The sequence below is a fragment of the Ruegeria sp. YTSA072 genome (assembly GCF_059610285.1).
In genome coordinates, this window is sequence record NZ_JBXWNI010000002.1 from 57672 (window position 1) to 113038 (window position 55367).

General features: G+C 57.3%; 57 protein-coding genes and 3 tRNA genes (2 of these 60 cut by a window edge). 28 read left to right on the plus strand and 32 right to left on the minus strand.

Annotation, left to right across the window (positions count from 1 at the left end):
* Positions 1 to 733: the beginning of an ATP-dependent helicase gene (locus tag AC2FIB_RS04470; protein WP_496734146.1), read on the minus strand. Its footprint begins 1664 nt before the window's first position; the window shows 733 of its 2397 coding nt (coding positions 1-733); it begins with the start codon at positions 731 to 733; the stop codon falls past the left edge of the window.
* Positions 734 to 914: 181 nt separating this feature from the next.
* Between AC2FIB_RS04470 and AC2FIB_RS04475 the strand changes: the two genes are divergently transcribed.
* The 4 genes from AC2FIB_RS04475 (at position 915) to AC2FIB_RS04490 (ending at position 7918) form a co-directional block, all read left to right on the plus strand.
* Positions 915 to 2699, plus strand: a complete 1785-nt coding sequence (locus AC2FIB_RS04475) for a sensor domain-containing diguanylate cyclase (RefSeq protein ID WP_496734144.1) — start codon at positions 915 to 917, stop codon at positions 2697 to 2699.
* Positions 2700 to 2738: 39 nt separating this feature from the next.
* Entirely contained in the window at positions 2739 to 3896 is a 1158-nt protein-coding gene (locus tag AC2FIB_RS04480; protein ID WP_496734143.1) for an alpha-hydroxy acid oxidase, read from the plus strand.
* Between the two features lie 124 nt (positions 3897 to 4020).
* Positions 4021 to 7458 (plus strand): pyruvate carboxylase, encoded by a 3438-nt coding sequence (locus AC2FIB_RS04485; protein WP_496734141.1) that lies wholly within the window; start codon positions 4021 to 4023, stop codon positions 7456 to 7458.
* A 76-nt stretch (positions 7459 to 7534) separates the two neighbouring features.
* On the plus strand, positions 7535 to 7918 hold the full coding sequence (locus AC2FIB_RS04490) for an MAPEG family protein (protein ID WP_496734140.1): 384 nt from the start codon (positions 7535 to 7537) through the stop codon (positions 7916 to 7918).
* A gap of 15 nt (positions 7919 to 7933) precedes the next feature.
* Here AC2FIB_RS04490 and AC2FIB_RS04495 read toward each other — a convergent pair whose 3' ends face one another.
* Positions 7934 to 8086, minus strand: coding sequence for a hypothetical protein (locus tag AC2FIB_RS04495; protein WP_496734138.1), 153 nt, complete (start codon positions 8084 to 8086; stop codon positions 7934 to 7936).
* 149 nt (positions 8087 to 8235) lie between these two features.
* Here AC2FIB_RS04495 and AC2FIB_RS04500 point away from each other — a divergent pair.
* From AC2FIB_RS04500 to AC2FIB_RS04515, 4 genes are all read left to right on the plus strand, one after another.
* Positions 8236 to 8310: transfer RNA gene (locus AC2FIB_RS04500), tRNA-Gly, on the plus strand.
* 35 nt (positions 8311 to 8345) lie between these two features.
* Positions 8346 to 8420 (plus strand) — tRNA-Gly (locus AC2FIB_RS04505).
* Between the two features lie 55 nt (positions 8421 to 8475).
* Positions 8476 to 9372 (plus strand): GNAT family N-acetyltransferase, encoded by an 897-nt coding sequence (locus AC2FIB_RS04510; RefSeq protein WP_496734136.1) that lies wholly within the window; start codon positions 8476 to 8478, stop codon positions 9370 to 9372.
* A gap of 55 nt (positions 9373 to 9427) precedes the next feature.
* Positions 9428 to 10030: a hypothetical protein gene (locus AC2FIB_RS04515; RefSeq protein WP_496734135.1), complete on the plus strand. Its 603-nt coding sequence runs from the start codon at positions 9428 to 9430 to the stop codon at positions 10028 to 10030.
* Between the two features lies 1 nt (position 10031).
* On the opposite strand, the gene AC2FIB_RS04520 is transcribed toward AC2FIB_RS04515, so the two are convergent.
* Positions 10032 to 10271 (minus strand): Lrp/AsnC family transcriptional regulator, encoded by a 240-nt coding sequence (locus AC2FIB_RS04520; RefSeq protein WP_058274459.1) that lies wholly within the window; start codon positions 10269 to 10271, stop codon positions 10032 to 10034.
* A 153-nt stretch (positions 10272 to 10424) separates the two neighbouring features.
* Here AC2FIB_RS04520 and hisB point away from each other — a divergent pair, with 153 nt between their 5' ends.
* Together hisB and hisH are read left to right on the plus strand one after the other, a co-directional pair.
* A complete protein-coding gene (hisB, locus tag AC2FIB_RS04525) occupies positions 10425 to 11012 on the plus strand; it encodes an imidazoleglycerol-phosphate dehydratase HisB (RefSeq protein WP_282151628.1) in 588 nt (195 codons plus the stop codon).
* A complete protein-coding gene (gene hisH / locus AC2FIB_RS04530) occupies positions 11013 to 11651 on the plus strand; it encodes an imidazole glycerol phosphate synthase subunit HisH (protein WP_282151629.1) in 639 nt (212 codons plus the stop codon).
* Positions 11652 to 11655: 4 nt separating this feature from the next.
* Here the strand turns inward: hisH and AC2FIB_RS04535 are convergent, their stop codons facing one another.
* The gene (locus AC2FIB_RS04535; RefSeq protein ID WP_058274317.1) at positions 11656 to 12057 is read right to left on the minus strand and encodes a DUF2147 domain-containing protein; all 402 of its coding nucleotides are present in this window, start codon (positions 12055 to 12057) and stop codon (positions 11656 to 11658) included.
* Positions 12058 to 12191: 134 nt separating this feature from the next.
* On the opposite strand from AC2FIB_RS04535, the gene hisA reads away from it, so the two are divergent.
* Positions 12192 to 12911 (plus strand): 1-(5-phosphoribosyl)-5-[(5-phosphoribosylamino)methylideneamino]imidazole-4-carboxamide isomerase, encoded by a 720-nt coding sequence (gene hisA, locus AC2FIB_RS04540; protein WP_282151630.1) that lies wholly within the window; start codon positions 12192 to 12194, stop codon positions 12909 to 12911.
* On the opposite strand, the gene AC2FIB_RS04545 is transcribed toward hisA, so the two are convergent.
* Positions 12912 to 13358 (minus strand): DUF302 domain-containing protein, encoded by a 447-nt coding sequence (locus tag AC2FIB_RS04545; RefSeq protein WP_496734133.1) that lies wholly within the window; start codon positions 13356 to 13358, stop codon positions 12912 to 12914. It abuts the gene before it with no gap.
* 417 nt (positions 13359 to 13775) lie between these two features.
* Here AC2FIB_RS04545 and AC2FIB_RS04550 point away from each other — a divergent pair, with 417 nt between their 5' ends.
* From AC2FIB_RS04550 to AC2FIB_RS04565, 4 genes are all read left to right on the plus strand, one after another.
* Entirely contained in the window at positions 13776 to 15824 is a 2049-nt protein-coding gene (locus AC2FIB_RS04550; RefSeq protein ID WP_496734132.1) for a spermidine synthase, read from the plus strand.
* A 115-nt stretch (positions 15825 to 15939) separates the two neighbouring features.
* Positions 15940 to 16701: an imidazole glycerol phosphate synthase subunit HisF gene (gene hisF / locus AC2FIB_RS04555; protein WP_496734130.1), complete on the plus strand. Its 762-nt coding sequence runs from the start codon at positions 15940 to 15942 to the stop codon at positions 16699 to 16701.
* Positions 16698 to 17015, plus strand: coding sequence for a phosphoribosyl-ATP diphosphatase (locus AC2FIB_RS04560; RefSeq protein ID WP_496734128.1), 318 nt, complete (start codon positions 16698 to 16700; stop codon positions 17013 to 17015). The genes hisF and AC2FIB_RS04560 overlap by 4 nt, the downstream gene beginning before the upstream one ends.
* A 72-nt stretch (positions 17016 to 17087) precedes the next feature.
* The gene (locus AC2FIB_RS04565; protein WP_496841780.1) at positions 17088 to 17663 is read left to right on the plus strand and encodes a hypothetical protein; all 576 of its coding nucleotides are present in this window, start codon (positions 17088 to 17090) and stop codon (positions 17661 to 17663) included.
* Positions 17664 to 17666: 3 nt separating this feature from the next.
* Here AC2FIB_RS04565 and AC2FIB_RS04570 read toward each other — a convergent pair whose 3' ends face one another.
* The 4 genes from AC2FIB_RS04570 to rlmB all read right to left on the minus strand — a co-directional run bounded on the left by AC2FIB_RS04570 (position 17667) and on the right by rlmB (position 19961).
* Positions 17667 to 18137 carry a CoA-binding protein gene (locus tag AC2FIB_RS04570; protein WP_496734125.1) on the minus strand — a complete coding sequence of 157 codons (471 nt, stop codon included), beginning with the start codon at positions 18135 to 18137 and terminating at the stop codon, positions 17667 to 17669.
* Between the two features lie 198 nt (positions 18138 to 18335).
* Positions 18336 to 18788, minus strand: a complete 453-nt coding sequence (locus tag AC2FIB_RS04575; RefSeq protein WP_199913474.1) for a YHS domain-containing (seleno)protein — start codon at positions 18786 to 18788, stop codon at positions 18336 to 18338.
* 104 nt (positions 18789 to 18892) lie between these two features.
* Positions 18893 to 19207 (minus strand): hypothetical protein, encoded by a 315-nt coding sequence (locus AC2FIB_RS04580; RefSeq protein WP_200833257.1) that lies wholly within the window; start codon positions 19205 to 19207, stop codon positions 18893 to 18895.
* Positions 19188 to 19961 (minus strand): 23S rRNA (guanosine(2251)-2'-O)-methyltransferase RlmB, encoded by a 774-nt coding sequence (gene rlmB, locus AC2FIB_RS04585; protein ID WP_496734122.1) that lies wholly within the window; start codon positions 19959 to 19961, stop codon positions 19188 to 19190. The genes AC2FIB_RS04580 and rlmB overlap by 20 nt, the downstream gene beginning before the upstream one ends.
* Positions 19962 to 20077: 116 nt before the next feature.
* Between rlmB and AC2FIB_RS04590 the strand changes: the two genes are divergently transcribed.
* A tRNA-Tyr gene (locus AC2FIB_RS04590) sits at positions 20078 to 20161 on the plus strand.
* Positions 20162 to 20388: 227 nt separating this feature from the next.
* The gene (locus AC2FIB_RS04595; RefSeq protein ID WP_496734121.1) at positions 20389 to 21870 is read left to right on the plus strand and encodes a hypothetical protein; all 1482 of its coding nucleotides are present in this window, start codon (positions 20389 to 20391) and stop codon (positions 21868 to 21870) included.
* A gap of 7 nt (positions 21871 to 21877) precedes the next feature.
* On the opposite strand, the gene AC2FIB_RS04600 is transcribed toward AC2FIB_RS04595, so the two are convergent.
* The 7 genes from AC2FIB_RS04600 to AC2FIB_RS04630 all read right to left on the minus strand — a co-directional run bounded on the left by AC2FIB_RS04600 (position 21878) and on the right by AC2FIB_RS04630 (position 29771).
* Complete coding sequence (locus tag AC2FIB_RS04600; protein WP_496734119.1) at positions 21878 to 22999, minus strand: alanine racemase; 1122 nt, start codon at positions 22997 to 22999, stop codon at positions 21878 to 21880.
* Entirely contained in the window at positions 22996 to 24243 is a 1248-nt protein-coding gene (locus AC2FIB_RS04605; RefSeq protein WP_496734118.1) for a D-arabinono-1,4-lactone oxidase, read from the minus strand. Before AC2FIB_RS04605 ends, AC2FIB_RS04600 begins: the two co-directional genes overlap by 4 nt.
* Before the next feature lie 86 nt (positions 24244 to 24329).
* The gene (locus AC2FIB_RS04610; RefSeq protein WP_496734116.1) at positions 24330 to 24851 is read right to left on the minus strand and encodes a DUF2478 domain-containing protein; all 522 of its coding nucleotides are present in this window, start codon (positions 24849 to 24851) and stop codon (positions 24330 to 24332) included.
* Between the two features lie 72 nt (positions 24852 to 24923).
* Positions 24924 to 25589: an NnrU family protein gene (locus AC2FIB_RS04615; protein ID WP_496841781.1), complete on the minus strand. Its 666-nt coding sequence runs from the start codon at positions 25587 to 25589 to the stop codon at positions 24924 to 24926.
* Between the two features lie 108 nt (positions 25590 to 25697).
* Positions 25698 to 27764, minus strand: a complete 2067-nt coding sequence (locus tag AC2FIB_RS04620; RefSeq protein WP_496734107.1) for an ABC transporter permease — start codon at positions 27762 to 27764, stop codon at positions 25698 to 25700.
* A complete protein-coding gene (locus AC2FIB_RS04625) occupies positions 27761 to 28810 on the minus strand; it encodes a quaternary amine ABC transporter ATP-binding protein (protein WP_496734102.1) in 1050 nt (349 codons plus the stop codon). Before AC2FIB_RS04625 ends, AC2FIB_RS04620 begins: the two co-directional genes overlap by 4 nt.
* Before the next feature lie 10 nt (positions 28811 to 28820).
* On the minus strand, positions 28821 to 29771 hold the full coding sequence (locus tag AC2FIB_RS04630; RefSeq protein ID WP_496734100.1) for an ABC transporter substrate-binding protein: 951 nt from the start codon (positions 29769 to 29771) through the stop codon (positions 28821 to 28823).
* Positions 29772 to 30186: 415 nt separating this feature from the next.
* On the opposite strand from AC2FIB_RS04630, the gene AC2FIB_RS04635 reads away from it, so the two are divergent.
* Both AC2FIB_RS04635 and AC2FIB_RS04640 read left to right on the plus strand, forming a co-directional pair.
* The gene (locus AC2FIB_RS04635) at positions 30187 to 30849 is read left to right on the plus strand and encodes a DNA-3-methyladenine glycosylase I (RefSeq protein WP_496734099.1); all 663 of its coding nucleotides are present in this window, start codon (positions 30187 to 30189) and stop codon (positions 30847 to 30849) included.
* A 41-nt stretch (positions 30850 to 30890) separates the two neighbouring features.
* Positions 30891 to 31583 (plus strand): hypothetical protein, encoded by a 693-nt coding sequence (locus AC2FIB_RS04640; RefSeq protein ID WP_496734097.1) that lies wholly within the window; start codon positions 30891 to 30893, stop codon positions 31581 to 31583.
* Positions 31584 to 31586: 3 nt separating this feature from the next.
* On the opposite strand, the gene AC2FIB_RS04645 is transcribed toward AC2FIB_RS04640, so the two are convergent.
* Positions 31587 to 31985: a c-type cytochrome gene (locus tag AC2FIB_RS04645; protein WP_496734096.1), complete on the minus strand. Its 399-nt coding sequence runs from the start codon at positions 31983 to 31985 to the stop codon at positions 31587 to 31589.
* Between the two features lie 92 nt (positions 31986 to 32077).
* On the opposite strand from AC2FIB_RS04645, the gene AC2FIB_RS04650 reads away from it, so the two are divergent.
* Positions 32078 to 32515, plus strand: coding sequence for a DMT family transporter (locus AC2FIB_RS04650; protein ID WP_058275676.1), 438 nt, complete (start codon positions 32078 to 32080; stop codon positions 32513 to 32515).
* On the opposite strand, the gene AC2FIB_RS04655 is transcribed toward AC2FIB_RS04650, so the two are convergent.
* From AC2FIB_RS04655 to AC2FIB_RS04665, 3 genes are all read right to left on the minus strand, one after another.
* A complete protein-coding gene (locus tag AC2FIB_RS04655) occupies positions 32499 to 33185 on the minus strand; it encodes an ABC transporter ATP-binding protein (RefSeq protein WP_496734094.1) in 687 nt (228 codons plus the stop codon). The two genes, AC2FIB_RS04650 and AC2FIB_RS04655, sit on opposite strands and share 17 nt — an antisense overlap.
* The gene (locus AC2FIB_RS04660; RefSeq protein WP_496734092.1) at positions 33178 to 34473 is read right to left on the minus strand and encodes a lipoprotein-releasing ABC transporter permease subunit; all 1296 of its coding nucleotides are present in this window, start codon (positions 34471 to 34473) and stop codon (positions 33178 to 33180) included. The genes AC2FIB_RS04655 and AC2FIB_RS04660 overlap by 8 nt, the downstream gene beginning before the upstream one ends.
* A 64-nt stretch (positions 34474 to 34537) precedes the next feature.
* Positions 34538 to 35524, minus strand: a complete 987-nt coding sequence (locus AC2FIB_RS04665) for a DUF6492 family protein (protein ID WP_496734090.1) — start codon at positions 35522 to 35524, stop codon at positions 34538 to 34540.
* 337 nt (positions 35525 to 35861) lie between these two features.
* On the opposite strand from AC2FIB_RS04665, the gene AC2FIB_RS04670 reads away from it, so the two are divergent.
* Positions 35862 to 36212 carry a hypothetical protein gene (locus AC2FIB_RS04670; RefSeq protein WP_496734088.1) on the plus strand — a complete coding sequence of 117 codons (351 nt, stop codon included), beginning with the start codon at positions 35862 to 35864 and terminating at the stop codon, positions 36210 to 36212.
* A 5-nt stretch (positions 36213 to 36217) separates the two neighbouring features.
* Here the strand turns inward: AC2FIB_RS04670 and AC2FIB_RS04675 are convergent, their stop codons facing one another.
* Both AC2FIB_RS04675 and proS read right to left on the minus strand, forming a co-directional pair.
* Positions 36218 to 37111, minus strand: coding sequence for a glycosyltransferase family 2 protein (locus AC2FIB_RS04675; protein WP_496734086.1), 894 nt, complete (start codon positions 37109 to 37111; stop codon positions 36218 to 36220).
* Entirely contained in the window at positions 37095 to 38435 is a 1341-nt protein-coding gene (gene proS / locus AC2FIB_RS04680; protein ID WP_058276849.1) for a proline--tRNA ligase, read from the minus strand. The genes AC2FIB_RS04675 and proS overlap by 17 nt, the downstream gene beginning before the upstream one ends.
* 168 nt (positions 38436 to 38603) lie before the next feature.
* On the opposite strand from proS, the gene AC2FIB_RS04685 reads away from it, so the two are divergent.
* The 5 genes from AC2FIB_RS04685 (at position 38604) to AC2FIB_RS04705 (ending at position 44391) form a co-directional block, all read left to right on the plus strand.
* Positions 38604 to 39968, plus strand: a complete 1365-nt coding sequence (locus tag AC2FIB_RS04685) for an FAD-dependent oxidoreductase (protein ID WP_496734085.1) — start codon at positions 38604 to 38606, stop codon at positions 39966 to 39968.
* A complete protein-coding gene (locus tag AC2FIB_RS04690) occupies positions 39968 to 40942 on the plus strand; it encodes an isopenicillin N synthase family dioxygenase (protein ID WP_496734083.1) in 975 nt (324 codons plus the stop codon). The genes AC2FIB_RS04685 and AC2FIB_RS04690 overlap by 1 nt, the downstream gene beginning before the upstream one ends.
* A 90-nt stretch (positions 40943 to 41032) precedes the next feature.
* Positions 41033 to 42106 carry an AI-2E family transporter gene (locus AC2FIB_RS04695; protein WP_058276846.1) on the plus strand — a complete coding sequence of 358 codons (1074 nt, stop codon included), beginning with the start codon at positions 41033 to 41035 and terminating at the stop codon, positions 42104 to 42106.
* A 1-nt stretch (position 42107) separates the two neighbouring features.
* Positions 42108 to 42797 (plus strand): HdaA/DnaA family protein, encoded by a 690-nt coding sequence (locus AC2FIB_RS04700; protein ID WP_472723227.1) that lies wholly within the window; start codon positions 42108 to 42110, stop codon positions 42795 to 42797.
* 49 nt (positions 42798 to 42846) lie between these two features.
* The gene (locus AC2FIB_RS04705) at positions 42847 to 44391 is read left to right on the plus strand and encodes a Ppx/GppA family phosphatase (protein ID WP_496734080.1); all 1545 of its coding nucleotides are present in this window, start codon (positions 42847 to 42849) and stop codon (positions 44389 to 44391) included.
* A 3-nt stretch (positions 44392 to 44394) separates the two neighbouring features.
* On the opposite strand, the gene AC2FIB_RS04710 is transcribed toward AC2FIB_RS04705, so the two are convergent.
* The 6 genes from AC2FIB_RS04710 to scpA all read right to left on the minus strand — a co-directional run bounded on the left by AC2FIB_RS04710 (position 44395) and on the right by scpA (position 49850).
* A complete protein-coding gene (locus AC2FIB_RS04710; protein WP_496734079.1) occupies positions 44395 to 44769 on the minus strand; it encodes a hypothetical protein in 375 nt (124 codons plus the stop codon).
* A gap of 37 nt (positions 44770 to 44806) precedes the next feature.
* Positions 44807 to 45802, minus strand: coding sequence for an endonuclease/exonuclease/phosphatase family protein (locus AC2FIB_RS04715; protein ID WP_496734078.1), 996 nt, complete (start codon positions 45800 to 45802; stop codon positions 44807 to 44809).
* A gap of 3 nt (positions 45803 to 45805) precedes the next feature.
* A complete protein-coding gene (locus tag AC2FIB_RS04720; protein ID WP_058275662.1) occupies positions 45806 to 46486 on the minus strand; it encodes a molecular chaperone DjiA in 681 nt (226 codons plus the stop codon).
* Between the two features lie 9 nt (positions 46487 to 46495).
* Complete coding sequence (locus tag AC2FIB_RS04725) at positions 46496 to 47020, minus strand: GNAT family N-acetyltransferase (RefSeq protein WP_496734077.1); 525 nt, start codon at positions 47018 to 47020, stop codon at positions 46496 to 46498.
* Positions 47017 to 47619 carry a VOC family protein gene (locus AC2FIB_RS04730; protein ID WP_496734076.1) on the minus strand — a complete coding sequence of 201 codons (603 nt, stop codon included), beginning with the start codon at positions 47617 to 47619 and terminating at the stop codon, positions 47017 to 47019. The genes AC2FIB_RS04725 and AC2FIB_RS04730 overlap by 4 nt, the downstream gene beginning before the upstream one ends.
* 104 nt (positions 47620 to 47723) lie before the next feature.
* The gene (gene scpA / locus AC2FIB_RS04735) at positions 47724 to 49850 is read right to left on the minus strand and encodes a methylmalonyl-CoA mutase (RefSeq protein WP_496734075.1); all 2127 of its coding nucleotides are present in this window, start codon (positions 49848 to 49850) and stop codon (positions 47724 to 47726) included.
* 168 nt (positions 49851 to 50018) lie between these two features.
* On the opposite strand from scpA, the gene AC2FIB_RS04740 reads away from it, so the two are divergent.
* On the plus strand, positions 50019 to 50465 hold the full coding sequence (locus AC2FIB_RS04740; RefSeq protein WP_496734074.1) for a DUF4174 domain-containing protein: 447 nt from the start codon (positions 50019 to 50021) through the stop codon (positions 50463 to 50465).
* A gap of 76 nt (positions 50466 to 50541) precedes the next feature.
* Here AC2FIB_RS04740 and AC2FIB_RS04745 read toward each other — a convergent pair whose 3' ends face one another.
* Positions 50542 to 52587, minus strand: coding sequence for an ATP-binding protein (locus AC2FIB_RS04745; protein WP_496734073.1), 2046 nt, complete (start codon positions 52585 to 52587; stop codon positions 50542 to 50544).
* A gap of 117 nt (positions 52588 to 52704) precedes the next feature.
* Positions 52705 to 52908 carry a hypothetical protein gene (locus tag AC2FIB_RS04750; protein WP_058275656.1) on the minus strand — a complete coding sequence of 68 codons (204 nt, stop codon included), beginning with the start codon at positions 52906 to 52908 and terminating at the stop codon, positions 52705 to 52707.
* Positions 52909 to 53558: 650 nt separating this feature from the next.
* Here AC2FIB_RS04750 and AC2FIB_RS04755 point away from each other — a divergent pair.
* Positions 53559 to 54716, plus strand: coding sequence for a DcaP family trimeric outer membrane transporter (locus tag AC2FIB_RS04755; RefSeq protein ID WP_496734071.1), 1158 nt, complete (start codon positions 53559 to 53561; stop codon positions 54714 to 54716).
* Between the two features lie 86 nt (positions 54717 to 54802).
* Here the strand turns inward: AC2FIB_RS04755 and AC2FIB_RS04760 are convergent, their stop codons facing one another.
* Together AC2FIB_RS04760 and AC2FIB_RS04765 are read right to left on the minus strand one after the other, a co-directional pair.
* Positions 54803 to 55156: a hypothetical protein gene (locus tag AC2FIB_RS04760; RefSeq protein WP_496734069.1), complete on the minus strand. Its 354-nt coding sequence runs from the start codon at positions 55154 to 55156 to the stop codon at positions 54803 to 54805.
* A gap of 136 nt (positions 55157 to 55292) precedes the next feature.
* Positions 55293 to 55367, minus strand: partial view of a DUF6497 family protein gene (locus AC2FIB_RS04765; RefSeq protein ID WP_496734068.1) — the end only. 411 nt of this gene lie beyond the right edge of the window; only the last 75 of its 486 coding nucleotides appear in the window; its start codon lies beyond the right edge, outside the window; its stop codon occupies positions 55293 to 55295.

The window sequence follows — 55367 nt, forward strand, 5'->3', positions numbered from 1 at the left end:
ATTCATCCACAAGGATGTACCGGAACCAGCGCTGGTACTGCTCCAACACATCCTGATGGGTTTGGAAAATCGTGACCATGTGCAACAGCAGATCGCCGAAATCCACTGCGTTCAGCTCGCGCAGCCGGATTTGGTACTGAGCGTAGATCTCAATTCCCTTGTGGTTATAGGCGCCGGAATCGGCAGCAGGCACCTTGTCGGGCGTAAGCGCCCGGTTCTTCCAGTCATCAATGATTCCGGCCAACATGCGCGCAGGCCAGCGTTTGTCATCAATATTGGCCGCCTGAATCAGCTGTTTGAGCAGCCGCAGCTGGTCATCCGTATCTAGAATGGTGAAATTCGATTTCAGATCGACCAGTTCCGCATGCCGTCGCAGCAGCTTGACGCAGATCGAGTGGAATGTGCCCAGCCAAGGCATCCCTTCGGCCGGTTGCCCTAACAAACGGCCCACGCGGTTCTTCATCTCGCGCGCGGCCTTGTTGGTGAAAGTCACCGACAAGATCTCGTTCGGGCGCGCCCGCCCGGTACTAAGCAGATGCGCGATACGCGCGGTCAGTGCCTTGGTTTTGCCCGTACCTGCGCCTGCCAGCATCAGGACAGGCCCGTCCAAACGCTCGACCGCATCGCGCTGCGCGGGGTTCAGCTCGTCCAGATAAGGCATAGGGCGCGCGGCCATGGCGCGTGCGGACAAGGATGCGCCCTCGAAGGCGTCCATTTCGTCGAAACTGCTCATCTTTCTAAACTACGCTGGATGTTGGCCGAGGGAAAGGGTTTGTTCACGCCTTGTTCGCATAGATTTTGTTATTCCGTTACGATCAATTCTAATCAAGCGACTTGGACTGAGAACGATTTCATTAACCATCTGTAAAACACCCGCCGCGATGATCAGTAAATTGCTGTGGGAGCGCGAAGGTATGACTCAGGATAATCGGGGGGCCGTAAATCACCGGCTGAAATGGATCGGTATCAGCATGTTGCTGATTTCTCTGACAATTGGATGCGGCTGGGGAATTTACAAATTGCCTGCGCCGCTGGTCGACAGGATGCTAAAGGTCGACATTCTCAAGCAAGCCGAACTGTGGAAGCGCCGCGTCGTCTTGCATCTGGAGGACCCCGAGAGCGCGCTTAAGACCGGCGTGATTGATGCGCATGACGCAGAATTTCTGGCCGCGATGCCCGAAGCTTCTGATGTTTACCGCTTCAAATTGCTCGACTCGAATGGGCGTATCACCTGGTCGACTCGTCCGACAGAGGTGGGCAGTGTTGAAACCCGTGATTTCTTTCGCAGCGACGTTGCCAGAGGAATGCTTCACTACATTCAGGAAGTTGTTCCCCTGTCCGAGATCGACGGGCTTGATCTGCATACCGACAATATCCTGAACGCAGCGCAACATCATGTCGCCGAAGTCTTTATGCCGGTGGCCAAGAATGGGCGTTTCATCGGCGCAATTGAATTCTTTACTGATATCTCCGACTTGCGCACCACGTTCATCTCGCGGCTTAGGATTTCTTTGACCGTTCTAAGCGGCATCGCCTTGCTTGCGCTTATTGCTGTGTCCTTTGCCAGCTACAGGGCGAACCGCTTGCAATTGCAGGCCCTGCAAAAACAATCCGCCAAAGAACGTGATCTGATGGAAGATCAACTGCGCCTGGCCCGCGAAGTCCGATTACTGGGCGAATTGAACGAGTGGTTGCAATCCAGCAGGTCCTTGGACGAGCTGTTCGATATGGTCTCGCGCTTCATGACCCATATCCTACCCGAGGCTGAGGGCAGCGTTTACGTGTATTCCAACTCGCGCGACGTCCTGGATGGCTGTGCCAGTTGGAATGGCGGGACCCATAAGGCGCACATCCATCCTGAAGGGTGTTGGGGGCTTCGGCGTGGCCGAACCTATGAATACGGCGCGTCCGAGATCGACTTTGTCTGTGAACACGCCGAACCACATGACGGACGGCCCTATTTCTGCTTTCCAATTCTGGCGCATGGAGAGACGGTCGGCCTTCTGCACCTCCGCGCCCTTGAAGGGCCAGATGAGGCGTTTCACACGAGTAAAAAGCTAGCACAGCTCAGCGCTGAACAGATTAGCATGGCGATTGCCAATGTACGGATGCGCGATCAGTTGCACGACCAGTCCGTCCGGGACCCCTTGACCGGGCTGTTCAACCGGCGGCATATGCTTGAAACCCTGCGCAAATCAATCAACCGCAGCCAGCAAACCGGCGCACCGCTCAGCCTGATTGCCGTAGATGTGGATCATTTCAAGAAATTCAACGACACCCATGGGCATGATGCCGGTGACATGGTGTTGCGTGCAGTTGGTGCCGCTTTGGAACAGAGCTGCGACCGGGACGAGGTTGCCTGTCGCATCGGTGGCGAAGAATTCATGCTGATCCTGCCCGACAACACATCTGACGATGCGGTTACGCGTGCCGAACAATTGCGGCAAGCGGTCGAGGCCGTCTCGGTGCGCTACGGTGAGAAATCCCTACCCCGTATCACGATCTCGGTTGGGGTTTCGCATTATCCGGCGCATGGCACCATGCCACAGGATCTGATGCGCGCCGCCGATGATGCGCTATATAAGGCAAAGGATAAAGGTCGCAATCAAGTTCAGGTCGCCGGCAGCGAGGATGACACACGGCAGATTTCAAAGCTCAAAAAGCCAATAAAAGCCGTTAGCGGGCAATCAACGGCTTAAAATCCTTGCCGAATCGCACCTTAGGTCCGATCAATCCCCATGGACCTTCATAGTCGTTTTCCCGGCATCGCCGATCTGAAACACCGCGCCCAGCGCAGGATACCTCACTTTGTATGGGAGTATCTGGACAGCGGAACCGGGGTTGAGGCCACGCTGCGCCGCAATCGCAACGGTTTGGACCGCGTCGGTTTCCTGCCGTCGATCCTGCATGGACCATTGGAATTTGACACTTCGACCGAGTTCCTGGGTCAGACCTACCCATTACCGTTCGGCGTTGCCCCGATCGGTATGGCAGGCCTGATTTGGCCTGATGCCGAAGCTCATCTTGCCCGCGCTGCCGCAAGCGCCGGTCTGCCCTTTACCCTATCCAACGTTGCCTGCCAAAGCCCCGAGGACGTCGCGCCGCATCTGGGTGACAACGCGTGGTTTCAGCTTTATCCGCCAAAGGATCCGGACATTCGCAAGGACTTGCTGGATCGGGTTCGGAACGCTGGTTTTACGACGCTGGTGATGACGGCAGATGTCCCGGTTGCATCCCGGCGCGAGCGCCAAACACGTTCGGGTCTGACCAATCCACCGCGGTTGACGCCACGCCTTCTGGCCCAGATCGCGATGCGGCCGGAATGGGCGCTTGGAATAGCGCGCAGCGGGCCCCCGCGGATGCGGACACTGGACAAGTATACGGACGACTCCAGCAACTTGCCCCCGACGGCCCATGTTGGGTATTTGCTCCGCACGTCTCCGGACATGGACTATGTTCACTGGCTGCGCGATGCTTGGGATGGCCCGCTGATTGTGAAAGGCGTGCAGCGCCCTGAAGATGCCGAGCCATTGCAGCGGGCTGGCGTCGACGCCATCTGGATATCGAATCACGGCGGACGACAATTCGATGGTGCCCCCGCCGGAATCGACGCCTTGCCTGCAATCCGCGCGGCCACAGACCTGCCCCTGATCTTCGACAGTGGTATCGAAGGTGGTCTGGACATCTTGCGTGCCAAGGCCCTTGGGGCCGATTTTGTGATGCTGGGCCGTGGCTTCATGTATGGGCTGGCCGCCCTCGGTGCCAAAGGCCCTGCCCATGTCATCGACATTTTGCGGCAAGATATGCACGCGAATATGGGTCAAATGGGGGCTGAGTCGCTGAATCACCTGCCCCCAGTCGTGCCGCTTGCCGATGCTGCGGTGCAGCGTTATTAGATAAATAGCGCTAATAGGGGGCGTTTGCGAGCGTTAACATGCCGGTTCTACCCAGAACGACTGATATACGTGCGCGTATTGTCCGCCTATCAACACGGCCAAACAAGTAGGACCGGGACTCGACATGACTGAATTCACCAAGATCCTGATCGCCAACCGAGGCGAGATTGCCATTCGCGTTATGCGCGCCGCCAATGAGATGGGCAAACGCACCGTTGCCGTCTTTGCCGAAGAGGACAAGCTGGGCTTGCATCGGTTCAAAGCGGACGAAGCCTATCGCATTGGCGAAGGGATGGGGCCTGTTGCGGCCTACCTGAGCATCGATGAGATCATCCGCGTCGCTAAAGAATGTGGGGCAGATGCGATCCATCCCGGCTATGGCCTGCTGTCCGAGAACCCGGACTTTGTCGATGCCTGCGTGCAGAACGGCATCACCTTTATCGGCCCGAAGGCGGAAACCATGCGTGCCTTGGGTGACAAGGCCAGCGCGCGCCGCGTGGCCGTCGCGGCGGGTGTGCCTGTGATTCCGGCGACTGAGGTTCTGGGCGATGACATGGATGCGATCCGGGCCGAGGCAAAAGAAATCGGTTATCCCCTGATGCTCAAGGCGTCGTGGGGCGGTGGCGGGCGCGGTATGCGCCCGATCCTGTCCGAGGATGAACTGGAAGAGATGGTTCTGGAAGGCCGTCGCGAGGCCGAGGCCGCGTTCGGCAATGGCGAGGGTTATCTGGAAAAGATGATCATCCGCGCCCGCCATGTCGAGGTGCAGATTCTGGGCGACAAGCATGGTGAGATCTATCACCTGTATGAACGCGACTGCTCGGTCCAGAGACGGAACCAGAAGGTGGTCGAGCGCGCCCCCGCCCCATATCTGTCCGAAGAGCAGCGTGCCGAGATCTGCGAACTGGGTCGCAAGATTTGCGCCCATGTGAATTATGAATGCGCCGGCACTGTTGAATTCCTTATGGATATGGAAACCGGCAAGTTCTACTTCATCGAAGTTAACCCACGTGTTCAGGTGGAACACACCGTCACCGAAGAAGTCACCGGTATCGACATCGTTCAGGCGCAAATCCTGATTGCCGAAGGCAAAACTCTGGCCGAGGCCACCGGCGCAAACAGCCAGTCGGATGTGCACCTGACCGGCCACGCGCTGCAAACCCGGATCACCACCGAGGACCCGCAAAACAACTTCATTCCCGACTACGGTCGTATCACCGCCTATCGCTCGGCCACCGGAATGGGCATCCGTCTGGATGGCGGCACCGCTTATGCGGGGGGTGTGATCACGCGCTATTACGACTCGCTGTTGACCAAAGTGACCGCCAAGGCGCCGACACCCGAGGCTGCGATTGCCCGGATGGACCGCGCCCTGCGCGAGTTCCGCATTCGCGGCGTCAGCACCAATATCGACTTTGTCATCAACCTGCTGAAGCACCCGACTTTCCTGTCGAACGAGTATACGACCAAATTCATCGACACGACGCCGGACTTGTTCTCATTCAAGCGCCGCCGCGACCGGGGCACCAAGGTTTTGACCTATATCGCCGACATTACGGTGAACGGCCATCCCGAAACCAAAGACCGCCCCGAACCACGCGCCGATCTGAAAGACGCAAAGCCCCCGGCACCGAAGTCCGAACCGCAGATGGGCGCACGCAACCTGCTGGAACAAAAAGGCCCGCAAGCCGTTGCTGATTGGATGAAGGCGCAGCGCCAGCTTCTGATTACCGACACCACCATGCGCGACGGCCACCAGTCTTTGCTGGCGACCCGGATGCGGTCGATCGACATGATCAAGGTCGCGCCAACCTATGCAGCTAACCTGCCGCAGTTGTTCTCGGTCGAATGCTGGGGCGGTGCAACTTTCGACGTGGCCTATCGGTTCCTGCAAGAATGCCCTTGGCAGCGTCTGCGCGACCTCCGCGAAGCGATGCCGAACCTGATGACCCAGATGCTGTTGCGCGGTGCGAACGGGGTCGGCTACACCAATTACCCTGACAACGTTGTGCAAGAGTTCGTACGTCAGGCATCGCAGAACATCGATGTGTTCCGTGTGTTCGACTCGTTGAACTGGGTTGAGAATATGCGCGTCGCGATGGACGCCGTGGTTGAGAACGGTAAAATCTGTGAGGGCACCGTCTGTTACACCGGTGACATTCTGGACCCGGATCGCGCCAAGTATGACCTGAAATACTATGTCGGCATGGCGAAAGAACTGCGCGATGCGGGTGCTCATATACTTGGCCTCAAGGACATGGCGGGGCTATTGAAACCAGCCTCGGCGCGCATCTTGATCCGTGCACTGAAGGAGGAGGTGGGGCTACCGATCCACTTCCACACACACGACACAGCCGGCATCGCCAGCGCGACCATCCTGGCCGCATCCGAGGCAGGTGTGGACGCGGTGGATTGCGCGATGGACAGCTTTAGTGGCAACACATCGCAGGCGACGCTGGGCACCGTGGTCGAAGCACTGCGCCATACCGAGCGCGACACCGGGTTGGACATCAAGGCCATCCGTGAGATCAGCGACTATTTCGAAGCGGTTCGCGGCCAGTACGCAGCCTTCGAATCCAGTCTGCAGGCTCCGGCTTCTGAGGTTTACTTGCACGAGATGCCCGGCGGACAGTTCACCAACCTCAAGGCGCAGGCGCGTTCGCTGGGGCTGGAAGAACGTTGGCACGAGGTCGCTCAGATGTATGCTGACGTGAACCGGATGTTCGGTGACATCGTGAAGGTGACACCGTCATCCAAGGTGGTCGGTGACATGGCGCTGATGATGGTCAGCCAGAACATGACCCGTGAACAGGTCGAAGACCCGAATACGGATGTGGCCTTCCCCGACTCGGTGGTCGACATGATGCGCGGCAATCTGGGTCAACCTCCGGGCGGTTTCCCCGACACCATCGTCAAGAAGGTGCTCAAGGATGAAGCCCCCAACACCGATCGCCCCGGCAAAGACGTCCCAGCAGTCGACTTGGAGGCGACCCGTGCCGACCTGTCCAAACAGCTTGAGGGCAAAGAAGTCGATGATGAGGATCTGAACGGCTATCTCATGTATCCCAAGGTGTTCCTTGACTACATGGGGCGTCACCGGGCTTACGGACCTGTACGCACACTTCCCACGCGCACCTTCTTCTATGGCATGGAACCGGGCGAAGAGATCACCGCCGAGATCGACCCCGGCAAAACGCTGGAAATCCGCTGTCAGGCCATCGGTGAGACCGATGAAAAGGGCGAGGTCAAAGTGTTCTTTGAGCTCAACGGCCAACCGCGCGTGATCCGGGTTCCAAACCGTCTGGTGACCTCAACCACGCAGTCTCGCCCTAAGGCCGAGGCAGGCAACCCCAACCACATCGGCGCGCCGATGCCCGGCGTGGTGGCCACCGTTGCCGTGACCGCGGGCCAGGAGGTCAAGGAAGGCGACATGCTGCTGACCATCGAAGCGATGAAGATGGAAACCGGCATCCACGCCGAGCGCGATGCGACGGTCAAGGCCGTGCACGTTCAGCCGGGCAGCCAGATTGACGCAAAGGACCTACTGGTCGAACTGGAATAAACGACCTAACCTTTTCGGGAACAAGGGCCGTTCGGGGAACCGGGCGGCCCTTTTTTGATCCTGAAAGGAGCAGACCATGCTGTCCATCACCCCAGTCTATGCCGCATTGCTGGCACTTCTCTATGTCGCGCTCAGTGTGCGGGTCATCCTGCAGCGCCGCGGCGACAAGATTTCTTACGGCGATGGTGGCAACACCGACATGCTCAAAGTGATGCGCACGCATTCCAACTTTGCCGAATATGCACCGTTTGCCCTGTTGCTGATCGCCATGGTCGAGCTGCAGGGCGCCGGTGGCTGGCTGGTCAATTTGTTGGGCCTTGGCATTCTGGCCGGGCGCGTGCTGCATGCCTATGGGTTCGGCCGCAAACCGCAGATCGTGATTCTGCGCCAGATCGGCATGTTACTGACCTTTGCCGTGATTGTGGTTGCGGCGATTTCCAGCCTTTTGATGGCGCTGTGAACGGGATGGCGGGGATTACCCCGCCAAAACTTGCGTTTCGATTCGAGGGGATTCCGTAAAAATTGATTCGACATCGCCCATTCGATCCTCGCCTTTGCCAGACACCGCTGTAGCCAGCAAAATCATCGCCGCCAGGGCCGCCATCTTCCGATCCTTAGTATACGTCATTTTCGTCACCTCCACCGTTCTTATTCTTGGATGCTCTGGTTCTTGAACGGTTAAGAGGCGCGTTTCCGTCGCAAAGAATTTTCCTCTTTTTTGTTTTTTCCGCTTGAAGCCCTGCGTGGGAATTAATACACCCCTCCTCACTCAACGGCGCGGGCGTAGCTCAGGGGTAGAGCATAACCTTGCCAAGGTTAGGGTCGGGCGTTCGAATCGCCTCGCCCGCTCCATTGAGAGACCGAAAGGTCGAAAATATGTATCTGATGCGGGCGTAGCTCAGGGGTAGAGCATAACCTTGCCAAGGTTAGGGTCGGGCGTTCGAATCGCCTCGCCCGCTCCAGATACAAACCTCTCTGAACATGCTGGTTCTTTGTCTGATGTTGCGGCATTCTCGAATGGCACGCAATCACAACAGAGGTGCGCTGATGCCAGAATACGTTATTCGCGCTTTGACTGAAGACGAAGTTCAAACGGCCGTCGATTGGGCTGGTCGGGAAGGCTGGAACCCGGGGTTACACGACGCGGTCTGCTTTCGCGGTTCCGACCCCGAAGGGTTTAAGGGCGGGTTCCTGGATGGGCAGATGATCGCATCGGCCTCTGCTGTGAATTATGACAATAACTACTCGTTTTTAGGCTTTTATATCGTGCAACCCGAGTATCGCGGATCGGGATATGGGCTGCAGGTTGCCGAGGCGGTAAAGGCGCATTGCCAGCACCGGAACATGGGCATGGACGGGGTCGTCGAACAGCAGGACAATTATCGAAAATTCGGGTTCGAGCTGGCCTATGACAATTATCGTTTTTCGGGTACGGTTGGTGAAATTCTAGACCAGTTGGGCCGCTCCCTTCATGATCAGATCACACCCCTCAGCGCCCTGACGGATGAGCTGAAATCGTATGACCGGGGCTTGTTCCCTGCCCCGCGCGACACGTTTCTGCATGGCTGGCTGAACGCACCTAGTCATATCTCTCGCGTGTTTGAGGAAGACGGTCAGATCAAGGGCTATGCAACGCTGCGCCGGTGTCTGAGTGGGTACAAAGTTGGCCCCCTTTTTGCGGATCGCCCTGAGATCGCACAAGCCCTTTTGGTATCGCTGCTGACGACACTTCCCGCCGATCAGATGGATGCGGAGGTCTTCATCGACATGCCCAACCCCAACGCGCATGCTATGGCAATGGCGCAACAGTTGGGTTTGACCAAAGTCTTCGAAACAGGTCGCATGTATTCCAGCCACGCACCAAATATTGATCTGGACCGGATTTACGGCATCACAACATTCGAACTGGGGTAAATTTACCCCACACTCGACATTCCAAAAGCGCATTTACAAAAAGGAAATCTATAGAATGCCCAGCGATACCCAAAAGCGATTGCTGCTTGAGATGTTTGAGAATCTGCCGGGTGTGGTTTTCATGCTTTTGTTTCGGGCCACGGATGATATGCGATTGGCCGGGTGGATCGGCACGGTTCTGGCCGCCTCGGTTTGCGTTACCTATGTCAGGAAAACGCTGCGTCCACAGCCCATTTTACTTGGTATCAATCTCTTCATGGTGGCGATCACGCCACTGATCGAATGCCTGATCTTGCTTGGCTATCGCGACACGGCGACGATTTTGACCGGGAATATCGCGACCCTCGTTCTTATGAGTGTATTCTTAACGGGTGTCGTTTTAACCTTGTTCAGAACGAACGGATTCCTGAACTATCAGACCAACGAGACAAAACAGAAAAACACGCACTCTGCCGTTTTGCTGATTGTCTGCGCTTTCGGGGTGGTTTGGTCGCAATTGGCCGGAGAAAACTATCTGGTCTCGCTTGGCATTCCGCTGATGGTATTGTTCGGTGTGCATCAGTTGCTCCGGGCAGGAACAACTGATCAGCAGGCGCGCAATGGCGCGATTTTGGCATGTGCCGCGCCACAAGGTTCCGTGTCCGACGCTTCAGCCTGACTCAGAACGCCTTGAAGGTCATGGTGGTCAAAGACCGCTCAATATTCGGGATCACAAGCAGGTTTTCATTGATGAAATGACCGACATCGTCGGTTTCAGGGATGTAGAGCTTGAGCAGCAGGTCATATTCGCCGCTGGTCGAGTAAAGCTCGGAGTGAATCTCGCGTAGCGCGATCTCTTCGGCGACCTTATAGGTGGTGCCGGGTGTGCAGCGGATTTGAATGAAAACGCAGGTGGACATGTTTTGGACCTGTTGATTGAGTTTCCGGCAGGCTGGCATGGCACGTCACCGGGCGCAATCCCCTGCAACAGATTGCAGTGAAAGCAACGCTTGGTCTGGATAAGCCGACCAATCCCCGTCTATAAGCGCGCCTGTAGCAAAAGGAATTCGCCCATGCGCAGCGCAAAGATCAGCCGTCAAACCGCCGAGACCGAGATTTCGGTCGAGGTCAATCTTGACGGAACCGGCACCTATGACAACCAAACCGGTGTTGGGTTCTTCGATCACATGCTGGACCAACTTGCGCGCCATTCGCTGATCGACATGACGATCCGCGCCAAGGGTGATTACCACATCGACGACCACCACACGGTTGAGGATACCGGCATCGCGCTGGGTCAGGCGCTGACGCAGGCGTTGGGCGACAAGAAGGGCATCCGTCGTTACGGCGAGTGCCACCTGCCCATGGATGACGCGCAAGTACGCTGCGCTCTGGACCTGTCCGCGCGTCCATTTCTGATCTGGAACGTGGACCTGCCGACACCCAAGATCGGCAACTTTGACACCGAATTGGTGCGCGAGTTCTTTCAGGCGCTCAGCACCCATGGCGGCATCACGTTGCATATTGACCAATTGCACGGCTTCAACAGCCACCACATCGCCGAGGCCGCGTTTAAGGCCGTCGCGCGTGCGTTGCGTTTGGCGGTCGAAACCGATCCGCGCAAGGCGGACGCGATTCCGTCCACGAAGGGCGCGTTGTAGATGCTGACGGCCATTATCGACTACGAAAGTGGCAATCTGCACTCGGCCGAAAAGGCGTTTCAGCGCATGGCGCGCGAGATGGACGCGGGTGAAGTTGTCGTAACCTCGGACGCGGAGGTGGTTGCCCGCGCGGACCGGCTGGTTCTACCCGGTGACGGCGCTTTTCCCGCCTGCGCGAATGAGCTACGCGGGCACAAAGGCATCTACGACGCGATGGTCGAGGCCGTCGAACAGAAAGGCCGCCCCTTTCTGGGCATCTGCGTCGGCATGCAATTGATGGCCTCCAAGGGTCACGAATATCGCGAGACCGACGGTCTTGGCTGGATTGCAGGTGATGTGGTGCGGATCGAGCCGTCAGATAGTGCGCTGAAAGTACCGCATATGGGCTGGAACGATCTGGTTCTGGAAAACGAGCACCCGGTCTTTGCCGGGGTGCAATCAGGCGATCACACCTATTTCGTGCACTCCTACCATTTCCGTGTCACCGATCCGGCGCAGCGTCTGGCCTTTGTGGATTATGGGCAGGAGGTCACGGCCGTGATCGGCCGCGACACAATGGTTGGGATGCAGTTTCACCCTGAGAAAAGTCAGGATGTGGGCCTGCGGATGATCGGGAACTTCCTGACCTGGACGCCCTGAGCGGTTACTGAACCCGCGTCCAGTCCTGCCCGCGACACACGAGACCGCCTACAGCACAGCCTTTGACGGTCAGCTTGTTCTGGCTGTCCAGCGTCATTTTCGAGCTGTAGGTCTTGTCCCGGTCCGGGGCCCAGATCTTGCCGCCGCTATAGCTGCCGCCGCCATCGGGCACCATATCCCAGATGATCTGCTTGCCGAGGTTTTCATACGCCAGCTGCTCATTACCGTCTTTGTCAAAGGCGGTGTCGATGGTGCCACAAATCGCGCTGCCGCATTCCGAAATCGAAACGTGTAGATACCCACCGGTATCCCCGGGCTGAGTCTTCCAAAGACCGTCAACCGGATCGGCTGCAAAAGCAGCGCTGGCCAATACCGCAAACCCGGCTGCAAGTGTGAATGTTTTCATGATTTCCTCCCTTATTTCTGCTCAGTCTGGCCCGGCTGGGCAATTCCGGCAAGATTGACTTGGCGTCGCGTTGCATCCCCTGCCCCGCATGTGCGATATCCCGCGCGAACAAATCAGATATAGGGCCGCCTGACATGATCCTCTACCCCGCCATCGACCTCAAAGACGGACAGGCCGTACGCCTGCTGCGTGGTGAAATGGATAAGGCAACGGTGTTCAACGAAAACCCGGCGGCACAGGCCCGTGCTTTTGTCGAGGCAGGCTGTGAATGGCTTCACCTCGTCGATCTGAACGGCGCTTTCGCGGGTGAGCCGGTCAACGCCGCCCCGGTTGAAGCGATCCTGAGAGAATGCAACGTGCCCGCGCAGTTGGGCGGTGGCATTCGCGACATGTCCACGATTGAGACATGGATCGACAAAGGTCTGGCGCGCGTGATTCTGGGCACCGTGGCGGTCGAAAACCCCGATCTGGTGCGTGAAGCTGCCAAGGAATTTCCGGGCAAAGTTGCTGTTGGCATCGATGCGCGCGACGGCATGGTGGCCACTAAGGGCTGGGCCGAAGAGACCAACGTGAAGGTCACCGATCTGGCCCGCAGTTTCGAGGACGCAGGCGTTGCGGCCATCATCTATACCGACATTAATCGCGACGGAGCGATGCAGGGGCCGAACATCCGGGCAACGGCAGATTTGGCCCGCGCGGTGTCAATCCCGGTCATCGCCTCGGGTGGGGTCAGTTCGCTGGATGATCTGATCGCCCTGCGTGATTGTGGCGTGGCATTGGACGGCGCGATCTCGGGCCGGGCGCTTTATGATGGCGCGATTGACCTTTCCGAGGCCATTCGCGCCTTAAGCTGATCACTCGGCCGCAACCGAAGTCAGCTTTGCAAGCGCACCGCGCATCTTTTCGATGACAGGTGATTTCTCGACTTCGTCGAGCTCATCCATCGTCTCTTTCGGGTCCTCATAGGCCAGCCAGACCTGCCCGGTCTCGTCTTCGTATGCCTGCACTTTGAGCGGCAGGAAAAGCCCGGCACGTGGATCAATCTGCATCGCGGGTGTACCCAGTGCCGGGTTGCCAAAGATCAGAACCTGATTGGCGGGGATGGTCAGACCGACCTTTTCCGCACCAGCTGCATGATCGACGCGTGCAAAGATGGTCGCGCCCGCATTGCCAACGGCAGCTTCCAGCGCGTCCATCGCCTCTTGCACCGATTTGTTCGTGTTTACCTTGATGATGTCGTCAGCCATGGCAGACATCGCCCCTCCAAAAGTCAAAATTGTTGCCAGTATCAGATTTCGCATATCGGGTTTCCTTCTGTAAATTTCATCCAAATTGTCTCAGCTTTTCGCGAACTTGCAATCACATCTCCGGCATCGGCGAAGCCTTGCCGCGCACCCGAATCTCACAGCTGAGCAACCTGCGCAGACCGTCCCGCATTTGAGAACAATAACCCATTCTGACAGATATTTTACCAAGCTTAGCCCAAACTTGGTCTTATTTCGCCTGTAGCAGTTCGAAAAAGAACTCGAGCAGGGATTCCCACCGTGAGTATTGCGAGCACAGAGTATTCGAACAATTCTTGGTTCAGAATTGCGATCATATTCAGCTTTTGCACCACAGTTTTTGTCAGCGCTTCTCTATTGTTTTTTGTTCAGCCCCTGTTTGCCAAGCTGGTCTTGCCGCAAATTGGTGGCGCTCCTGCGGTTTGGACGACCGCTATGCTGTTCTTTCAGGTGGTTCTGATCGTTGGCTACATTTACGCCCATGTGTTGACGAAATGGATCCCCTTGCGCTGGCAGCTTGTGACTCACCTGGCACTTTGGGCGGCTGCACTGACATACCTGCCCCTCTCAATAAGCGACGGCTGGAGTTATGACGCATCCAGCTCGACCGCGCTGCAAACCCTTAAGTTGTTTGCCCTGGGTGTCGGCCTGCCATTTGCGGTTCTTTCCGCGAATGCGCCATTGCTTCAGGCGTGGTATTCACGGTCCGGTGGGCCTTCGGCAGACGACCCCTATTTCCTATACAGCGCAAGTAACGTCGGTTCCCTGCTGGCTCTTTTGGCTTTTCCTTTGCTGGCAGACCCCCTTCTGGGTGCCAGTGCGACCAGTAATATTTGGTCCATCGGGTTTGTCATCTTCGGTGGGTTAATGGCGATAAGTGGCCTTATTGCGCTGCGCGGATCTAGCAACGTCAATGCCCCAATCGCTACGAGTATCGCGAGTAGCACACCAAAGCTGAAACAGATTGCAATCTGGGTTGTGATCGCCTTTGTACCTTCTTCTCTGATGCTTTCTTTCACCACGAAAGCCAGCACGGATCTAGGCTCAATCCCGCTGATCTGGGTTATACCTCTGGCTACTTACATTCTGACCTTCATTTTCGCCTTTGCGAAATTGAAATGGTTAAGTGTCAAATTCCTGCACATTCCAATGATTTTGGCGCTGGTGACTGGTGTAGTCCTTTTGTCAAATCTTATAGACCATCATAGAACTCCCATCGTGTTTTTGCTGTACGTCCCCGTTCTGTTTGTAATCGCCCTCTATGCACACAGATTGCTATACGAAATGAGACCTGCGGCAGAGCAATTAACAGTGTTTTACATCGCCTTGTCAGTGGGCGGTGCATTCGGCGGATTGTTCAATTCCATTCTCGCCCCGTTGGTGTTTGCCCAGGAAGTCGAGGCGCACCTTACATTTATTTTGGCTGCTGGATTGCTCTTGATCGGAAAAGGCGCTGTTACCCCCAGGAACCTGGCATTTGGTCTGACCGTCAGCTACCCGATCCTTTTTTCCTTCGGTATGATCGATGGAATAGATCCACTTGGACAGGGCGCTTTGCGCGCGGTTGTCGCAACCGCGATGCTGTTGACCGCACTGATCCTTTTCCGCAATCAACCTGCACGTATCATTGCTATTATCGCAGCACTTATGTTGCCGGTTCTTTGGCCGCAAAAGGGCGCGCTGCTTCAGGATCGAAGCTTTTTTGGAACGCATAAAGTTTTTTCGGGGGCAGACCTCAGAATTTATCAAAACGGTACCACTCTGCATGGTTTGCAGTTGGAATCGGAATTTGGAAAAAAACCTACGCCGAAGTCCTATTACTATCCCAAAGGACCAATGGCTCAGGTTATAACGTCTGAATTCGGGCGCCAAGCCGACAGCATCGGTATTGTCGGCCTCGGAGTCGGTGCTCTGTCCTGCTACAAGCTACCATCGCAGGAATGGGCATTCTTTGAGATCGACGCCATGGTGGATAAGGTCGCGCGCGACGCATCCCTTTTCACCTATATCTCAGAATGCGCGCCGAACTCGCCAACGCATCTGGGTGACGCGCGCATCGTTCTGGCTCAGACAGATTATACATTCGATATTCTTGTTCTGGACGCATATAGCTCTGACGCCATCCCTTTGCATCTGACCACAGAAGAAGCTGTACAAATGTACACAGAGCGACTGGCTGACGATGGGGTTTTGGTCTTCCACATCACCAACCGCTACTACGATCTGGTCGGTCCACTTGCGCGGATTGCGAACAAGCTTGGTCTTCACATAGCGCACCAGTTTCATCAGGTCGAACCGGACGGTGACGAATATGGCGCACATAAATCGCACGTTGTGATCGTTAGTCCAGAACAAGCCAGGATCGACAGTTTTGTCCAGAACGGAAAATGGCAGCCCGAGGTTTCGGATGGAGGTGAGCCGTGGACGGACGACAAGGCCAATCTTCTGTCTGCGCTCAAATTGCTAAAGGACAACAAGCAATAGAACCGGCGCAAGATCTTAGCCAATGATTGACCCCGCCATTTTCCGCAACGCGCCCTAACGGTACTGGAAAAGGCGGGGTTTTGCCGATACAGGTGCGCCAACAAAGGACGCCGGTATGCTGAAAACCCGTATCATTCCCTGTCTGGATGTCGCCGATGGCCGTGTTGTCAAAGGTGTCAATTTCGTTGGCCTGCGTGACGCGGGCGATCCTGTAGAGTCGGCCAAAGCCTATGACGCAGCAGGCGCGGATGAGATCTGTTTTCTGGACATTCATGCCACCCATGAAAATCGTGGCACCATGTTCGATGTGGTTCAGCGCACGGCAGAACAATGCTTTGTTCCGCTAACGGTTGGCGGAGGCGTTCGTACCAAAGACGACGTGCGCGCGCTGTTGCTGGCGGGTGCCGACAAGGTCAGCTTCAATTCGGCCGCAGTCGCCAACCCCGATGTCATCGCCGAAGCTGCCGATCAGTTCGGCAGCCAGTGTATTGTCTGCGCCATCGACGCAAAAACAACCAGCCCGGGCAAGTGGGAGATCTTCACCCATGGCGGCCGCAAGCCAACAGGCATCGACGCGGTTGAGTTCGCCAAAACCGTTGTCGCCAAAGGCGCTGGAGAAATCCTGTTGACCTCGATGGACCGCGACGGGACCAAAGCCGGGTTCAACCTGCCCCTGACCCGGGCAATCTCGAACGCTGTGGACGTGCCGGTGATTGCTTCTGGCGGCGTAGGCAACCTGGATCATCTGGTCGAAGGTGTGACAGAAGGCGGGGCCAGTGCCGTGCTGGCCGCCTCGATCTTTCATTTCGGCGAATACACCATTCGCGAAGCCAAGGAACACATGGCAGCGGCTGGTATCCCCGTGAGGTTGACATGAGCATCCTGCACGAACTGGCCGCGACAATTGAGACCCGCAAGGGGGCCGAGCCCGACTCCAGTTGGACGGCAAAGCTACTGGCCAAGGGGCCAGAGAAATGTGCCGAGAAGTTTGGGGAAGAGGCTGTTGAGGCCATCATCGAAGCCGTCAAAGGCGACAAAGACAAGCTGACCGCCGAGGCTGCGGATGTCCTCTATCACCTGTTGGTCATGCTGGCCGCGCGGGACGTGGCGCTGGCTGACGTTTTGACCGAGTTGGCCCGCCGTCAGGGCACAAGCGGCATCGCGGAAAAGGCATCTCGCCCAAAGACCTAAGCGCGGGTTCCGTCCTGCCGCCCTGCCCTGTATAGTCAGGGATCAGTGTGGGACCGACCGAGGAACGCGGGAATGACCAGGGCTCTGGCCAGTGTAATGGCTTTGCTTTCGCTTGTGATGATTACCGCGTGTTCGGCGCCACCGCGCACGACCGGTGATGAAGTTCAAAGACTGGCAACGGAAATCCGCAACCTTGGTCCCGACATCGACCCCGAAGAAGCCGACCGCGCAGCCAGCATCGCCTATTCCTATACCGCGCAGTTGGTTCAGGAATACGAAATTACTGACCCGCCGCTGATCCACAATGCCAAGGTCAACAAGGGTCTACGCCCGCGTGGGCTGTGTTGGCATTGGGCCGAGGATATCGAACGTCGACTGAAGCAAGAGAACTTCCAGACCTTGGAATTGCACCGCGCGATAGCAAATGCGGACAATCAGTTCAGAATCGACCACAGCACGGCCATCATCAGCCGCAAGGGTGAGACGATGTATGACGGCGTGGTGCTGGACCCATGGCGGTACGGCGGTGTTCTGTTCTGGTCGCCCTTGGTGGAAGACACCAAGTATGAGTGGGTGCCGCGCAGCGTTGTTCTGGAAAAGCGCCGCCAGGAACAATACGGGGAATTGCTGCCGTATGTCGGCGGCTAACCTTCACAGTCTGGAAGAAATCACTCCGGTCGCGAATCCACCCATGCGCAGCTCACCAAACAGGCGCTGATATTCGATTTTAGGGCAGCGATTCATCACCACATCCACGCCGCGCGCCTGTGCTTTGGCTGCGGCTTCGGGGTGTTCAACGCCGATCTGCATCCAGATCGTGCGTAGGTCGGGAAAAGAAGACAGTGCTTCATCGACTATTGACGGAACAGCTTCGGAACGGCGAAAGATGTCAACCATATCGACCGGCTGAGTAATCTCGGACAATGACGCGCGAACGGTCTGCCCGAAAAGTACTTTCCCGGCATGACCTGGGTTCACCGGAATCACCGTGTATCCCTTAAGTGAAAGATACCGCGCGACATAATAGCTGGGCCGTACCGGGTTCATCGAAACGCCCACGACAGCAATCACCTTGGTGCGACGCAGGATGTCTTTCAGGAATGGGTCTGGGTAATTCGGCATGCGGGCACCCTAGACTTGGCGCAGCAAAGAAAAAAGCGCTCAGGTCAAACCTGAGCGCCAGTTGTTGGAACGAGGGACAGTGAAATGACCCGCGGCAGTTCCGTTCCGCGGTCACTGTGACATTTAGGCATAAGTTCAGAGAAAAAAAGAGGGGCGTCGCATTTTTTTGATGACAGATCGAAGAAAGCGAGACTTCGCCTAGTCTTGATACAGCACCACAGGCCAGTTTTCCTCGGCCATGTGAATGTACTCTGCACGATCTCCGCGCCAGAGCTGCTCAATCTCAGGCGAGTGGGTCAGGTACAGCCGGCCCTCCACCATGTCCCAAAGCATCGGATCGGTGCTTTTTAAGATACCTTGCGCCATGGCATAGGCGCAGTAGCCCCCGAACTGAGGGGAAAAGGCGCGAGGATTGCTTTCAAACAGATCGCGATTCTCGGCCGAGGCGAAATGCCACTCGGCCCCTTTCCAGATCACAGAATATTCTGGCAATCCCCGGACCGGCGTTTCCTCAAGAAAATAGGAGACCGGGTCGTAGCCGGCCATGACGGCACCGTCCGCCTCATAGAAAACAGGCATGTCCTGTGCATGAGCGGCAGGAAGAAGGGCAACGGCGGCTATCGCGCCAAGTATGAAACGTTTGATTGGCATCACATGCTCAGGATTACAAATTCAGGGTATCAAAATGCAATCTTTTGTCGCGCGAAACACCCCTATTAACGCGGTTGTGAACGCTCGTGTCGCTTTATCCCGCGTCAGTCAAAGATATCCTCGACCACATCCCATGCTTCATCAATGACGCGCGCAAAAATCCCCTTTTTCTTCTTTTTCTTTTTGGACTTGTATGCGGTAGCGGTTTTGTAGCTGTCGCGCTTTGGCTTGTCATTGCTCAGCTTGCGCTTGGGAACCATCTTGAGGTCATGCAAAGGGGCCCCACAGCTAGAGCAGCTGAGTTCGTGGCGTTGCTTCCCTTTCAGAACCAACGCAGCGCGCGTTCCGCAGTAGCAGCAAGTAGCGATTTTGGTCGGGCTGGTAATGGCTCTCTCCTGTCTATCGATGCCTTGAAGCATATAAGGCAATTGCGGCAGCATTTGAGACGTTGAGAGAACCAAACCCACCGGCTGCGTCGATTTTCACCAGTTGATTGACAGTTTCTTTGGTCTTTTGCCTCAGACCCGGCCCTTCGGCCCCCAGCACCAACGCGACAGGTTGATCCAGTTTGCCGCCCAGCGCGATTTCGATCGTGTCCTCCGCCTCGCCATCTAGGCCCAGCACCAAGAATCCCATATTTTTCAATTCGACGATCGCATCGGCCAAGTTGCGCACGCGCAGATATGGCTGACGCTCCAACGCGCCGCTGGCGGTTTTGGCCAGCGCTCCTGTTTCCGGGGCCGAGTGGTGCCGCGTACCGATCACGGCGCTGGCCCCAAGCACTTCGGCCGAGCGAAGAATCGCCCCGACATTGTGCGGGTCAGTCACGCGGTCCAACAAAATGACTCTCGGATGTTCACGCCCGATGCAGTTTTCGGCCAACCCGCCCCAATCCAGCGGCTTGACCTCAAGTGCAGCCCCCTGATGGACTGAACCGGGATCAATGGGCGCGGTGAATTTTCGCGGATCGACCATTTCGGCCTCAATCCCTGCAAATTCAATCGCTTCTGCCAGTTTATCCCGTGCGTTCCGCGTCACAATCAGTTTCAGTTTCTGCCGGTTCGGGTTCATCAAAGCATCCCGAACGGCATGCAAACCGAACAGCCAAACGGTTTCAGACGCCGCAGCTTTGCGCGCCTGTTCCTTTTCAACGACCCACTTGGGTTTCTTCATTTCTTGGGCCTCCGGGCCGGGAATTCGGTTTCCTGCGTCAAAGCCAAATTTTCCTGTTGACGCTTCTTCAAGGCGCTAGTAATCACGCCTCCACGTCAGGTGCAACGCCTGACAGTGGGCGACAGGCCGCAAGGTGTGGCAGGGGACTGTAACTCCCTCGCGGAGACGCACGCCTGGTTCGATTCCAGGGTCGCCCACCACTTTCCAATCACATACAGATCCCTCGATCCAAGCATTTTCGTTTGCACTGGCCTTCGATTGCGAGGCTCTGTTGCAAATTGTTGACATTGGCAGAACGCTACGCAACGGATCAACGGTCTTGTCACTGGAAGTGCAAATCACCTCAGGTTAATCTGATCGCAAACAACGAACAGCCGGATACCCAGCGAAGTCAGGGCTTTGCGGATCAATCCGATGTGGAGAATAAATGCTACAGGCAATACGTGAAGCGCAGGATATTGGCATTCCGTTCGATGATGTTTTCCCCCATCAATACGCGGTCAGATCGGACAGTGTAGCAGCGCCCGAAGGTTGGAATACAGTTGAGTTCGCCCCGTTCAAAATTCATCACAGTCCTCAGCTAAACGTTGCACAACCCGATTGCGCCAACGCCAGCCTACAGCTGTTGATTCTGGGGATCGCGGTCGACACCGGAAAGGTCATAGCAGACGATATACAGGTCGATCTTGGTGCCCGTCCGACTTGGCGCGATCTGGAAAACTGGCTTGAAAACCTGGCCGGGCGCTTTGTCATATTCAGCAGGCTTGGACGCGAGCAAAGGCTGTACTTCGATCCTACCCTGGAATTGTCCTGTTTCTATGATCCAAAGACCGGCCTTATTGGCTCATCACCTTTCATGGCGCTGGACCGATCCATTGAACCAGGTCGGTATATCCGGGTCGAGGACGTCATGTCTGGGGCAACCAACTTTTCACTGGGCATCACTGGTGATCGCGATTTGCGGCTGGCGCGGCCAAATCACGCTCTTACCCTTGACCGGTATCAGCAATACCGCCATTGGCCCCGGTCGGACGCACCGTTTACCGCAGATGTAGATATTGACACTGTTGCATCAGAAATAGTGACGCGTCTCGGGGCGACAGTTGGTGCGCTTGCGGGATCCTTTCGGGCCGCCATTCCGATTACAGGTGGGTATGACAGCCGGGCACTGGTCGCGTCGGCCAAGGAGCACCTTGAACATGTCAGTGCGTTTTATACGCACCGGATTAACTATCTGTCATCGCTGGATTGTCTGCTTGCCCAGAAAATTGGACAGAAGCTTGGTTTTGAGCCCGAACGGATTGATGGCATGAAGCTGGCTGAAGAACATGGCCCGTCGGATGAACTGAGCCTCGAGGAAAAGCTGTTCGGGCTACGTACGGGCGGACATACGTCGACTATGGGGTATCGTGAACTGGCGGCACACGAATTCCTGCCTGATGCCGAGATTTCGATGCGTGGAAATGTCATGGACATGAACCGTGCAAATCAGTGGAAAGGGCAGGATGCGTTTCGATTTCCACATCTGGTGCGGCGCCTGCGCTTAAGAGCGCCTGATGGCATTCCACCCGCTGTCTATTGGCAACGTGAGGTGATGACTTGGCTTGACACACTGCCACCGGAAACGCACTGCTACGCGTTTGACCTATCATTTCTTGAGAACATCCTTCCAAACACAATGGGTGCCGGGCTGAACGGGATGCCGCGTCACTTTACGCTCAATCCGTTCAATGACAGATATCTAATCTCACGCAGTATGAGCATTACTCCTGCCCTGCGCAGGAACGGAGATTTGAACGCGGCGATCTTGCGTCAGTCGGTGCCCGAACTGGCCGAGCTTCCTTACAACCAAGAAATCAAGCGCGACCCCGAGGCGCGCCGCGCCGCCGAAGCCCTGTTTGCAGATTAACCGACGCCTAGTTAGGCAGGCATGGCCATTCACTAACCACCTGCCCGCCTCGGACGGCCAGAATGGTGCAGAACTGATTCAGCACAGCCTCGCTTTGATCAGGGCGCAGCAGTGCGATGTCGCCCGGCGATACATCTGCCGAACGTGGGCCTGTCCACACTTCCTGATTGCTTGAACGGCCAAAGACCGCTGAGTAGCCAAACGCTGCTGGGAAAACCGGCTGGGCAAGGAAGTGGCCGCCATAGATCGCAATATCCGTTTTTTGTCGCGGCAAGAACTCCAGACCCGGCAATGCGTTTCCCTGCATTACTTTCAGAACCGGTGTCGCGATGAACGCGGCTGGGTCAAACGCCTGCGTCGTGGCGTGGTCAAAATCGCCGGGCTTTACCAGGACCGAGCCGAATGCGACCTCATTCGCGGACCCCTCGGCAAGGTAGGATTGAAAGGTCAGGCTGCCGCCTGTGTTTAGGCACAGTTCATCCTCGTCACGCGGCAAAGCGGCGACGGCTGTGTTGAACGCATCTGCACTGGCCCGAACCGCGCGGTTGCGCAGAATACCGGGCAGTTTCGCCAAATGCGCCTCGTACCCCATGACCCCGGCAAGCTGCCCGTATGGGTGCGCCGCAATCTGCTGGGCAAGTTCCGCGACATTCTGAGAATTTAGCCCGCCACGATGCAGGCCGATATCCAGTTCCAAAGACAAACGCAGTGACGTCTGACGATCTGAAGCCAACGCCAGATATTCCCCAAGCCGAGCTGGTGTGTCGATCAACCATTGAACGCGCCTTGCCGCGTCGTGATTGGTGGTCAGAAGCCTTGCAGCCGTACTGACAGGCAAGGGCTTCCCGATCAGATGGTCCGTATCGGGCTCGGCCGTCAAAAGCGCCTGCAACATCGGTTCGGAAAACGTCATCAGGCCAGAGGTCGAGATGCGCTCGCGAATGAAATCCAACAAAGGAAGACAGGGCAGAGACTTGGCGACCAGCCTGCGGGCCAGCCCAGCGTCAGCAACCCTGTTCGCGACAACACAATTGGCGTCCAACAGGTCTAAGTCCACTACGACGACGGGCTTGTCGACCCCGTGTGATCGCAGAGCATTTGACAGAGCTTTCAGGGCTGCTGCGTTCATGGTCGAAACAACCGAGCAAGCGAGGCCGTCAGAAATTTACCCTGTGGATCGAGCTGTTCGCGGAACGCACAAAACTGGTCAAAATCCGGATACATTACGGCTAGGTCTTTGTAAGTCAAATTGTGCATCTTGCCCCAATGAGGGCGGCCCCCTGCTTCGACAAATAGCGGCTCAATAGCTTCGAAATACCGTTTATGGTCCTCGGCCGCGTCTGTGTGAATGGCGACTGATATGCGTGGCCCGCCCTGAAACGGAGACAGACAGGCCGTGTCACCAGCGGTCTGGCGCACCTCGATCGGAAAGTAGATATCCTTATGGTCGCGATGCAGGCGCGTCAGAACCTCTTGCAGAACATCCCCAGCCACATCTGGCGGCAGATGGTATTCCATTTCCTTGAAACGAATATGCCGGTCGCTACACAAAACCCGCCAGCTTTCGCCGACATAATCCTCGTCCGACTGCGCAAGCGTCAGTAGCTTGAGCATCGCACTGCGCAAACCCTCGCTGATCCGCCCCGCGCTGCGTGCAAGTTTCAGTACTTTTACAGCGATCATATCCAAATCGCGCGGTGCCTTGCTTTCGGGGGCATCGATGATGGCGTGACGTAGCTCGACAGTTTTTCCGGTAAACGGGATGCAGAAGAATTCGAAATTCCGGTTCTCCGTCCAATTCTGGTGCATCGTGGCCAGACTTTCCTCGACCGAGGCAAGCTGAACCTGACGACGTAAGTTGTACTTTGGCACGACCGAAATCTGCGCTTCGGTCAGAACGCCTAGCATCCCCAAACTGACCTGTACCATCTCAAGCGGGATATCATCCGTGGTCAGAATATCTCCACTTGCTCCGATCATCCGGGCTGCAGTGATTTCTGCCGCAAGGCACGGCAAGTCCCGCCCGGTCCCATGCGTCGCAGTCGACGCCGCACCCGCCAGCGATTGGGTGTTGATGTCCCCAAGGTTTCGAAATGCCAGTCCTTTGTCCGCCAGCGCCGGTGACAGATCCCGCAACCGCGCATTGGCGTTGACCCACACCCGGTCCTGCCGAGCATCGCCAAGCGTTGGCAGATCCAGATCAGACAAGTCCACGATCCGGTCACCACCGGCTACGATTGGCGTAAAGGAATGCCCCGCGCCCAAGACCCGCAGGCTTTGGGGTCGCGCGATCTCATTTTGCAGTTCAGCAATCGACGTCGGGCGCGCTATTGGCGTATCCGTGCGCTGGTTTCCGGCCCAGTTGGTCCACATGTATTGTCTCCTCCGAGAGAAAGGATTGCAGCACATGCGTCACGAAACAAGTCAGGAAAACAAAAGCTTACCCAACGGGAGCTTTGTCAGGCCGCGGCCTCACGTTGCGCAGTGACTCGGTCGAACCATGCAATGATGCTTTCAGAATCAGGTTCGATCTGTTCAGCAGCACCACCTGTGAACGCGTCGAATTTTTCCTTGTTCAGACCATTCACACCGACAAGGACGGGAACATCCTGCGCCAGTGCTTCGGCGATCACCGGGCGGAATCCGCGCCCGTCAGCCTCGTGCTTGCCGAATTTGTTGATGATCAGCAATTGGGGCGCATCGGCCAGCGAAGACGTCACATATCCTACGGCCTGTTCCAACGCAGCAGGATCCAAACGGCAACCGCGCGACTGCTCGCCAAGGGATTGCGAGATGCGAATGGTCTCTCCCTCGGGCAGAACCCGAACATCCATGTCACATTTGCTGCTATCCGCGCATTCGGTGTTGGTTTGAACCACACCCGCAAGGCTCGCGCCTTTGGCGAGCAGGTGTTCGGCAACCGCACTTAACAGGCGGTCGGTTGCGCCGCGGTCGGTGGTAGTAACATAGGCCAGATGCATCCAAGGACCCCTTAGTACAGATTTGTAACGTTCCAGATAGCACGCAAGGTCCTGCGCGACCACTCTCTTGGATCACGGCAGTGGCGATAATCCGATCACAGGCGCGTGCAAATGAAGCAATGCCATGAAGATCGCAATTGCAACCAGCCAGACCCAAGGGCGCGGCCACGGTTGTGGTACGCGCAGCGATAGGCGGGCCGTGTTGCGGGACAGCCGGATCCATTCTATACCCAATTCGCGTTGTTTCCGGCGGTCGATCAGAACCATGCCGAATGCCGAAAAGCCTGCAAAAAGCCCGAACAGGATCACGTGAGACAGGCTGCCATTGGCCAGCAGATGAGCCCCTGCCCACAGCATCAAAGCCGCAAGAACAGGGTGGCGCGTGGACCGCAGGATGCCCGGTTTTTCGGGATCGAATGTACGATGCCCCATCCCGCCAAATGAGAACGGGTTTTGGATCGATATGCCCGCGACAGCCAGCCAGCACACGATTGGCATCACCAAGAGTGGCGCCCAGCGAAAGATGGTAAGCGGCGGGATGACCTCAACATATGGCGCTTGCGCTGCGGCGACGATCAGCCATGCCAGCACCAGAAAGGAAAGTGCAGAATATGCCGCAAAATATCTCTTGCGCCCTAATGTTTCGATCAGCCGACTGCGAACACCCGGCCTCACCGGGATGGCGTGGCTGAGAAGAAAGGTAATCAGTGCTGCGAGGAAGAAGGCCCAACCGGTCATAGTATTCTCCGAACGTGTTACGCGCGGTCTACGTCCCGAACCCTGTCCGGTCTTTGTCTAAGATCAAGTGCAGGGCAAAAGGGGCGGACGCGCCGCCCCTGCCCCAATTTACAGCCCCAGCGCTTTGCGCCGTTCTTCGGCAAAGCCCTGTACGATACGGTCGGCAACAAGCGCCAGAATCGCCATAGCAGCACCGGCCGAGATGCCCAGACCCACATCCGCTTGCCCCAGTGCAAGATAGATCGACTGCCCCAGACCGGTGGTCCCGATCAGCGCCGCGATCACCAGCATTGCAAAGGCATAAAGGATGGTCTGGTTCAGCCCCAGCAGGATCGTCGGCGCAGCATATGGCGCGCGCACATCCCGCATGATCTGCCACTCGGTCGCACCGCTCGAGATTGCGGCCTCCATCATCTCTTCCGGAGTGTTGACCAGCCCGTGACGCGTGTAGCGGATCATCGGGACGATGGCGTAGGCACAGATCGCCAGAAAGGCCGAGAACTCGCCAATCTGGAACACCATCAGCACCGGGATCAGGAAAACGAACAGCGGGATCGTCTGCAGCATGTCGCAAATTGGACGAACGACCTTCCAGACCGGCGCCCATACCGCGCTGGCCAGTCCGATCAAGCCGCCTGCGACGGCGCAGGAAAACACCGCAGCCCCGCTGAGGTAAAGCGACAGCAACGCGCGCTCCCAAAGACCGGAAACAAGGATGGTGCACAGCAACCCCACCGAAAGCGCCGCCAGACGCCAGCCCCCCGCGACATAGCTGAGCGCAGCCGCCCCGGTCAGGACGAAGGGCCATGGAAGGTTTGCGATGCCGGTTTCCAACATACCGATCAAGATCAGCACGACCAAACCGCCTGTCAGGTGACCGCGCCATGCCATCAGTGCGGCGATGACCGCGCCGACGGCGAAAAGGCCAAAGCTCATCCCAGCCGTCCATTGGAACCCCCATGTGAAGGGCAAAACCGCCTGATCCAGACCGATCCGCAGTGGCAACAGGACATAGAACAATGAGTTGTTCTTGAGCGCATCCAGCCAAGGACCGTTCGCTTGCGTGAACGCGGTCAGGCCGCTATCGACAGCCTCGGCCATCGGGTCCAGCAGGGTCAGTTCGGACGGGTTCGGCAGCCATGCCCAGAAGGCGGCTGTGAACAGGGCTGAAAAGCCCAACACCGCCCAGATAACGCGTTGATCATAGCGCTTACGCTCTGTCGCCAGCGTGCCGCTCATCCGGTCGATCACCACGGCAAAGACCACGATGACGAGACCGGCCATCAGCGACTCACCAAACTGCGCCTTGCGCATGGTCAGAAGGACTTCCCAGCCGATGTCGTTGAACCCGCCGATAACGGCGGCGATGATGACCATCGAAAGGGCAGCCATCAGGCATTGGTTTACGCCCACCATGATCTGCGTCGCCGCTGCGGGGATTTCGACCTGAAACAACTGCTGAAACCGCGTGCCGCCGGACATAATGGCGGCCTCTTTGATTTCGGGCTCGACCCGTTCCAGACCCAGCATCACGTTGCGCGCCATTGGCGGGGCCGCATAAATGGCCGACGCGATCAGCCCTACGACCGGACCAAAGCCGAACAACAGCAACAGCGGGGTCAAATAGGCAAATGTCGGAACCGTCTGCATTACGTCCAGCACCGCCTGAACAAAGGACTTCACGCGCGGCACTTCGTTGGCAAGAATGCCGATGGCACCACCCACGATCAGCGCGACAGGAACCGAAACAGCAACCAGAGCCAGCGTATTCATGCTCTCCGCCCAATAGCCCGAGGCCAGCACGAAACACAGCCCAAAGAAACCCAACGCCGCCATGGGCAATCCGCCCAGGAACCAGCCCAATGCCGTTACCAGACCGATGAGGATGGGCCATGGTGTATTACCTAATACGAAATTGGCCCCGTTCATGGGATATGCCATCAAATCGGAAAACAACCGCATCGCTGGTTTGATGCCGTTCAGAAACCAGTCCAAAAACGCGCCAACCCACTCAGTCGCGGGCAATTCCCAGGCGGTAGGCCATTTGACCAACCAAGGCGCAAGACCCTCCAACGCAAGGCAAATCGCGCCGACAACGACTGTGATTAATGCCGCCTTCGCGCCAACCGTCAATTGGATCGCGCTGTTGCTGGGGATGTCTGACACGGCAGTCATGTCTCATCCACCTGAAGGGCGGCGGCAAGATCAGAAGGATGAACCGTGCCAACAATATTGCCGTTTTCATCTCGCACAGGAACGGGCTCATAAAGCTCCATGCAATGCGCCAACGCGGCGTCTAGCGTCATCGAGGTTGTCAGGCCAGGATCATCCGGGCCACGTTCAGACTCGTCCCGCATGACCGAGGCAACCTTGGCGTGCTGACCTTTTGCCACGTCTTTCGAGAATTCGCGCACGTAGTCGTCAACCGGACGCAATACGATATCCGTCGGCGTGCCGATCTGAACGATCTTGCCGTCGCGCATGATGGCAATTCGGTCAGCCAATTTCAGCGCCTCTTGAATATCGTGAGTAATAAAGACGATGGATTTCTTCAGCGTCGCCTGAATGCGCAAGAATTCGTCCTGCAGCTGTCGGCGGATCAGCGGGTCGAGGGCCGAGAACGGCTCGTCCAGAAACCAGATGTCCGGGTTCACCGCCAAAGACCGTGCAATTCCCACGCGCTGACGCTGACCACCGGAAAGCTGACGCGGGTAGCTGTCCTCGCGCCCCTCCAATCCGACCAAAGTGATGACCTCTTGCGCGCGAGCCATTCGTTCCTTTTTGTCGACGCCCGATACGCGCAGCGGATAAGCCACGTTATCTGCCACGGTCATGTGTGGAAACAGGCCAAAATGCTGGAACACCATGCCCAACTTCTTGCGCCGCAATTCGGTCAGCGCTTTCTTCGACGCACCGATGACGTTTTCGCCGTCGACACGGATTTCGCCCCCCGTGCCCGGCAACAATTGCGAGATACAGCGGATCAGTGTGGACTTGCCCGACCCAGACAGGCCCATGATGACGAACAGCTCGCCCTCTTTGACTTCAAAATTTGCGTCCTGAACGGCCGGGATGAACCCGTGTTCGCGCAGATCGGCGGCGGCTTGGTCTGCATCATTCCCTGACCGAGACAGCGCGTCGGTCAGGGCTTTGTCTGCGCCTTGACCAAAAACCTGCCAGAGATTCTGGCAGGTAATGGCTGGCGTATTCGCGTCAGTCACTTATGCGAACTCACTGCGTTGCCGCGTCAACAACCGGACGCCATTTGTCTTCGTTCGCAGCCATCCAATCGGCGACAACTTCTTCGACTTTACCGCCGTCAACGTCGATCGCGCCCATCATCGGCTGCTGGTCCTCGACCGCCAATTGATAGTTGGACAGGATTTCATAGGCCGCGGGCCATTTTTCTTCCATCCCGTTCCAGCTGGCTTTGAAGATGCGCGAGGGCGAGAAATCGCAGTCGTTCACGGCGTTCGGGTTCGGTCCCCATGCCGGATCGTTAAAGCAGGCTTCTTCACCGGCAGGCAATTCAACGAACTGAACGTCATAGGCCGACATCGCCCAATGCGGCTGCCAAAAAGTGATCAGCAGCGGCGACTTGCGCTCGGTCGAGGCGCGCAATTCTGCGATCAGAGCACCTTCGGAACCGGCAGGCACAGCTTTGAACGGCAGCTCAAGACCGGTCATACGGTCGGCGCCGGGCGTACCCCAATCAGCAGGATAGTCGACCAGGCGACCACCGGGCAGAGTTTCAGCGGTTGCGAAAACCTGCGCGCAATCCTTCAGCGCTTCCCACGCCGGCAGACCGGGGCACAGATCGGCCACGTGCGCCGGATAAGCGATGCCTTCCTTGGCATCCAGGCCCAGATCGCCGATCTCGACGACGGTACCTTCGTCAATTTTCTTGGCATATTCGTCCGAGACGTTGGACGACCAGATTTCCAGCGTCGCAGTGATGTCGCCATCCGCGATTGCCTGGAACTGGTTCATCATACCAGCGGTCACATATTCGACGTTGTAACCTGCGGCTTTCAGCATCTCGCCCGCTACTTGGGTCGTTACGTGCTGACCGGTCCATTCGTTGATCGCCAGTTTGATCGGCTCGTCCACGGCCCCTATATCGGCGGCGTAAGCGGAACCGGCTACCATCATAGCCAACAGGCTGACACTGAGTTTTTTCATCGACATTCTCCCTGTCTTTTTTTGTTTTTCGTCCACCTCAGCGCACAGGTGCGCGCCGGAAGGTTGAACAGACGACAATACCATGTCGCAACATGCACAAAATTAGCCGCAAAAGGGAAGTGAACACTTTGAACAAAGGCGGAATTTTTCGCCTTGTACTAAGTTGCAAGTCCCCACCCGCTGCGTTGTACTGATCGCGCGCGTTTTTGTTTAACACAAATATTTGGCGCAGGTATTTGATTGACGAGTCAATCACAAACCCGAATCCCCTGTTTTGTCGAGTATTTCTTTTCCCGATGTTCAATTTTTTTGCATTTTTTGATCTCAGACGCACCTAATGTCCAAAAAATCACTCTCTTTGAGACCTTGCGACGAAGCGATCAACAAGCAACTTTATCGGTGGAGGACATGATTGATGCATCACTTCGATGAAATTTTTGTAATGGCTGCCAATCGCCATGGTGGCCCGGATGCGTTGAATGAAAAGTTGAGCAAACCCAAAAGTCTGGCCGAGCTTGCTGAGATGCCGGAAGATCGCTGGCTTTCGATTATCACCAAATCCATCTTTCAGGCGGGGTTCAACTGGAAGGTCATCGAAAACAAGTGGGACGGGTTTGAAATCGCCTTTGACGGTTTCGATGTCGGACGCTGCGCCTTCATGGACGATGAGAAATTCGACGCCTTGCTGCAGGATACCCGCATTGTGCGCAACGGAACCAAGATCGCGACCGTTCGTGACAATGCCGCATTTTTGCTGGAGCTTCGTGACGAAGGCGGTGCGGGTCAGGTTCTTGGGGGTTGGCCATCGGACGACTTTGCCGGGCTGCTAGCGATGCTGGGCAAGCGAGGGTCGCGTCTGGGCGGGGCTTCGGCCCAATACGCCATGCGATTTGCAGGGCGCGACAGCTTTATCCTCTCGCAAGACGTCACCGCGCGATTGATTGCCGAAGGCGTGGTCGACAAGGCCCCAACATCAAAAAAGGCGATGGCTGCGGTGCAAGAGGCCTTTAATACATGGATGAAACAATCCGGCCGATCGCTGACCGAAATCAGCAGGGTTTTGGCAATGAGCCTGTGAAAACGGGTTGCAGCGCGGGCACTTCGCATTAGGCTTTGATTATGGCCTTTCGTATTTTGATGACGCTATTAATTTTGCTTGCTGCCTGTGGTCGCCCTTTGACGGATCAGGAACGCGCATTTGCAAGTGCCGTTCAAGGCGACACGCTGGATTTGGATCGCGTGCGACTTGTCGAAGGTGCGCCGGTAACGCCGATCACGTTTTACCGCAAGGACCGGCCGCGCTTGGCCTGTCGGGAACGTATCCTGCCACCAACCGAAGAAGGTGTCGTCACGGCGAAACCCGCCGCTGTTGCGTTGTTCAACAAGGTCTATTTTAACAAGGACTGGTACCTTGAGGACTATATGTCCGACTTCCCGGAACAGATGGACTTGATTGCCGGGATGTTGCTTGCACACGAGCTGACCCACGTCTGGCAATGGCAGAACCGCCAGTCCACTGGTTACCACCCCCTGCGTGCGGCCGCCGAACATGGCGGAAGCAAGGACCCGTACTTGTTCGACCTGCAGACATCGCCGGATTTTCTATCCTATGGATTCGAACAACAGGGGGCGATCGTCGAGGAATACGTCTGCTGCCGCTCATTGGACCCTACTGCACCGCGGACCCAGCGCTTGCATGACATGTTGGGCGCGCATTTCGACTTGTCACCGCTGCCTGGCGCGCAGCGCGAGCGTGCCGTTGTCATTCCGTGGAGCGGAGCGAAGGTCGAAGGGATTTGCCGCGAAGGCTAAGCCTTATTGCAGCGTCTCCAGATATGCCACCAGATCCACAATCGACTGACTGGTCAGGATAGGCTGACCGTCTGGGGTTTTCATCGTGGTATCCTGCCCGTCGAAATAGGGACCGTAAACCGGCATCGGGCTGCCATGACTTACCAAGGGATCACGCCCGTCGATACGCGCCACAACGCGGGCTGTTGGGAACATTCCATCCCCGGATGCCAGTTGTGTCAGATCAGTCGGCTGGATCACCAAAACACCAGCCATTGGCCCCTGCCCGGTCGCATCGATCCCATGACAAGTCGCGCAATAATGCTGATAGAGTTCGGCACCGGTTTCAACGTTCTGCGCCATAGCCTGAGACGCCAACACAGCAACACTCGCACAAACGGCCCTGAACATCGGTCTGATCATCGCATCCTCCTGTCAAGATTGACATTTGCAGGCTTGCCCGCCGGGCGGCTTGGCGCAATGATCCAGATCAACGAAGCGGGAGGATACGGGCAATGACACAATACGCAGCCATTATGCTGGCGGCCGGGATCGGCGTTCCGATTCTGGCGGCTTTGAATGCCGCACTGGGCAAGCTGATCGGGTCCCCGACAACCGCCGGCGTAGTCCTGTTTGCCATCGCGTTCGTGGCGTCAGCCCTGGTCATGCTGCTGTTTCCAGGAATGGAAGCGCTATCCAAAGTGGCCCAAGCCCCGAAACACTTGTTGCTGGCCGGTGTTTTGATTGCGTTTTATGTTCTGTCGATCACGCATGTCGCCCCCCATTTCGGGGTCGGCAACGCAGTGTTCTTTGTTCTGCTGGGACAGCTGATCAGCACGGCGGCCATCGATCATTTTGGCCTGTTTGGTGCTCAGGTCACGCCGCTGACATGGATACGGGCCGGGGGCATAGCTGTGATGGCGGCCGGTGTCGCCATCACTCAACTGGCTTAAGAACACCCGCCTCCAGCCGCAGTTTTCGGTCCATCCGCGCGGCCAGATCCATGTTATGCGTGGCAATCAGCGCTGAAAGCCCTTCATCCCGGACCAGCGACATCAAAGCAGCAAATACCTGATCCGAGGTTTCGGGATCCAGGTTACCGGTCGGTTCATCCGCCAGCAAAACGCGTGGTTTGTTCGCCAGGGCCCGGCAAAACGCAACACGCTGCTGCTCGCCCCCTGACAGGGCGGCGGGGCGGTGTTTTGCACGTGCCGCCACTCCAACGCGGTCCAGCAAGGCCATCGCTCTGTCCTGTGCGGCCTTCTCGGATACACCGTTAGCCAGTTGCGGCAGGGTGATGTTTTCTAGCGCGGTAAACTCGGGCAACAAATGATGGAACTGGTACACGAACCCAACGTCCTGTCGTCTAAGCGCTGTACGGGTTCGATCCCCCCTGCCCGCTACATTCTGGCCAGCGATCTCGACCGATCCTTCATCTGGTTTGTCCAGTAGTCCGGCAATGTGCAACAGTGTCGATTTGCCTGCGCCAGATGGCGCGACCAAAGCCACAGCCTCACCTGCGCGCAATTCCAGATCGACACCGCGCAGCACCTGAACCTCGCCCGGAGTGCCCTTGAGGTAGGTTTTGGTTAGACCGTTCAACCGCATCGTCAGATCATTCATAGCGCAGCGCCTCAACCGGGTTCAGCCGCGCCGCGCGGCGGGCCGGGAAATAGGTGACGATGAACGACAGCCCCAACGACAGCCCAATCGCCTTGAGAACATCTGAAAGGTTCAACTCGGCGGGTAAGGAATAGATGCCGCGAATGGACGGATCCCAGACGCCGCCGCCCATGACGTAGTTCACGAAAGAGAAAATCGGGTCGATATAGATGGCAAACAGACAACCGAGGATCACGCCCATAACGGTGCCGATGATGCCAGTGAACGCACCACAGATAAAAAAGACCCGCAGGATCGACCCTTCGCTCAGGCCAATGGTGCGCAGGATGCCAATATCGCGCCCCTTGTTTTTCACCAGCATGATCAAGCCCGACACGATATTCATTGCCGCAATCAAGACGAGGATCGACAGGATGATAAACATCACGTTGTCCTCGACCTCAAGCGCACGCAGAAATCCGCCCGAAGCATCCTGCCACGTCCAGATCTGGCTGCGCCCGCCTGCTGCCTCGAGGATGGGAATCAGAACCGGGGTCATTTCCTCGGGCCGTTCGACCATCACTTCGATCTCGTCGGCCACACCGTCGCGGTTGAAAAAGCTCTGAGCTTGCGTGAACGGCATATAAACGCGGGTGCGGTCGATGTCATACCGCCCGGCCGAGAACACATAGACCACCTGATAAGCGTTCACGCGCGGAGACGTCCCAAAGGCGGTTTTCACCCCATTGGGTGAGGTCAGTTTGACCGTGTCACCAACCGTCGCTCCGATGCTGCGCGCCACACCGGACCCAATGGCAATCACATCCTCACCGTCTTGAAACTGGGTCAGATCACCGACAGCCTGTTCGCTTTGCGCGACGCCGGGCAGATCGCGCAAGTCGTCGGGGCGGATACCAAAGACCTCGACCCCGCTGCTGCGATCGCGATTGGTAATCAGGACCTGCCCTTTGACCAGCGGGGCCGCGCGTTCCACGCCCGGAACCTGCGCGATCCGGCTGGTCATCTCTTCATATTCCGCGATTGTGCGGTCAACGCGCCCCTGCGCATCAAACTCTCCGGCGGAGTACACAGTCACATGGGCGTTTGCGCCCAGAATCGTGCCAACGAATTCGGACCGAAATCCAGAACGGACGGCCAGAGTGGCAATCAGGGCAAAGACGGCCAGCGTGATCCCGATCAGGGAAATCCAAGTCATAACGCTCACGCCACCTTCGGCACGGCGCGCGCGCAGGTAACGCCACGCGATTTTCCACTCAAATGGGGCAAAGGGCGGGGGTGTTCTGGCCATGCCTGCTCCGGTTATTTTGTTGTCGCGACCCTTTCGGCATTTCACCGGATGGTCAAGCCGGTTGTCAGCCGGTCAGCGTTGCCGCGCGGTTTAGCACCTCTTCGGCGCGCGGTCGGGTACAAATACCCCTGTCTTCCAACTCGGAAAACACACGATCCCGCAGATCGCCGGGCAACAGCGACAAGGCGCGGTTATGCAGACCCAACGTCAATGCAGCGGGATCATCCAGCATCGCCAACTGCGATGCCATCTCTTCGGGCGAATAGGTCGGCCAGAGCCCGATATTGCATTGCGCGTGGTCCTCGAACCACGGTGCATAGCCATTCGGCGATTTGAGGCAGAACGCATTCAGCAACATAAACTCGGACGGTCGCCTGCGCGATCCAAACAACGCCTGCACCGAACCGTAGCGATCATTGATCTCGTCCAACAGCGCCAAGGCCAAGGATCGGCGCATCGCGAAAGGGGTCGCAAATGTCGTGGTCCTTAACCCGTTGAGGTCGGTACCTGACGCGCCCAGTGCATCAAGGCTCTCGACCAGCCAATTGCGGTGGTAATCGCTTTGGACGTCGATGAAAGCGATACGCGCCGCACCATTGTCAGCAAAGAACTCAGTCGGGTCAAAGCTGCGCAGAAAGACGTTCTTGTTGTCTAGGATAACCATGTTCTCGGACGAAGCAACGCGCGCGGCGCCCAGCTTCAGAACTTGCTGACTGCGATACCCGTTGGACCCGCGCCACCCCTGCCTGCGAATGCCGGGAATACGAAACCGGTTTTCGATCAGGATCCGATCCGACAAGGATCGCCGCGCGTACTGACCGCGCTGCAACAACAGGTCATCGCCGCCCAGGACCTGAACCTTGGATCGCAGTGGGCCGTATGAAGCCAAAAGGGGTTCGATTTTTGCCCTGAGCGTATCTTCGTCGCAGTCATTCATGATCACGTGAATCGACGAAACCATGTCCGGATCGACAAAATGGGCAAAAGACAGCGCCTGAAGTTCAAGCAGGGGAAAGTCCCTGGAATACACGACGGTCGCGAAACTCAGCACAGCGCGGGCCCTTTTATCGTTTTGCTCGGTTTATCAGCAATTTCGGCGCGGTCAAATTCACTCTCAAAGCCTCGAAAATGCGAGTCAATAGAGCCACCGGTCGAACGGTCACTCGAACTCAAGGAGATCATTCGCCGCTAAAATATACCGCTGGTTGTGACGCTCTTCACAGACAGCCCGATATTGTTTCAGGTATGAAGTCAATGTGAGCATGCGAGGTAAACTGACCTCAAAATGCAACATTTTTATCGCAATTTTATTTCGCGTTTTGCTTATTTTTGGAAACTTTGTCACCCTGATTGTGGGGGAAAACAATTTTTTAGAGCGGGGGTCGCTCATGAGTATTCGAATTGAAACTGAACAATCGGACACATTTTTGGTCCGACAAACATCGACAGAATTGGATTGTGAATCCGCAGTTCTTCTGCGTGCAACGATCCTTCCGATCTTTGCCAGCGCTGCAAGCTGGGCTGGTTTGACCGACATCCTGAACGACAAGGGGTATCGCCTGGTCTTCCGGGATGGACGGATGTGCCTAACCGATCAAACCACCGGAGACCGGGTTTGCGGTCTGCGTTTCCTGGGTCTTGAATTCAGGGATCTGGTGCGACGGCTGGGCCGTCCAGTCGTTGTCGCACGGGGCCATGAGGCAGACGGAGATGTTCTGACTGCCCGACCGACAGCCTGACGCGCCTAAAAGCTGCGCCAGAACTGAACGGATCGGCGCGTCGTCTTCCACAGACTATGGCGCGCGGCGGCTTTGATGGCATCCGACGTGCCGGGCTTTAACAAGCGCTCAAGGATCAGCGCCGCGGGCATGTGACCGCGTTGGTAATATCGAGCGAAATCGGATTGTGTCAGGCCATCGGCCGACTTGTACCCGCCGTAGTAATTCATCCAGACACGGGCGTAGTCTTCCGCGGTTGCGGCATCGTCACTCGTAGCGCCCCTGCCCCAGAACATGGATATCGGGTCGTCAATGCGCTCGCCCTGATACCCTTCGGTCAAAAGGCGTAACATCAGATCGTAATCGGCCGCGACGCTAAACTGCGTGTCATGTCCGCCCAGCACCAAAAACACATCCCGCTTCAGCAACACAGAGTTATGACAGAACGGCATCCGCTGCAGAATCGCAGTCAACGACATCCGTTTCTCTCGGCTTTCCGACCCATCCTCGAACCGGCGCAGGGTCGAGCCGAACAGGAAAGCCGGCTGTGTCGCTTCAAGCCGATCAGCGACGATGTTCAAAATGTCGTCGGATGCCAGCGAGTCATCCGAGTTCAGAAACAACAGATATTCCCCACGCGCGGCCTTCGCGCCCTTGTTCATCGCGTCATACAAACCGGCATCCGGTTCGCTTATCAGCCGGGTGCGAGCTGCGTCCGCAGTCAGGTCCTGTAAAACCTCGACCGTACCATCGGTCGAGGCCCCATCCTGAATTATATGCTCAGCCCGGTCGCAATTCTGACGAGCCATGCACTCAATCACCTCGCGAAAACCGTCCTGCCGTCCTTGCGATAGCAGGTCATAGGTCGCGGTGATGACCGAGATCAGCGGCGTGTCTGAGGTATCAGGCGATGCGCTCATAGATCTCGGCGATCTTGGTTACGGCGGCTTCGGGGGACATCTCCTCGCTTTCGCCTGTACGGCGACAGGTCAGTTCAACCACTCCGTTTTTCAGACCGCGCGGACCAACGGTGATACGCCAGGGCAGACCAATCAGGTCCATGGTGGCAAACTTGCCCCCTGCCCGTTCCTTTCGGTCATCATACAACGGGTCGAGGCCCAGCGCAGTCAGCGCGCCGTAGATCTTGTTACAGGCGGCGTCGGCCTCGTCATCACCCTGCTTCAGGTTGACGATACCGCAATGGAAGGGAGTCACGCCTTCAGGCCAGATGATGCCCTTGTCGTCATGGCTGGCCTCGATGATCGCGCCGATCAGGCGGCTGACGCCGATACCGTGGCTGCCCATGTGAACAGGAACCGGCTTTCCATCGGGGCCTTGAACAGTTGCGCCCATGGCTTCGGAATACTTGGTGCCGAAGTAGAAGATCTGACCAACCTCGATCCCGCGCGCCACGCGGCGACGCTCTTCGGGGACCTGATTGAACAGCGCCTCGTCATGGGTTTCATCCGTGCGCGCGTATTTCGAGGTGAACTCTTCGAGAATGGCCTGACACTGCTCGTGGCTGTCATAGTCGATCTGACGATCACCAAAGGTCAGGTCGGTGACTGCACTGTCATAGAACACCTCAGATTCACCGGTGTCGGCCAGAACGAGGAACTCGTGCGTGTTGTCGCCACCGATAGGGCCGGAATCGGCACGCATCGGGATGGCTTGCAGACCCATGCGCTCGTACGTGCGCAGATAGGTGACCAGATGGCGGTTATAGGCGTGCAGCGAGTCTTCTTTGGTCAGGTCGAAATTGTAACCGTCTTTCATATAGAATTCGCGGCCACGCATTACGCCGAAACGGGGGCGGATTTCGTCGCGGAACTTCCACTGGATTTGGTACAGCGTCAGCGGCAAGTCTTTGTAGCTGCTCACATGACCGCGGAAGATGTCGGTGACCAGTTCTTCGGCAGTCGGTGTGAACAGCATATCCCGGTCATGCCGGTCTTTCATGCGCAGCATTTCCTGACCGTAGTCATCATAACGCCCGGATTCGCGCCACAGGTCCGCCGACTGGATGATGGGCATCTGGATCGCGATGTGGCCAGCGCGTGCCTGCTCTTCATGGATGATGTTTTCCAGCTTACGCAGCACTTTGAAACCCAGCGGCAACCATGAATATATTCCGGCAGCAGCTTGCTTGATCATCCCGGCGCGCAGCATCAGCCGGTGGCTGACGATCTGGGCCTCGGAGGGGTTTTCCTTGAGAACGGGCAGAAAGTAACGGCTGAGGCGCATTGGTGAACCTTTAAAGGTGAATTTGGACTTCAAAGTTGCTTATTCCAAAGCCCCGCCGGGGGCAATCATGCATTGGTTAATTTGCGACCTCGGGCCAGTCGGTTTTTTGATTGACCCGCCAGTCAGGGTTTTCAATTGTGACTGAAATACCAATTCCAGGGGGCACCCATGCAAACCATTCAGGAACCCGCGCGTCAAATACCGGTTGTTCATCAGACAGACGTTCTTGTGGTCGGGTCAGGACCGGCAGGGCTGGCCGCCGCGCTGGCCGCCGCTCGGGCCGGGGTCGAGGTGTCGCTGGTCGACCGCTTCGGCTGCATGGGTGGCAACATCACCGCCGTGGGCGTTGAGGGCTTCGCCTGGTATCGCCATGAACAGACGGTCGAAGCTGGTGGAATCGGCATGGAGTTCGAGACCCGCGCCAAGGACATGGGGGCGGCCGTACCAGAGAGCCAGTCGCTGAGCTATGAGTTGGACAGCGAGGGTTTCAAGCTAGTGGCCGACAAGCTGGTTGAAGAGGCAGGCGTTCATCCGATGCTGCACCGGCAATTCGTCGCTCCGATCATGGAAGGTGACCGGATCACCGGCATCATCACTGAATCCAAAGCTGGGCGCGAAGCGATTCTGGCCAAGGTTGTGATCGACGCCACCGGCGACGCCGATGTTGCCCACCGCGCAGGCGCGCCGACGTACAAGACCGCCCGCGAAGACATGATGGCCGCCTCGGTCATGTTCCATCTGGCCGGTGTCGACAAACGCGCCTTCATGGAGGGCGTCAAGGCCGACCCCCAAACCTACAAAGACTGGGGCGGCGGTGGCGAGTGGAATATCGAGACGAGCGGCAAAGAAGACGACATGTTTTCGCCCTTCGTCCACAAACCATTCCAACAGGCCATCGATCAGGGCCTGATCCCGCCGCATCTGAACACCATCGCGGGCACATGGGGTGCAATGCACGACACGGGCGAGCTCACTTACATGAACCTCATACATCTGGGCGAAATCGACGGGACCGACCCCGACAGTCTGACAAAGGGCGAGATTGAAGGCCGCCGCCAATCCATGCTGGCAATCGAGGCGCTTCGTCGCTTTATGCCGGGGTGTGAGAACGCGCGGCTGCGCAATTTTGGGATGACCATCGGCATTCGCGACACGCGGAAGATCGACGCAGTCTATAACATGACTGAAGATGACGCCCGCCATCAGGGCCGGTTTGAGGACACGATCGGCATCTACCCTGAATTCATTGATGGCTATGGCATCCTCATCCTTCCGACTACCGGGCGATATATGCAGGTTCCCTATCGCTCGATGCTGCCCAAAGGCGTCAAAGGCCTCTTGGTTGCGGGCCGCTCGCATGGTGCGGACAAAGTTGCCCACGCTGCAACCCGCAACATGGCTTGTTGCGCGGTCATGGGTCAGGGTGCGGGAGTTGCTGCAGCCTTGTCGCTAAAAAGCAATCAGGGTCTGCACGAGATGAACCTCGCCCCCGTTCACACCGAGCTGGATCGGCAAGGCGTGAGGATTCACTGATGCAATCAATCCCGACGATCGACATCTCTCCGCTGAAGGACACGGCCCATCCGGACCATGACGCAACCGTTCAGCGGATATTGGACGCCTGTACCGACATCGGCTTTCTCTCCATCACAGGCACTGGGGTTTCGCCTGACACCGTTAATCAGGTCCGTGCCAAGACGCGCGCAATCTTTGGCATCGATGAACAGAGCAAGTGGGATCAGGCCATCACCCGCAACAATTATCGCGGATATATCCCCATGGGTTTCTTCACGCCCAATGATGGCTCGGGCAAGGCGGACAAATACGAAGGTTACAAGCTTCATTTCGAAGTTTCCGAGGACCACCCGGTTCGTGATGACTGTGCGCTTTATGGCCCGAACCTCTGGCCAGCTGAAGTACAGGGCGCGCGGGAAGTGATATTGGAGTATTGGTCGCAACTGGACCACGTAGCCGAACTGCTGCTGGGCGCGCTTGAAATCGGTCTGGCTCTGAAGCCCAACGTCCTGATAGCGGCCTTTGCCACCCCCATGACAAACATGACGCTGTTGCACTATCCGCCGCAGGCACCGGATGAGGAAGGCTTTGGCATTCATCCCCACAAGGACACGGATGCCCTGACGATTATCGCCCCCGACCCCGTTGGCGGGCTAGAAGTGCAGACCCGCGATGGCGGATGGATCACCCCGGATTGCCCACCCGGCGGGTTTATCGTGAATATCGGCGACATGCTTGAGCTGTGGTCGGGTGGACGGTTGAAATCAACGCCGCATCGGGTGGTCAACAAATCTGGCAAAGAACGCTATTCCTTCCCTTATTTCGCGGTTCCGCGTCACGACGTGATCGTCGAGCCACTGTTACCGCCGCTGCCCGGCTTTGATCGCCCTGCGGTTCACTGCGGGCATTGGTCCGCAGAAATATGGCGCACAAACTGGCCCGATGAAACCGCCACGGCTGATACGCCCGAGCTCGGAACGCTGGACTCATAATTCCTGGAAATCCCCAAGGCATGAACCGCTTGCATCGCGGGACCGGTTAAGCCAAGAACACCGGTAAGAGCCAAAAACAAGGGGACAAGCATGGCCTTGCCGGTAAAGGATCAACTCAGGTATTGGGGCGTCGCGGCTGCCATTTTTGTGCTTTGCCTATGGGCACTTGGAGACGTTTTGCTACCCTTTGTGATTGGCGGTGCAATCGCCTATTTCCTTGACCCGATTGCAGATCGTCTTGAAAATCTGGGCCTGTCGCGCATGGCAGCCACTGCGATCATCACAGTTGTTGGCATTCTGGGCTTTGCTCTGGCAATCCTGATGGTTGTTCCCGCGCTGATTACCCAGTTGATCGAGTTGGTCGAAGTTATGCCAAGCCTGTTCCAACAGCTGCGCAGCTTCATCGAACAACAGTTCCCGTCCCTTCTGGACCGCGAATCCAATTCGCACCAATTCCTCGTCTCACTGGGCGAAACGCTGAAATCAAAAACAGGCGATGTCTTGCAATCCGTCGCTGCCTCATTGGGTTCAGCGATCAACGTCGTGGTTCTGTTGGTTATTGTTCCGGTTGTGGCTGTCTACATGCTGCTGGACTGGGACCGCATGATCGCCCGGATCGGGGATCTGCTGCCTCGCGATCACGCCCCCACGATCAAACGCCTGGCCGGTGAAATTGACGCGGTTCTGGCCTCATTCGTTCGCGGCATGGGCACGGTCTGCCTGATCCTTGGCACCTATTATGCCGTGGCGCTGATGGCGGTCGGCCTGCAGTTCGGACTGATCGTCGGTTTCATCGCGGGTCTGGTCACATTCATTCCCTACCTCGGCGCCCTGATCGGCGGAACGCTGGCCATCGGTCTGGCGCTGTTCCAGTTCTGGGGGGATTGGGCGCAGATCGGTCTGGTCGCCGGAATCTTTGCGCTGGGTCAGGTAACCGAAGGCAATTTCCTGACGCCAAAGCTGGTAGGTAGCTCAGTGGGTTTGCACCCAGTATGGTTGCTGCTGGCGCTGTCAGTATTCGGCGCCTTGTTCGGCTTTGTCGGAATGCTGATCGCTGTGCCTGTTGCTGCCGCACTGGGCGTGCTGGCGCGGTACGCAACATCGGTCTATCTGGGCAGCCGTCTATATACCGGCCTCGAAAGCGCGGATCAGGAAGACCTCTAAGATGGCCCTTCAGCTAAGCTTTGATCTTCCGGCCAAAACCGCGCTGGGGCGTGAGGATTTTTTCGTCTCTCCCGCGAATGCACTTGCGGTTGCAATGATCTCGGCCACGTCCTGGCCCGGCAACAAACTGGTCCTGAGCGGCCCTGCGGGTGCAGGCAAAACCCATCTGGCACATGTCTGGGCGGCGGAAACCGGTGGTCGGATAATTCAGGCCGCGGATGTGCGTCACGAAGACGTGCCGGATCTGGCACGCGCGCCTGTCGCGGTCGAAGACGTCCCAATGATCGCGGACGACTTAGAACAACAAAAAACGCTGTTTCACCTGCACAATCTTGTGTTGGCCGAAGGCAACGCCCTTCTCATGACTGGACGGCTGGCCCCTAATTTCTGGCAACTTCCGCTGCCCGATCTCCAAAGCCGGATCGAGGGCGCGCATCACGTAGCGCTTGACCCGCCGGATGACGCATTGCTGGGCGCGGTACTGGCCAAGCTGTTCGTGGATCGGCAGTTGAACCCCAGCCCCGAAGTCATCGCCTATCTGGTCAAACATATGGACCGGCGCTTTGAAACTGCCGCCAGTGTGGTGGCGCAACTGGACCAGCTTGCGCTATCGGAAAAGCGCGACATTACCCGCGCCTTGGCGGTGCGTGTTTTGAGCGCAGATTTGGATGATATCCAATCTGGGAATTGACCCACGCCGGGTCATCTCGCATTCTGCACGCGGAATATCTGGAAGAGACATGGATCAAACTGTCGTTACCGAAATCCCTGACTGGGGTCCGTTCGGAAAACCCCTCTTTGATGACCCCCAAGCCCGAGCTCTGTCACGCGTGGGCGTGGTTGACGTCGGATCAAACTCAGTCCGGATGGTGATCTTTGACGGTGCCGCGCGCTCACCGGCTTATTTCTACAATGAAAAAGTGATGTGCGAGCTCGGCGCGGGCCTTTCAGACACGGGGCGGCTTAACCCAACGGGTCGCAAACGCGCCCTGGCCGCTTTGGGCCGGTTTGCCCAACTCTCCGATGACCTTGGCCTGCCCGGCCTGCATGTCGTCGCCACTGCAGCCGTACGCGAGGCCGAGGATGGCCCCGAGTTTTGTGCCGAGGTCAAAGCCGAAACCGGCCTGACCGTGTCGGTCATCAACGGCGATGAAGAAGCTCGCCTATCCGCGCAGGGTGTCCTGCTTGGATGGCCCGGCGCATATGGCCTGATCTGTGACATCGGCGGGTCCTCAATGGAATTGGCCGAGATAGGAGACGGCGGTGTCGGCCGGCGCCTGACTTCGGCGCTGGGGCCACTGAAACTACGGGACATCAAAGGCGGCCGGCGTGCACGCAAGGCGCACATCAAGGCTACGATGGAGGATCTGCGCGACCAGATGGGGCCGCAGCGCGATCGCCTGTTCCTTGTAGGCGGAAGCTGGCGGGCCTTTGCGCGTCTGGACATGCTGCGTCGGGGTTACCCCCTGAACGTTCTGCATGAATATCGCATGACCACCAAGCAGGTGCGCGAGACTATTAAATTCATCGAGAAAGGTGACCCGGAAAAGCTGCGCAGCAAAGCCGGTGTGTCGGGATCACGGATGGCGCTGATCCCCTATGCGATGGATGTGCTGGCACGCTTGATCCGCACGTTCAAACCCAAGGATATCGCCATTTCCAGCTATGGTATCCGCGAGGGTCTGCTTTACGAGCAGATGCCACAAAACCTGCGGGACCGTGATCCGTTGATTGAGGCGAGCCGTTTTTCCGAAGCCAAGGACGCCCGCCTGCCCGGTTTCGGAAAACATCTGCTCGATTTCGTGATGCCGCTGTTCAAATCAGCCCCACCCGCGCGCATCCGCCTGATAAAGGCGGCCTGTCTGTTGCACGACGTCAGCTGGCGCGCACATCCTGACTATCGCGCCGAGGTCTGTTTCGACTACGTCACACGTGCCAATCTGGGCGGCTTGAAGCACTCAGAACGAGTCTATATCGGGCTGGCCCTGCAGCACCGGTATCGCAACAAACGCGAGGGCAACCGGTTCACCGCACTGTACGAACTCCTAGACGAGAAAGACCAGAAACAGGCCGAGATCTTGGGAAAGGCCATGCGGTTTGGTGCTATGCTGTGGATGCAGAACGATGCGCCGATGGCGACTTTGAAATTTTACCCCAAGAAGCAACAACTGGACCTGTTCTTGCCAACTGCAGCACGCCCCCTGTTCAACGAAGTGGCCGAGGCACGGCTAAAGTCACTCGGCAACGCTTTGAAATCCGAAACCCGCGTCATCATCCGGGGCTAGATATCAAATCTCGGTTTCGCCCTCGGGCGGGCCTTCAGGGATCTCTGGCTGTATCTCTGGGTCTTGCGGCGGCTTTTTTCGGATAATTATATCGCCGTTAGGCAGGATCTCGGGTGTTTCATAGGCGCTCCAATCCTCAATCTCATCTGCCAGCTCGGCCAAGGCGGGCCCCATTTCCGCAATAAATGACTGCATTGCAGGGCCAAACTGTTCAGCGAGTCCCAGCAGTTCATCCAATGCAGGCTCCATCTCCTGGCGCAGGCCCTCAAAGAACAGCTCTGCCCCCTGCTCCATCAGGGATATGTTCCCCTCTTCCTCGGCAGAGGCCGGAAGAGCAATAGTGACGGTCAGCGCGCAGATTGGAATGAAACGTCTCATATCGAAAACATAGGGCAACTAAAAGTCGGTTGGAAGGTCACAGCTCGATATCCAGAGTGACAGGGAAATGGTCAGACGCGGTTAGCAACGCTGCATGTAGATCCTGCGCATCACGGCAAGCCGGATCGCGAAACGGATGCCATATGCGCCAGTCTGGGCGACGATCCTTTAACCCATCGCTGATCATAATATAGTCCAGCAACGCCTCAAGATACCCGCGATCTTGGGGCCGATAAAAGCGCGCGGTTGACGGGCGTTCACCCGGTTCTGACCTGAAGGCCCTATCCGCGTGGGGGTCAAACACCCCCGATTGCAGCAGGATTTCAACCGATGAGCGACCAAACAGGTTTTCGAACTCGTCCAGCCCCGGACCATCGTTCAGATCGCCCATTAAGATCACCTGTTCATCAGCTGCCAGATGCGCCTTGATCCGCCTGCCCAGCCAGATCGCCTGAGCCAGCTGTTTCCGACGATTGGCGATCGAGATGCGGATCGCCGCATCGCGGGTTTCCGCCCCATGAGGCGCCTTTGACTTCAGATGCGCGCCAATAAGACGGAACCGTTCGCCTGCCTTGGTTTCAACTGCCAATTCCATAGGCGGCTTGGAAAACTTCACCTGATCCTCGGTTGCGTCGATATCGAGGTCGATGTGAAAAACCTGATCGAAACGCGGAGCCCGTTGCCCTCCGTCTTTTGGATCATGTCGCACCGTCAGAACGCGCGTGTCATACAACAAGGCCAGTTCTTGATGTGTATCGTTGGCAAATCCCATCACGGCTTCGCTGGTGCGCAGATCGAAAGCCTCGGCAAAGTTTTGTAGCGCGCGGACCGTGTTCTGAGATTTCCCTGTGTTTGGTGCTTCGACAACCAGCACAGCATCCGCATCGATCGCCGTCAGAACCTTGGCGATAGCCTCGATCTGCTGCGCTTTGGTGACATCATGGCGACCTGACCAACTGTCATCGGCGATCAGTTCGTCATGACGATCAAACAGATTGGCGAACCACTCGATGTTATAAGTCGCGAGGCGCATGCCTCAGGCCTGCGCGCCGTTGATTTCGTCCCAGGCGCGGTTGATGTCGATCATCTTCTTTTCAGCCAAACGTACGGCCTCTTCTGGGACACCACGTGCCAACATCGCATCAGGATGTGTTTCGCGCACAAGTTGCCGCCAAACCTTACGAATATCGGGTAACGGCATGTCCCGTGGCACCCCAAGAACCGTGTAAGGATCATTGGGCGCATCAGGCACAAAACGGGCACGCAAGGCCATGAACTGCGCATCGGTCTGGCCGAAAATATGGCTGACCTCTTCCAGAAACTCGTTTTCGTTGGGGTGATAGAACCCGTCCGCCATGGCGATGTGGAACAACCCCTCCATCAAATCGCACAACGTGGTGCTGTCTTCGGAAAACATGCGCGCGATCTTGCGGGCGTAGTCCTGATAACCCGCGACATCTGTACGGGCCATGTTGAACACACGTGCCGCGCCTTCCTCGTCATCACGTGCGATCTGGAATACGTCGCGGAAAGCGGTGACCTCATCTCGCGTAACCTGCCCATCCGCCTTGGCCATTTTCGCACCCAATGCGATCACAGCGATGGTGAAAGCCACCGACCGTTCGGGCGGCGAGCGCAGCTTTTCAAAGACTGCGGTAAGGCTTTCACCCTGGGCAAGCGCGCTTAGCGCATCGGATATACGGATCCAGATCGACATGAGCGCACCCTAGCGTCCCAAATCGGGACTGTCAGGTGCAACCAAACCGTCTGCGGCAAGAATTTTCTGCATCAGCACAAGGTCCAGACGTTTCCCCCACTTGAACCCAACCTCGGGCATGCGCCCGACCTCGACAAAGCCCACGGCCGCGTGAAAAGATACTGCCCCCGGATTTGCCGAAGAAATCCCCGCCACCAGTGCATGAGTTCCCTCTGCCCGGGCGGCGGCCTCAAGCGCCCGCATCAAAACGCGCCCCGTACCTTGTTCACGCGCATCAGTGGCCAGTTGGATCGTTAGCTCTCGGCACTGCGCGTATCCCGGACCGGATCGAAACGGACCATAGGTGGCAAACCCAAGGATCTGATCGTCCTGTTCAGCCACAAGATAGGCCGGACCGCGCGCTTCGATGTCACGTGCAATGTTGTCCACGCTGCGTTCGTCGGTTGTGAAGGTTACCAGCGTGTCGCGGATGATCGCATTGGTGACCGCAGCTATCTCTTTGGCATCCGCAGCTTTGGCCTGCCTGATTTTCATTCTAACACGCGCTGCCCATACGGAGTTTCGAACTCTGCCCGCAATGCGGCCGGGCCTGTGTCGAATACCACAACGTCCATTTGGCCTAGCAGCTTGGCAAGCTCCAGCGCGTCCGGATGAAAAACCACCAACCGACGCAAACGGCAGCCGCTATCCTGCAGCATATTTGCCGGATGCAAATCTCCGTGCCACTGAATAAGCGCCGGGAACAGATTGTCGAAGGGCAGACGCCCGTTTGGCGGAACCGCCATTTGCCAGCTCAACGCGCCACGGGCCAGGTCGATCGGGTGGCCCACCCCATCCGGAAATACGGTCAACGAGGCCGAAATGTCCGGCACCCGGCATATCCAGTTGCTAAGGCGCGGCGCGCCCTTGAACCGGTCCAGATCGAACCATCTGGTTCTTTGCGGATTCGGTGCCTGTGGGTCAATCGCGATGGCCTCAAGGTACAGGCCGTCTCGCAACCCCAACAAGCGGTTATATGTGCCGAATCTTTCATGCTTGCCGCCGTCCTGCAGCGGTACTCCCAATGCCTGTTCGACATGAGCAGACGCTTCTTCGAGCGTTTCACCCGCAACAGCCAGATGATCCAGTAACACGCGGTGCCTCCTATGAAAAACGACCAGACCCTTTCGGATCTGGTCGCATGTTTTCCTTAAAGGCGGTGGATCACAAGATTTTTCGACGAAAATCTTTGAAAGCCTCAGCCTTTCGCTTCACCGATCAGGCGCAGGATGTCCTGAGCGGCTTCTGGGATATTGGTGCCCGGGCCAAAGATCGCTTTGACGCCGTGATCATAGAGGAATTGATAATCCTGCTGCGGGATCACCCCGCCGCAGATAACAAGAATATCCTCGGCACCGGCTTTCTTCAGCTCTTCGACCAGTTGCGGTGCCAATGTTTTATGACCCGCTGCCTGCGACGAAATACCGATGACGTGCACGTCGTTGTCCACGGCGTCCTGCGCGGCCTCAGCCGGGGTTTGGAACAGCGGGCCTACATCCACGTCAAACCCGATATCCGCAAACGCGGTTGCGATCACCTTGGCACCGCGGTCATGCCCGTCTTGCCCCATCTTGACCACAAGCAGGCGTGGACGGCGGCCTTCGGCCTCGGCAAACTCTTCGATGGATTTCTGGATCGCTGCAAAGCCTTCATCGCCTTCGTAGGCCGCGCCATAGACACCGGCCAGCGTTTTCACTTCGGCGCGGTGGCGACCGAATTCTTTCTCCATTGCCATGCTGATCTCTCCTACGGATGCACGGGCGCGGGCGGCCTCAACGGCGGCGGCCAGCAGATTTCCACCTTTACTGGCGGTCTTGGTCAGCGCGTCCAGCGCCGCTTGGCAAGCGGCCTCGTCGCGGGTGGCGCGGATACGATCCAACCGCGCCACCTGAGCTTCGCGCACGGCGACGTTGTCGACATCCAGAATGTCGATCGGGTCTTCTTGTTCCTTGCGGTACTTGTTGACGCCGACGATGACCTCGTCACCCCGATCGATCATGGCCTGACGGCGGGCGGCGCTTTCCTCGATCCGCAGCTTGGGCATACCGCTGGCAACGGCCTTGGTCATGCCGCCCATTTCCTCAACCTCTTCCATCAAGGCCCAGGCTTTTTCGATCAACTCGTTGGTCAGGCTTTCGATGTAGTACGAACCAGCCAGCGGATCCACGACATCAGTGACCCCGGTTTCCTCTTGCAGCACCAGCTGCGTGTTCCGCGCGATACGGGCCGAGAAATCAGTGGGCAGCGCAATCGCCTCGTCCAACGCATTGGTGTGCAGCGACTGCGTGCCGCCTAGAACCGCGCTCATCGCTTCATAGGCGGTGCGGATCACGTTGTTATAGGGGTCCTGCTCCTGCAGCGACACGCCGGATGTCTGGCAATGGGTCCGCAGCATCTTGGAACGCTCTGATTTCGCACCAAAATCCGTCATCACCCGGTGCCACAGCGTACGCGCGGCGCGCAGTTTGGCGATCTCCATGAAGAAGTTCATGCCGATGGCAAAGAAGAAGGACAAACGCCCGGCGAACTTGTCGACGTCCATGCCAGCCTGCGTCGCGGCACGGACGTATTCCCGACCGTCGGCTAGCGTATAGGCCAGCTCTTGCACCAGGTTCGCCCCGGCCTCTTGCATGTGATAGCCCGAGATCGAGATCGAGTTGAATTTCGGCATCTCATTCGAGGTGAATTCGATGATGTCCGAGATGATCTTCATCGAAGGCTCAGGCGGGTAGATGTAGGTGTTGCGCACCATGAACTCTTTCAGAATGTCATTCTGAATAGTGCCGGACAGGACGGATTTGTCATGCCCCTGCTCTTCGCCTGCAACGATGAAACTGGCCAGAATTGGAACCACCGCCCCGTTCATGGTCATCGATACCGAGACCTTGTCCAACGGAATGCCGTCGAACAGGATCTTCATATCCTCGACGCTGTCGATTGCCACACCGGCCTTACCCACGTCACCGACAACGCGCGGATGGTCACTGTCATAACCGCGGTGCGTCGCCAGATCGAAGGCGACCGACACACCCTGCTGACCGGCCGCCAGATTGCGGCGATAGAACGCGTTTGATTCTTCAGCGGTCGAGAAACCCGCATATTGGCGGATCGTCCAAGGGCGGCCCGCATACATGGTCGCCTTCACACCGCGCGTGAACGGCCCGAACCCAGGCAGCGACCCCATATGCGGCAGTTCAGCGGTGTCTTCCTGCGTGTAAAGAGGTTTGACGTCGATGCCTTCCAAAGTCTCTTTGGTCAGGTCGTCCAACGGGCGTCCGCGCAGCTCTTTTTCGGCCAGCGCTTGCCAGTCTTTCGTATCGGTCATTGCGTATTCCTTTTCTCAATTCGGGTCGCGAACAGGCATTGCCTGCGCGTTTTAACGTTCGGTGCCGCGCGTCGCGGCAGGTGTAAACGCGATATTTTGAAGCCTGCGTGCATTTCGCCGGTCGCATTCACCGGCGCAGAGGCTATATTCAAACGAACAGGAGGCCCTATGATACGAACGCTTGCCCTTGTTTTCTCGGCACTATTCCCGCTGGTCGCGATGGCGGCAGATGGGTCTGCGCCCGCCGATGAAGATTTTGTCCGCCCCGCTGGTGATAGCGAGCTGAGCGAATACTTATGGGTCAACCGGCCCATCGTCGTCTTTGCCGATACGCCAGCCGATCCGCGTTTCCGGCAGCAAATCGACATGCTTCTGGAAGGCGAAGAAGCCATGCGCGACCGGGATGTGGTCGTACTGACCGATACCGATCCGTCCGCCCGTTCTCCGATCCGGTCACAATTGCGCCCCCGCGGCTTCCAGATGGTGTTCGTCGACAAGGACGGCGTGGTTAAACTGCGCAAACCCTCGCCGTGGAGCACACGTGAAATCGGCCGTTCCATCGACAAAACGCCCCTACGCGAACGCGAAATCCGTGAACGGCGCGGGGGCGGCTGAGCGCTTTCGCCACGCCCAAAGCTCCCGGCGCGAACCGCCGAGAAACCATGGAGATATGGCGAAAACGCGATCATGATCACTCGAACTCGATGATCACGTCGTCCACGGCGAGGTTGTCGCCGGGGCCTGCGTTGACTTTGGACACGACACCTTTCTTCTCGGCGCGCAGGATGTTTTCCATCTTCATCGCCTCAACAGTGCACAGTGCCTGACCTTCCTGCACTTCCTGCCCCACTTCGACATCGATCTTCACGATCAGGCCGGGCATCGGGCACAGCAGCATTTTCGAAGTATCCGGCGGCAGCTTTTCGGGCATCATACGGGCCAGTTCGGCCTGACGCGTCGTACGGACATGGACTTTGAGGTCCGCACCCCGGTTGCGAATACGGAACCCGCCCGAGATTTTTCCGACCTTCAAAACCAGCGGGCTGCCATCGACGTCCAGCACCGCCAAGTGATCGCCCGGCGTCCAGTCCGAAGTGACCCGCATGGTGGTACCGTCCGAGAACGTCACGGTTGACCCATCGCGATCCGCATCAATCTCAACTACATATTCCTGCCCTTGCAGTGTGACGACCCAATCAGAGCCGACTTTGCGTTCGTGATTGTCCATTCGGCCAGAAACGCGGGTGCGGCGAATCTCGGCCACGCGGTGCATTGCAGCACAGGACGCCGCGATCCGGCGCAAGTCGGCCTCGGGCAGTTCAACGCCTTCGAACCCGTCGGGATATTCCTCGGCGATAAAGGCCGTGGTCATGTCACCGCTGACGAATTTCGGATGGTCCATCACAGCCGACAGGAATGGCAAGTTGTGGCCAATGCCTTCGACCTCGAAACTGTCCAGCGCGACGCGCATCGCCTCGATCGCCTGTTCCCGCGTCGGAGCCCATGTGCACAGCTTGGCGATCATCGGGTCATAGTACATGCTGATCTCGCCGCCCTCATAGACGCCGGTATCGTTGCGCACGGCTGCTTCACCTTCGGGTGCTTCGCCTTGCCATTTATCGTTCACCAACAGCGGACCAGAAGCAATCTCTTGCGGCGGACGATAGCGGGTCAGACGACCAATCGACGGCAGGAAGCCGCGATACGGATCTTCGGCATACAGGCGGTTTTCGATGGCCCAGCCGGTCAGGGTCACGTCGTCCTGTGTGATCGACAGCTTTTCACCCGCCGCCACTCGGATCATCTGCTCAACCAGATCGACACCGGTGATCAGTTCGGTGACCGGGTGTTCCACCTGCAGACGCGTGTTCATTTCCAGGAAGTAGAAGTTTTTTTCGCCATCGACGATGAATTCAACCGTACCGGCGCTGGCATAGTCCACGGCCTTAGCCAGTGCCACGGCCTGTTCGCCCATCGCCTTACGGGTCGCTTCGTCCAGGAAAGGTGACGGTGCCTCTTCGACCACTTTCTGGTTCCGACGCTGGATCGAGCATTCACGCTCGCCCAGATAGATGCCGTTACCGTGGCTGTCGCATAGAACCTGAATCTCGATGTGACGCGGCTGGGTCACGAATTTTTCGATAAAGATCCGGTCGTCACCGAACGAATTCGCGGCCTCGTTTTTGGACGACTGGAAGCCCTCGCGCGCCTCTTCATCATTCCACGCGATCCGCATGCCCTTTCCGCCGCCGCCGGCACTGGCCTTGATCATGACCGGGTAGCCGACTTCGTTGGAAATCTTGACAGCTTCTTCTGCGTCTTCGATCAGCCCCATGTAACCGGGAACGGTGGAAACACCGGCTTCTTGTGCGATCTTCTTCGAGGTGATCTTGTCGCCCATGCTTTCGATTGCCCGAACCGGCGGGCCAACAAAAGCCACGCCTTCTGCCTCAAGCGCCTCGGCGAATTTCGAATTTTCCGACAGGAAGCCATAACCAGGATGCACCGCCTGGGCCCCACTCTGGCGAATGGCATCCATGACCTTGTCGATCACGATATAGGACTGGTTCGCAGGCGGCGGGCCGATATGCACCGATTCATCCGCCATCGACACATGCAAAGCGTTCTTGTCTGCATCCGAATAGATGGCAACGGTGCCGATACCCATCTTGCGGGCTGTCTTGATGACCCGGCAGGCGATCTCGCCCCGGTTGGCGATCAGGATCTTGTTAAACATGGAACGTCCTCTGTCTTGATGTTCTGAGAACGCAAAACGCCGCCGCAGGGAACGTTCCCCACGGCGGCGTGATGCGCGATTACGGTCGGGGCGACGCGCGCCCCGAAAAACCCGGTATTACCTACAGTTGTTTTGTGTCTTGCAGTACAGGACGTTGCCCGCCGCGCCGACAACCGCGCCGAACAGCGGGTCGGCGCTGACAACAGCCGCCCCGACGGCGCCTGCGCCGCCACCAAGCAGCGCCTGCTCGCCCGTCGTGTCACCACAGGCAGCAAGGCCTGCGCAGGTCGCCATTGCAAGAACGAGTTTCGAGATTCGCATGATATCTGCCCCTTTGGAATTCTTGATGCGTTCCCGGGCAGATGTCCGATTTCGACCTTGTTATTCAATAACAGGCCGTCCTGAACGGAGTTTTGCGCAGATTTGTGCCGCTTTACGCTTGGATATTGCGCAAAGAAAAACGCGGGCAGGACTTTGTGAACATCACAAGCCTGCCCGCGGAAGGAAGGGGTACGGAATAGTAGGTGCTTGTGCGACGCAGGCAAAGTAGAGCCGCACGGCTTGGTCAGGTTGCTTGGCACAATCAAATGCGTAAACAAAGTATTGTTTCCGGTCAGGATTCCGGCTGGAAATCGCCCATTGGGCGAATGCGCGCGCAGATTCGCGCCGAGATCAGATGCAGTTTTGGGGGTGAAACGCGAGACCAATGCCGTCACGTTGCTGTTACTTTTCCTCAGCAATTGGTCTGTTTCTGCGCCTGCAACATCACAGGTTGCGAAAAAGGGCGCCTGAATTTGTCTTTTCAAACGCAAAGGGTTAACTGATCTGTTCACCTTAGGGTGAAAACGGTCCGAAAGTTTTGCACGTTTCCTTGAGAAACCAGGCGCTTCCCATCCCGTTCTCGTGATTTCCCTCAAGTTCTCTTGCGTGGAACGGTACCCGTGCACACTCGCACACAAGGAAATATCCACATGATTGCAAAGAGAAAAACGGCGTTGCTGCTTGCCGTGTCCGCGCTTGGCATGTCCGGCGCGGCTGCTTTCGCCCAAGACGCCCAGACGCAAACGGAACTTGATGCCCTGCGTGCCCGCGTCGAAGCCCTCGAGGCCGTAAATCCCGGCGCTGGCACTGGCGATCTTCGAATCGGAAACACCACTCTTGATGTTTATGGGTACGTTAAGGCTGATTTCTTCTACGACACGGACTTTGAACTGGGCGATCTTGCCGATGCGACTCGAATTGGCGAGCCAGCAAACGCCACCAGCGGCACCTTTGGGGCCACCGTGCGCCAATCGCGCATCGGGCTTCGGACCAATACGCCGTCTGCCATCGGCGATATTGCAGGCCAGCTGGAACTGGACCTGTTTTCCGGCGGGACGGATGGGCCTGCTGAACTGCGCCTGCGCCACGCCAATATCCGTATTGGTGATAACTGGTTGATCGGTCAATTCTGGACCAACTTCCAGCCGTTGGACACCTATCCCACGACCGTTGAATTCAACGGCCCCGTTGGCATTCCTTTCGCTCGCGTCCCTCAGGTGCGCTATACGAACACGCTGGGCTCTGACACAACCTTTGCGGTGGCGATCGAGGAAAACGTTGGCGGCTCGGATTCGAATGACCCCGTCCTGACCGGCTCCATCGAATACAACAACGGTACCTACTTGGCCCGAGCTTCGGCTTTGTATGGTAAGGCCCAATCCAGCGCGGTCGAAGTGGATCAGACCGGCTATACCCTCTCGGCTGGCATCCGGCCCTGGCAAGGCGGTCTGTTTCAGGTCAACTATGTCGACGGCGAGGCTTTGGGCCCCTACCTGATCGCTGCCGGTGACGCCATCGTCAACGGACAGGCCAACGACGTGGATGGATTTACCGTGGAATTCCGCCAGGAACTGAGCCCCAAATGGAACGTCGGCATCGCTTATGGGCAAGAGAATTACGACCTGCCGACCTCGACCGGGACCCTGTCCTTTACCGAGGTTGAAACGATCCACGTGAACGCCTTTTACAAAGCGACCGACAATCTGACGCTTAGCGCCGAATACTTCTATGGTGAGCGGAACGATGCACCGACCGGACGCACCTTTGACAGCAACCGGATTCAATTGGCCGCACAGCTGAACTTCTGACAACACATAACGGCCCTGCCCCGACGTGGGCAGGGTTCCGGTCCAGGATGGCCTCACGGTGTTATGTGCCACCACGGTCTGCACGATCAGCGCACCCCGTCGAAAATTTCGGGGAAGGAAATCCGACCCACATTCGGATCAATCACCAAAAGCGCATCGTAACTGGCGGGATCAAACGGATCCTCTGCTGGAACGACTTCGCGTTCGAAAAGCCAGCATAGCCGGCCGGCGTCCAGATTGCCCCGCTCAAAGGGCTGATCACCAAAATGCGCCCACAGAGCTTCCATAAAAGCCGCATCCGCGCGCTTGTCCGCGGGTTTACGATCTCGAAACCGCTCGCGGCGGGTCAGGGGCGTCACGCCTTTGGGATTGGCCCGACGAATAATGAACTGAAAGTCAGTACCCGGCAGGCGCCCGGGAAATCCGCGATGTTTCAGCATGGTTCCACCTCAATTGCACAAGGGGTCATGGGGATCAGATATTCACATCCGTCACAGGATGATGTCATGGTGCGCACCTCCAAAGCCGCGTAGCTGTTCAGAAATGCCCTGACGGGATGAATAGCGCGATTCATAGTCAAAGCCCCTCCCAGATACACCGGGACTGTTCCAGCCGGTAGGCTTCAAAGAACTGCGTGGCATCAGGGGATGT

Bases quoted from the DNA above. Each gene is read 5' to 3' on its own strand.
- AC2FIB_RS04475 (WP_496734144.1), top strand. From the start codon at position 915: ATGACTCAGGATAATCGGGGGGCCGTAAATCACCGGCTGAAATGGATC.
- AC2FIB_RS04480 (WP_496734143.1), top strand. From the start codon at position 2,739: ATGGACCTTCATAGTCGTTTTCCCGGCATCGCCGATCTGAAACACCGC.
- AC2FIB_RS04485 (WP_496734141.1), top strand. From the start codon at position 4,021: ATGACTGAATTCACCAAGATCCTGATCGCCAACCGAGGCGAGATTGCC.
- AC2FIB_RS04490 (WP_496734140.1), top strand. From the start codon at position 7,535: ATGCTGTCCATCACCCCAGTCTATGCCGCATTGCTGGCACTTCTCTAT.
- AC2FIB_RS04495 (WP_496734138.1), bottom strand. From the start codon at position 8,086: ATGACGTATACTAAGGATCGGAAGATGGCGGCCCTGGCGGCGATGATT.
- AC2FIB_RS04510 (WP_496734136.1), top strand. From the start codon at position 8,476: ATGGCACGCAATCACAACAGAGGTGCGCTGATGCCAGAATACGTTATT.
- AC2FIB_RS04515 (WP_496734135.1), top strand. From the start codon at position 9,428: ATGCCCAGCGATACCCAAAAGCGATTGCTGCTTGAGATGTTTGAGAAT.
- AC2FIB_RS04520 (WP_058274459.1), bottom strand. From the start codon at position 10,271: ATGTCCACCTGCGTTTTCATTCAAATCCGCTGCACACCCGGCACCACC.
- hisB (WP_282151628.1), top strand. From the start codon at position 10,425: ATGCGCAGCGCAAAGATCAGCCGTCAAACCGCCGAGACCGAGATTTCG.
- hisH (WP_282151629.1), top strand. From the start codon at position 11,013: ATGCTGACGGCCATTATCGACTACGAAAGTGGCAATCTGCACTCGGCC.
- AC2FIB_RS04535 (WP_058274317.1), bottom strand. From the start codon at position 12,057: ATGAAAACATTCACACTTGCAGCCGGGTTTGCGGTATTGGCCAGCGCT.
- hisA (WP_282151630.1), top strand. From the start codon at position 12,192: ATGATCCTCTACCCCGCCATCGACCTCAAAGACGGACAGGCCGTACGC.
- AC2FIB_RS04545 (WP_496734133.1), bottom strand. From the start codon at position 13,358: ATGCGAAATCTGATACTGGCAACAATTTTGACTTTTGGAGGGGCGATG.
- AC2FIB_RS04550 (WP_496734132.1), top strand. From the start codon at position 13,776: ATGCTGTTCTTTCAGGTGGTTCTGATCGTTGGCTACATTTACGCCCAT.
- hisF (WP_496734130.1), top strand. From the start codon at position 15,940: ATGCTGAAAACCCGTATCATTCCCTGTCTGGATGTCGCCGATGGCCGT.
- AC2FIB_RS04560 (WP_496734128.1), top strand. From the start codon at position 16,698: ATGAGCATCCTGCACGAACTGGCCGCGACAATTGAGACCCGCAAGGGG.
- AC2FIB_RS04565 (WP_496841780.1), top strand. From the start codon at position 17,088: ATGACCAGGGCTCTGGCCAGTGTAATGGCTTTGCTTTCGCTTGTGATG.
- AC2FIB_RS04570 (WP_496734125.1), bottom strand. From the start codon at position 18,137: ATGCCGAATTACCCAGACCCATTCCTGAAAGACATCCTGCGTCGCACC.
- AC2FIB_RS04575 (WP_199913474.1), bottom strand. From the start codon at position 18,788: ATGCCAATCAAACGTTTCATACTTGGCGCGATAGCCGCCGTTGCCCTT.
- AC2FIB_RS04580 (WP_200833257.1), bottom strand. From the start codon at position 19,207: ATGCTTCAAGGCATCGATAGACAGGAGAGAGCCATTACCAGCCCGACC.
- rlmB (WP_496734122.1), bottom strand. From the start codon at position 19,961: ATGAAGAAACCCAAGTGGGTCGTTGAAAAGGAACAGGCGCGCAAAGCT.
- AC2FIB_RS04595 (WP_496734121.1), top strand. From the start codon at position 20,389: ATGCTACAGGCAATACGTGAAGCGCAGGATATTGGCATTCCGTTCGAT.
- AC2FIB_RS04600 (WP_496734119.1), bottom strand. From the start codon at position 22,999: ATGAACGCAGCAGCCCTGAAAGCTCTGTCAAATGCTCTGCGATCACAC.
- AC2FIB_RS04605 (WP_496734118.1), bottom strand. From the start codon at position 24,243: ATGTGGACCAACTGGGCCGGAAACCAGCGCACGGATACGCCAATAGCG.
- AC2FIB_RS04610 (WP_496734116.1), bottom strand. From the start codon at position 24,851: ATGCATCTGGCCTATGTTACTACCACCGACCGCGGCGCAACCGACCGC.
- AC2FIB_RS04615 (WP_496841781.1), bottom strand. From the start codon at position 25,589: ATGACCGGTTGGGCCTTCTTCCTCGCAGCACTGATTACCTTTCTTCTC.
- AC2FIB_RS04620 (WP_496734107.1), bottom strand. From the start codon at position 27,764: ATGACTGCCGTGTCAGACATCCCCAGCAACAGCGCGATCCAATTGACG.
- AC2FIB_RS04630 (WP_496734100.1), bottom strand. From the start codon at position 29,771: ATGAAAAAACTCAGTGTCAGCCTGTTGGCTATGATGGTAGCCGGTTCC.
- AC2FIB_RS04635 (WP_496734099.1), top strand. From the start codon at position 30,187: ATGCATCACTTCGATGAAATTTTTGTAATGGCTGCCAATCGCCATGGT.
- AC2FIB_RS04640 (WP_496734097.1), top strand. From the start codon at position 30,891: ATGGCCTTTCGTATTTTGATGACGCTATTAATTTTGCTTGCTGCCTGT.
- AC2FIB_RS04645 (WP_496734096.1), bottom strand. From the start codon at position 31,985: ATGATCAGACCGATGTTCAGGGCCGTTTGTGCGAGTGTTGCTGTGTTG.
- AC2FIB_RS04650 (WP_058275676.1), top strand. From the start codon at position 32,078: ATGACACAATACGCAGCCATTATGCTGGCGGCCGGGATCGGCGTTCCG.
- AC2FIB_RS04655 (WP_496734094.1), bottom strand. From the start codon at position 33,185: ATGAATGATCTGACGATGCGGTTGAACGGTCTAACCAAAACCTACCTC.
- AC2FIB_RS04660 (WP_496734092.1), bottom strand. From the start codon at position 34,473: ATGGCCAGAACACCCCCGCCCTTTGCCCCATTTGAGTGGAAAATCGCG.
- AC2FIB_RS04670 (WP_496734088.1), top strand. From the start codon at position 35,862: ATGAGTATTCGAATTGAAACTGAACAATCGGACACATTTTTGGTCCGA.
- AC2FIB_RS04675 (WP_496734086.1), bottom strand. From the start codon at position 37,111: ATGAGCGCATCGCCTGATACCTCAGACACGCCGCTGATCTCGGTCATC.
- proS (WP_058276849.1), bottom strand. From the start codon at position 38,435: ATGCGCCTCAGCCGTTACTTTCTGCCCGTTCTCAAGGAAAACCCCTCC.
- AC2FIB_RS04685 (WP_496734085.1), top strand. From the start codon at position 38,604: ATGCAAACCATTCAGGAACCCGCGCGTCAAATACCGGTTGTTCATCAG.
- AC2FIB_RS04690 (WP_496734083.1), top strand. From the start codon at position 39,968: ATGCAATCAATCCCGACGATCGACATCTCTCCGCTGAAGGACACGGCC.
- AC2FIB_RS04695 (WP_058276846.1), top strand. From the start codon at position 41,033: ATGGCCTTGCCGGTAAAGGATCAACTCAGGTATTGGGGCGTCGCGGCT.
- AC2FIB_RS04700 (WP_472723227.1), top strand. From the start codon at position 42,108: ATGGCCCTTCAGCTAAGCTTTGATCTTCCGGCCAAAACCGCGCTGGGG.
- AC2FIB_RS04705 (WP_496734080.1), top strand. From the start codon at position 42,847: ATGGATCAAACTGTCGTTACCGAAATCCCTGACTGGGGTCCGTTCGGA.
- AC2FIB_RS04710 (WP_496734079.1), bottom strand. From the start codon at position 44,769: ATGAGACGTTTCATTCCAATCTGCGCGCTGACCGTCACTATTGCTCTT.
- AC2FIB_RS04715 (WP_496734078.1), bottom strand. From the start codon at position 45,802: ATGCGCCTCGCGACTTATAACATCGAGTGGTTCGCCAATCTGTTTGAT.
- AC2FIB_RS04720 (WP_058275662.1), bottom strand. From the start codon at position 46,486: ATGTCGATCTGGATCCGTATATCCGATGCGCTAAGCGCGCTTGCCCAG.
- AC2FIB_RS04725 (WP_496734077.1), bottom strand. From the start codon at position 47,020: ATGAAAATCAGGCAGGCCAAAGCTGCGGATGCCAAAGAGATAGCTGCG.
- scpA (WP_496734075.1), bottom strand. From the start codon at position 49,850: ATGACCGATACGAAAGACTGGCAAGCGCTGGCCGAAAAAGAGCTGCGC.
- AC2FIB_RS04740 (WP_496734074.1), top strand. From the start codon at position 50,019: ATGATACGAACGCTTGCCCTTGTTTTCTCGGCACTATTCCCGCTGGTC.
- AC2FIB_RS04745 (WP_496734073.1), bottom strand. From the start codon at position 52,587: ATGTTTAACAAGATCCTGATCGCCAACCGGGGCGAGATCGCCTGCCGG.
- AC2FIB_RS04750 (WP_058275656.1), bottom strand. From the start codon at position 52,908: ATGCGAATCTCGAAACTCGTTCTTGCAATGGCGACCTGCGCAGGCCTT.
- AC2FIB_RS04755 (WP_496734071.1), top strand. From the start codon at position 53,559: ATGATTGCAAAGAGAAAAACGGCGTTGCTGCTTGCCGTGTCCGCGCTT.
- AC2FIB_RS04760 (WP_496734069.1), bottom strand. From the start codon at position 55,156: ATGCTGAAACATCGCGGATTTCCCGGGCGCCTGCCGGGTACTGACTTT.